The organism is Ammoniphilus sp. YIM 78166 (assembly GCF_004522215.1).
GTDB lineage: Bacteria > Bacillota > Bacilli > Aneurinibacillales > RAOX-1 > YIM-78166.
Map to the genome: position 1 here is coordinate 571,790 of NZ_SDLR01000001.1, position 57,671 is coordinate 629,460.

Consider the following 57,671-nt stretch of genomic DNA (forward strand, 5'->3'; position numbering starts at 1 on the left):
CGATCCTGTCATTCCTAGTATAAAAGAATGAAGGATGTTACGGAGGATGCGATGACTACGGTATACCATTGGTTGATGGGGTCCTTGAGGCAGTCTTGGTTTTTATGGTCCCTTATCGTGATAAATTTTTTAGGCTCTATCTATGGTTTCTACTGGTATAAGGATCAATTGGAACAAACATCTCCGGTTTGGCTGCGTATCTTCGTTCCAGATAGTCCAACAGGAAGTATTTTATTTACGTTCTTTTTAATTGCCTTACTGATCGGGAGAAGCATTCCTACTCTGGAAGCTTTTGCAGCTGTGACTAATTTTAAATACGGAGTTTGGGCCGTAGCCGTCATCATTGGAGGATGGGCGATGGGAGGAACGAAGCAATGGACAGACTATATGCTGATGTTTTCTCATGCAGGAATGGCAATCGAGAGCTTGCTCTATGCAAAATTCTATACGATTCGTTTCCGCCACATTCTAGCAGTAGGAATATGGACCACTTGGAATGATTGGATGGACTATATGCTTGGTATTCATCCTTGGCTGCCGAGAGTCTTGAATCCTTATACTCCGACTATTGGCTGGTTGACCTTCGCTCTGAGCTTGTTTTCTTTGGGTATCATTTACTACTTGGTTCAAAAAAATAGAAAAATGGTCTAATCTTGTCCAGCCTCCCATAAGATGAAGGTAGAATTGTGTCCAAGGAAATAGGGGTACACAAAAAGGGAGGGTTTGCGTTGGATAAGAAGTTTTTTTTATTTATGATAACCATCCTCCTGATGGTATCAACTATACCTATGCTTGCAACAGCGAAAACGGCCGAATCCCCCCAACAGATTCTGCTCAAGGATCTCGACCGATTATCGCAGGAAGCCTTAAAGTTGACTGAGGAAGGACAGTTTGAGGCAGCGAAAGCGAAGCTCGACGAATTGGCTCAGCGATTTACGCAGGTGGATTTAAATCAAAGCGTAAGTTTAAAAGCATTAGAGCTTGCGTCTCACTCTATGGTTAAAGGAAAGCTAGCCTATGCGAATGCTTCGCTAGATAAAGATGAAGCCTTGTGGCACGCAACTCAAATTCGTATTTTAATCGATGCATTAACTCATCCCCACCAGCCGATCTGGAAGGGATTCCATATGACTTATTTACAGCAAATTAGTAAGATGATTCATCACTCCGAGAGAGAAGAAGCGGATAGCCTCGATAAATCTCTTCAAGAGCATATGAAGCTCTACTTAATCTTGAAGCCTGCTTTTGCGGTTAATCATAACCCATCAACAATGGATAAAATAGATTCCTTATATGGGATACTTCAACAAGAGACTCACCAGGAAAAAGTGAATTGGGGGACTGTTGAGACTTCACTTGATCAACTAAAAGGCTTGACTGGGAATCTCTTTCTTGGTCAGGAAGATCCTACTTTTGCCTGGTATATCAGCAGTAACTCACCAGTAGCGATGATCACGTTAATCGGATTAATTTTGCTGACCGTACTAACCTATGTAGGATGGCGAATGTATATGGGGCAAAGATATAGCGTGTAACAGCAGATAGTATAAAAAGCTGGCCGGATGGGCAGCTTTTTGTGTTAGGTTATGCTTCTTTTAGCGGTCTCTTCTGTTCATCATGAGTAAAGCCTTCACCGAGTACTTCGTGAACATCATTAACGATAACAAAGGCAAAAGGGTCCACTTCATGGATGAGTCCCTTGAGCCTAACTGTTTCATTTCGGCTTACCACACAATAAAGGACATCTTTCGTTACTCCAGTCCAGCCGCCTTTTCCGTTGAGCAAGGTTGCCCCTCGTTCCATTTCCGTCATGATCAATCTGGCAATCTCATCATTCTTTTCAGAGATCACGGTTATGGCTTTGGCTGCATAGGAGCCCTCTTGAACAAAGTCGATTACTCGGGAACCGATAAACACGGCCACGAGCGTATACATCGCACCCGTTAAGTCAAGATAGATAAGAGAGATGCCAATCACCGCGAAGTCAGCTATAAACATCGTTCTTCCAATACTCCAGCCTTTATATTTATTAAGTAGCCGAGCAATAATATCGACGCCGCCGGTCGTACCTCCAAAACGAAAGACGATACCCAACCCCACGCCAACGGATACACCGGCATATAGGGCTGCAAGGAGGGAGTCCTCGAGGGGCAAACGAAATTGTCCGAAGATCGTCAGGAAGAAAGACAGGGATAAGGTTCCGAGAACCGTATAAGCCAAGGCAACTTTACCAAGAACCTTCCACCCGACAAGTAAGAGGGGAATGTTGATAAGTAAATTAACCAGTCCGGGATCCCAGTTAAAAATAAATTTAGTTAAAATGGTAATACCCGTAACGCCGCCTTCAGCTAAATGATTAGCGATATTGAAATAGTTAATGCCAAAACCCATGATGGCAGATCCGAGTAAGATCATAACGACGTTTTTTAGTCTATGCTTCATATTTTTAGCCCACCTAATAAAAAAAGTATAAATCAACTTCTATAATACCTAGTATGTTCTGCTGTTGTCTAGGAAATAGGTCCATTCATTCATTCGTGTTATAATAAGGATATTATTTACATGTAAGGTTACAAGAAAGGGTGGGACGCATGTCTAAAGAAATGACGATCAAAGAAATGCAGACAGAGGTGGATGCGTACATCTCTCAATTTAAAGAAGGGTATTTCAGCCCACTGGCGCTAATGGCTCGTTTAACGGAAGAAGCTGGCGAGCTTGCCCGTGAAGTCAATCATTACTATGGAGAAAAGCCTAAACGGGCAGATGAAAAAGAAAATTCGATTGACATGGAATTAGCGGACTGTCTATTCATAATCACGTGCTTTGCTAATTCTTTAAACATTGATTTAGAAGAGGCTTTTCATCGCATGATGCACAAGTTTAATACAAGAGACGCAAACCGATGGACCAGAAAAGACTAGTTCATCTATTTCCAATGGATACGGAATCGGTGTATAATTTGGTATGATTGATGGAAGTTAGGTTACACGGACTTAATAGGCTGTACATATACTGTACCATGATTGAACATTCGCAGAAAAAAGGAATGTGATAGCCATGAACGCAGGAAAGGAGTTTATTAAGGAAGCCTACCGTGCCATCTTTCAAAAGGATTATGTTAAGGCCATTGAATTGTTTAAGAAGGCCATCGGTCGTGATGCGAATAATGCATCGTATTATTATAAATTATCCGTCACCTATGCCAGGAATAATAGCTTAGCAGAAGCTTTAGAAATGATGGAGCATGCCCTTCGCATCTGCCCAGGCAATCCCATATACAAGCAGCATTATGCCTATCTGCAAGGAAGGAAATTGGCCAAGGAGGCGCTGCTCAAGGTAGAGATGGGTGAGAGTGTGATGGTTGTGATTCCCTTATTGGAGCAATCCATTGAGCTGGACCCTATTAACACTCAATCTCGGTTACTCTATGCCTGGCTGTTAAAGAAGCAAGGGAAGATGGATGAAGCCGTGAGTGCATTAAGAGAACTTCTTGCGCTAGATCCCAGTCATCGGGATGCGAGAGAGCTTTTGAAGGCTTGCAGCACGCAAGAGGATTAATGAGAGATAAAGGAGAAAATCATATGTCTATTCGCGTCGTAGTAGCAGGTTCAAGAGGTAGAATGGGTCAAGAAGCGGTAAAAATGGTTTTGGCAGATCCGGAATTAGAGCTCGTAGCGGAAGTGGGTTCTCCCAAGTCGAGAGGTGAGGAAAAAGGCCCTAACGGTGTTCCTTTCCTCACCTCATTAGAAGAAGCATTAATCACCACGAAACCGGACGTACTTGTTGACCTAACCACTCCTCAAGCTGTGAAAGGGAATATGGAGCTAGCCATTCTACATGGAGTTAGACCCGTGGTTGGGACGACGGGGCTTTCTGCTGAAGAAATTCAGGAACTGGACAACCTGAGCCAAGAGAAGGGGATTGGAGCCATTATCGCCCCCAATTTTGCCATCGGGGCGATCCTTATGATGAAATTTGCTAAAGAAGCAGCGCGTTACATGCCTCATGTAGAAATCATTGAGCTGCACCACGATAAGAAGCTTGATGCTCCTTCTGGTACAGCCATTAAAACGGCAGAACTAATCCAACAGTCCAGAGCAGAAATGAAGCAGGGTCATCCAGATGAGGAAGAAATCCTAGATGGCGCAAGAGGTGCCTATTATCATGGGTTTAGAATACATAGCGTAAGGTTACCCGGATTAGTTGCCCACCAAGAAGTCTTGTTCGGTCATGTGGGCCAGACGCTCAGCATTCGTCATGATTCGATGAATCGGGAATCTTTCATGCCTGGGGTTAACCTTGCCATTAAAAAAGTAATGGGATTAACAGGATTAGTGTATGGATTGGAAAATGTAATGGACTAGGAACCCTAAGGAGGATGCCATGAAGATTGCCTTAATTGCTCACGATCAAAAGAAAAATGAAATGGTTAACTTCATGATCGCGTATGAGAAAATTTTCTCTCAGCACACGTTATATTCCACAGGGACTACCGGTGCTAGGATTATGGAGAATACTAGCCTGCATATTAACCGACTAGCCTCGGGGCCGCTTGGGGGAGATCAACAAATCGGGGCCTTGGTTACTACGGGAGATCTGGATCTGATTATTTTTTTCCGGGATCCCCTTACGGCCCAGCCGCATGAACCGGATGTAACGGCCTTGCTTCGTCTTTGTGACGTTTATGGAATACCGCTGGCAACGAATGTAGCAACGGCCGAGCTCCTTGTGAAGGCGTTGGAGCTTGGTTTTTTTAGTTGGCGTGAAGTGGTGGACAAATACAAGGAGAACAACTAAATGTCAATCGATATCCTAGCTATTGGTGCTCATGCTGACGACATTGAAATCGGAGCAGCTGGTACATTATATAAGCATGTTACTGCGGGTCAAACCGTCGTGCTCTGTGACTTAACGCTAGCTGAACTCTCCTCCAATGGTGATGTCGAAACCAGATTAAGAGAAGCTGAGCTAGCTCGCCAACGTATCGGAGCGAGTACCCGGATTAACCTGCAGATTCCAGACCGAGAAATTGGAATTAATACCAAGAACGTTGAGGCATTAGTTAAGGTAATTCGGAAATGGAAACCAACCATAATTCTTGCTCCCTATTGGGAAGATCGGCATCCAGATCATGAGTGGTGCAGCAGGCTTGTACGTGAAGCTGTATTTAGTGCTGGCATCCTGCGCTTTTCCCCGGAGTCTGGGGAGGTACATAAAGTCTCGAAGCTTTACCATTATTATATTAACGATTTTGATGATCCTGATTTTTGCGTCGATGTGACCGAGGTGTATGATCAGAAGATGTTCATTTTGGAAGCTTACGAGAGTCAATTCATGCCAGCTCAAGGGAGAGTAGAAACGCCCTTAAATACCGGATACTTTGAACAGCTTCGCAGCAGGGAATCCATATTAGGAAAAAAAATAGGGAAGGGCTACGCAGAAGGCTTTCGCTCACGCGTACCCCTTTCCTTAGACTATTTACGTTAAGGGGACGAGCCATGAAAATAGGGATTACCTGTTATCCTACAGTCGGGGGCTCTGGAGTCATTGCCACGGAGCTGGGAAAGCTGCTGGCTGAACGAGGTCATATCGTACATTTTATTACGTCCGATATGCCTTTTCGATTGGGGAAGTTTTATCCAAACATTTTTTACCATGAAGTGGAGGTTAATCGGTACAACGTGTTCCGCTATCCTCCTTATGATTTGAGTTTAGCAAGTCGTATGGCAGAAGTTGCACAAACAGAAAAATTGGACTTGCTGCATGTTCACTATGCTGTCCCTCATGCTATCAGCGCTTACCTTGCCAAGCAAATGGTAGGAGAGCAACTGAAGATTGTAACCACTTTACATGGTACAGATATTACGGTTCTGGGTCATGATCGCTCGTTGAGTGACATTATTCGTTTTGGGATTGAAAATAGCGATTGTGTAACTGCGGTCTCGCAAGATTTAATTGATGAAACGAAGCAATTGCTAGGTGTCGACAAGCCGATTGAAAAAGTCTATAACTTTGTTGATAAACGGGAATTTTACCCTCGGGATATGGAAGAGGTCAAACGGCAGATGGCTCCCCATGGGGAAAAAATCATCATTCATGTATCCAATTTTCGTCCAGTAAAACGAACGCAAGATGTAATCAAGGTGTTTGCGCAGGTTCGTAAGAATCTGCCGGCTAAGCTCCTGCTCATTGGGGAAGGCCCTGACACCTCGGTTGCTCGCCAGATGGCTCAGGAGTTAGGGATATTAAAGGACGTTCGCTTTATGGGAAAACAAGACAACCTCGCCTGTATTTATTCTCTTGCAGACTTGCTTCTGCTTACATCGGAGAAAGAAAGCTTTGGCTTGGTTGCGTTGGAAGCCATGGCTTGCGGCAAGCCTGTTGTAGCGACATTGACAGGCGGAGTTCCTGAAGTAGTTGAAGAAGGAAAGACAGGCTTTCTTTTGCCTATAGGCGATGTTGATGGAATGGCTCGTAAAATCGTTGAACTGCTTAGCGATGAAGAACAATATTCTTTGTTTTCTGCTCGTTCATTGGATAGAGCGTATTATGAGTTTTGCCAAGAGAAAATCGCTCGGCAATATGAAGAGATTTATCAGCGTGTTGTTTATGGTCAGGCCCAACCTTCCTCTTTTTAGGACTATCTTCGAATCCCAAAGGATTGGATACACAAGCTCAGCAAAACTAGCACGCCCATGATCACGCGCATCAATTTTTTCTCACCTCCTCTTAAGTATTATATAAACGGGGCCGGAAGGAGGTTCCCCCATGGAGCATGCGGCTAATGAAGTACTAGCCATACTTGAACAAAAGGGCTACACCTCCTATAAGGTTGGCGGTTTCGTAAGGGATACTCTGCTTCAACTCCCTATCCATGACATAGATATTGCCACCTCGGCCACTCCGGAACAGGTCATGAACCTATTTTCTAAGGTGATTCCTACAGGAATGAAGCATGGGACAGTCACTATCTTTTATCAAGGGTACTGGTTTGAAGTCACAACCTTTCGTCAAGACCATGAATATCTAAATCACCGACATCCAGATCAGGTGACTTTTGTTCAAGACATCAAGGTGGATCTTTCCCGTCGAGATTTTACGATTAATGCGATGGCTATGGACCGTTTCGGCAACTTGATTGATCCATTTCATGGGAGCCAAGATTTAAAGGATGGTCTTCTTCGAGCTGTAGGTCAACCGTTGCAAAGATTTGAGGAAGACGCCTTGCGCGTTTTACGTGGTCTTCGTTTTTCCGTTCGGTATGCTTTGACCATCGAGCCTAAGACTTGGGATGCAATGATGAAGGCAGGTTCCTTATTATTGACTATCTCAAAGGAGAGGGTTCGTGATGAATTCTCAAAAATGCTAGAGGGAAGGGATGGGTTGAAGGCGGTTGATTTATTATCAACCAAGGGTCTTCTTCCTTTCCTGGATTGGCATGAGTTATTTGTCCGTCTCTCCGAACGTCCGGGAAGAGACCGATTTAACCGGTTCACGGATACGACTTCAAGATGGGCTGCCTTATTTTACGGGAACAGCCTTACAGAAGCTCGATGGTTCCTTACACGATGGAGATTTTCCAACAAGTTCTCAAGTGAGGTGCTCACCTACTTGGAAATTGCGGAGAAGGAAAGGCTAACGGAACGAGAAGGGAAAGTTCTTCTGCTCGAATTCGGACTTGAAACCGTGACAAGAGCACGTGAGCTTGTGAAGTTAAAATCAGATAATCATGAAGATCACGAGCGATGGAAGCGATGGAAGGAAGAGCTGTTTCTACATCACCCTAAGGAGCTTCAGGTCACAGGACGAGATTTGCTAGAGAACTATAAGAAGCCACCAGGACCTTGGGTGAAAGAGACGTTACAAATGCTGTTTGAAAAAGCTGCCATTGAAGGCATCCCGAACTGCCGGGAAGTACTGCTGAAGGAAGCGAGAGCGATCAATGACAACCATGAAGGATCAAATATTGAGAATGTTTAAAGAGGCTAAGGGAGAGTTCCTGTCTGGGGAAAGTCTCAGTCAAGCTCTCCAATGCTCGCGCACGGCGATTTGGAAGCACATTGAAGAATTACGTGTAGAAGGCTATCAATTTGAAGCGGTTCGCCGATCGGGCTACCGATTGGTGGCTGTTCCCGATATTCCGTACCCAGAGGAAGTAATGAGCGGCCTTGATACACGGATCCTAGGGAAAGTCGTCCACTTTTTCCCCACAATTGATTCTACTCAGCATCGAGCTCATGCCTTGGCCAAAGAGGGTGCGCCCGAGGGGACGGTTGTAATCGCGGATGAACAAGTGGGGGGAAAAGGCCGATTGGGAAGAGTATGGCATTCTCCACCCTCAACAGGGATATCGATGAGCTTGCTCTTGCGGCCTAAGCTAGAGCTGCACCGTTGTCCTCAGCTCACCTTGCTAGCTGCTGTGGCACTGGTAGAAGCCATCCGTCAAGAGACGGGACTGCCTGTGACCATTAAATGGCCAAACGATATCTTATTAAACGGAAAGAAAATCTGCGGAATCTTAACCGAGTTGAATGCAGAGTCCGATTGCATTAACTATTTAATCATTGGCATGGGCATTAATGTAAACACTCCGTCATTCCCTGAAGAAATTGGCCAGATTGCCACATCGCTCATGTTAGAAAAAGGGGAGCCGGTTAAAAGAGTCAAGCTCATCCAGAATATTTTGGGTAAGTTAGAGGATCTTTACGCGCAGTATTTGGAAGAAGGATTTGCCCCGATCAAGGCCCGGTGGGAGTCTCATGCCATCTCAATTGGGAAGCGTGTCATCATCCGGCAGTTGAGCGGTACTATGGTAGGAATGGCCCTTGGAATTGACGACGATGGGGTCCTTCTCGTTCAGAAAGACGACGGAAGCCTCGAAAAAGTGTATTCCGCGGATATAGAAATTAGTTGAACTTTGGGTGTATTCTGTTATACTTAAATCAAAATTGGCTGTATCCCACATTGGGAATAGCACAATGAACCTTGGTAGTAAATAAGAAACGTGAAATGAAAGCATGCTAAATCAAAATCTGCTCTGAGCCTATTAATGGACCGAGACAGAAGAAACCGTGCATCGGCGCGGCATGCCTCTGTATTGTTATGTCCACCCTTAGGGCCTTTGCTCTAGGGGTTTTTATAGTTTGGTTGCGCTCAGATGAATGGGGGAGCACATGGCAAAAGAACAAGCGTATTCAACTTCGGTATTTCGTGAGATGAAAAAGGCAAAGGAACCGATCGTAATGGTTACCGCTTACGATTATCCTTCCGCGAAGCTCGTAGAAGAAGCAGGAGCTGAAATGATCCTTGTAGGAGACTCGTTGGGAATGGTCGTCTTAGGTTATGATTCTACCGTTCCTGTTACCTTAGAGGACATGATACACCATACCAAGGCTGTGACCCGAGCAGCTAAAAAGAGCTTTGTCGTGACGGATATGCCTTTTATGACGTATCATCTTAGCGTAGAAGATACCATGAGAAATGCGGCAAGAATCATGCAGGAAGGGCTAGCGAAGGCTGTAAAGCTTGAAGGAGGAAAAGAAATCTGTCCTTTAATCGAGAAGCTTGTGAAGGCGGGTATCCCAGTCGTAGGGCATATCGGATTAACACCTCAGTCGGTTCACCAGCTCGGTGGCTATAAAGTTCAGGGAAGATCAGCAGAAGAAGCAGAGAAGCTGCTTGAAGATGCATTAGCCATTCAAGAAGCGGGCGCCTTTGCTATCGTGATGGAATGTGTCCCGCATCAGTTAGCCACGTTCATTTCTAATCAGCTTAGCATTCCCACGATTGGAATCGGCGCAGGATCCGGCTGTGACGGTCAAGTACTGGTATTCCATGATGTGGTTCAATATGCAAGCAGCCTGACTCCTAAATTTGTCAAAGCCTATGCCCAGGTAGGCGAACAGATCAAAGGGGCGATCGCTCAATATGCCGCTGAGGTGAAAGAACGATCCTTCCCTTCCCTGGATCACAGTTTTTCCATGAAGGAAGAAACGATTCGACAACTTTACGGGGAGAAGTGCCACGTATGAAAATTGTAGACAGCATTGAGTCGTTACGCAAGTGGGTAGCTGAGAACAAAGCCAACCATCAAACGGTAGGCTTTGTTCCGACCATGGGCTTTCTGCATGAGGGCCATATGAGTCTTGTTGATGCCGCGAAGAACCGTGCGGATGTCGTGGTGATGAGCATTTTTGTTAATCCATTGCAATTTGGACCAACGGAAGATCTAGACCGTTACCCGCGCAACTTGGAGCGAGACCAGCAGATGGCAGAGGCAAGAGGTGTTGATTTGTTATTTGTCCCTACCGTTGAGGAAATGTATCCCCAAGCCGTTAAAACGGTTATTCATGTGTCTGGTGTGACGGAGCGCCTGTGCGGCGCTTCCCGCCCAGGGCACTTCGACGGAGTGGCTACGGTCGTCTGCAAGCTCTTTAACATGGTACAGCCGGACTTTGCATTCTTTGGCGAGAAGGATGCTCAGCAAGTGGCTGTCATCCAACAGATGGTCTATGATCTCAATCTTCCTATAGAGATTGTTCCATGCCCGATTGTCCGGGAAAAAGATGGATTAGCGATGAGCTCGCGAAATGTGTATCTTAATGAAGAAGAAAGAAAACAAGCTCTATCCTTAAGCCAGGCTTTGCGCGAAGCTGAGCAAGCTTATCTTGATGGACGGACACCCCAAGAGGTAAGACAGCTCATGCTTGAAAAGATTCAGGCGGAGCCCTTAGCGGAAATCGACTATGTTGAGCTTCTTTCTTATCCATCGCTTGAACCGTTAGAGAGTCTTGAGAGCTCATCCTTTATCTGTGCGTTAGCTGTACGTTTCGGAAAGACCCGACTGATAGATAATCTGATCATATTGAATAAAAAAGGGAGAGAAAAGCATGTTGCGTACGATGATGACCGCAAAAATACACCGTGCTACAGTAACTGAAGCCAACTTGAACTATGTAGGGAGTATTACCATTGATTCGGACTTGCTTGATGCCGTCGATATCCTCCCGAATGAAAAGGTTCAAATTGTCAATAACAATAACGGAGCTCGTCTAGAGACCTATGTGATCCCCGGGCCACGCGGAAGCGGTGTGATCTGCTTAAACGGGGCGGCGGCTCGTTTGGTTCAACCGGGGGATAAAGTGATTATTATCTCCTATGGTCAACTTACGACGGAAGAAGCGAAGCGATATCAACCAAAGGTCGCGATTATGGACGAGAACAATCGCATCATTGAAATGCTGGGTGAAGAAATTCACGCCACCATTTTCTAATACGGCAATGCGGCTCTTTAATGGGCCGCATTTTTCTTTTATTTCCGGTAACAATAGGAGGAAACTTGAAAAAGGTGGTTTGCAAACATGCTAGTCAAACACCTCTTTTGCACGTTATTAGAACGGTTGGAAGGTATTGAAGAAAAGTGGTCGAAAGCAACGTCGCAGGAAATGAAGGAAAGACTGCTTGACGAAGTCATGGAGCTTCGAGGAGTAAGTGATGATATCCTCGATCAATGGCTGTTATTCGAAGAGAGAATGTCGAAGCTTCAGCAAAAGCTGCAAGGACACGAACATACGCCTAAGGTCCACTCTTTTATGGACTTCGACCTAGGACAAATGAATGAAGAGATTGCCGAGATGTCGGATGAGGTAGCTGAAAAGATCTTTCAGGAGCTCATGAAAGTGGATAAAAAACCGGCATCGCCTGAAATGGTCAGTTTCTTATCCGGCCAGGCTGCTCATCAGTTTAGAAAAGGCCAGGGCTATTATAATTTGTTGATGTACGGCCAAGCCGCTCAGCATTTCCAAGCTGTCCTCAAGGAAGATCCCGATCAAGATGTAGCGCGCCTTTTTCTCGCCTTTAGCTATATGATGGATGGGGTATGGGAGCAAGCAGACCATCAGTTTTACTTATTAAGCCAAACGACCGAAAATCGGCTGTTAAAAGCAACAGCTCTCAATGCACAGGGTTGTCTTCTAGGGGGATTTGAAAAGTGGGAACAAGCTCTTAGCCATTTTGAATCAGCTATTTCGGCTTATCCTAAACTGCGTGATCCCTATTTCAATAAAGGGCTAGTTCATATGAAGCTAAACCAGTACCAGGAGGCTAAGCCGATATGGCAAAAGCTATCCAGTGAGTTCCAGGATGATTGGGAGGTCTTGCTGCAGTTAGCTAAATGCTATCAAGCGGAAGGTGAACCACGGGAAGCCGAGCAAACGTTAACCCAGATTTATCAAGCAACGGAAGACCCCGATATGCTATGGCCCGTGGCTCAAACCTTTGAAGACCTGCGGCAATTCGGCAACGCAGCATTGTGCTATCAAATGATTTTGCAGCGTGAACCCGACAATGCCTTTGCCTGGCATGGATTAGGCTGGAATTTATGGCATGAAGACGGGCTGAACGATGGGATCCAATATATTCGAAAAGCTCTTTCTCTGTCTCCAAACCACCCTGATTTTCAGTTTTCATACGGTTGGATCTTGTTTCACAGAAAGCAGTTTGCAGATGCCCAAGCCGTGTTTGAACAGATCCTCCAGCAAGAAGGCAGCTATCCGCTAGCTGTTGCAGGACTGGTTCATGTTCATCTTGCCCGGCAGGACTGGAGGCAAGCAGAAAGCTACTGTTCACTGCTTCTTAAAGAAGAAACGGCACAGGCAAGAGGGCTTGGATACTTACAGCTTGGCAAGGTATGCCTGGCAAAAGGAGAATTTCAGGAAGCAAAAGGTCATTTCGAAAAGTCCATCGAAGAAAACGCGGAGCTAAGGGACAGTTTTCTTTGGCTAGGACTAGTCTGCCATCTTCTAGGGGAAAAAGAAGAAGCTCTTAGGATTTGGGAGAGAACGCTGTGAATCGGTCCAGGTTGTGGTACTATATGGATAGCTTTCTAATGACCTGAGGTGAACCGATTGAACAAGTTTTTAGTCGTGGACTTTGAGACTACTGGCAATAAAGCCAAAGATGGCGACCAGATTATTCAAATAGGCGCAGTCTTAATGGAAGATGGAGATATTATTTCTCAATTTTCTTCTCTTGTAAATCCGGGAATACCGATTCCCACTTTTATACAACAACTCACGCAAATCGATGACGAAATGGTAAAAGATGCTCCCACCATTGATGAGATCCTGCCTCAGATGCTTCCCTTGCTAGATGGGGCCGTATTTGTCGGGCATAATGTTTATTTTGATTTAGGTTTTTTGCAGCAAGCCTTAGCTGAGCATGGCTATCTTCCGTTTAGCGGTCCCACTATAGATACGGTGGAATTGTCACGTCTGCTTCTGCCGAATCAAACCGGTTATAAACTAACCGATCTGGCCCTGGAGCTTGATGTGGAACATGATACGCCGCATCAAGCAGACTCGGATGCCCTTGCTACTGCTCAGATCCTTCAATCCTTATTGGAGAAGCTGAATCGGTTGCCTTATATGGTCTTGCAGCATTTAACGGAGCTGACCAAGGGTTTTGCCTCGGATATTTCCGACTTAATCAAGTATGTGGAGCAGAAGCGATTGATGCAGGGCAGTGTGGAACGCGACGAACACCCCGGTTTAGAAATGTTCCGTCAGTTGGCGGTTCGCATTCGAGGGGGTAGAACCGAGGATAGCCCAGCACAGGATCCGGCTTATGAGGACTTTATGAAGGATATCCGAAGTAAGCTTGAGGGCGAAATGAGTGACTTTGAATGGCGGCCAGCTCAAATGGATATGATGAGCCAGGTTTACGATGCCTTATCGAAATCTCAGCATGTGTTGATAGAAGCAGGAACAGGCACAGGTAAATCATTGGCTTACTTGATCCCCGCGTTTTACTGGTCAAAGGTATCGGGAGAGAAGGTCGTCATCAGTACGCATACCATTCAGCTGCAGGAGCAGTTGTACACGAGAGATCTTCCTTTACTCGAACGGATATTTGAACAGGGCATTCATGGAGCCTTGCTGAAGGGAAGAAGCAATTATCTTTGCTTAAGAAAGTACGAACAGAGTGTGATGGAGCCCGCAGATAATTTTGATATACAGCTCTCAAAAGGTCAAATGATGATCTGGCTGACGGAAACGGATACTGGGGATATCGAGGAGTTAAACCTACCGCCGGGAGGCCAAGTGTTCTGGAGACAGGTTCAGAGCGATGCCCACTCCTGCTTAAGTAATCAATGTCCATGGTTTTCACGCTGCTACTATTTTGCAGCCCGCCGCAAGGCACAGGAATCCGATGTCATTATTACGAACCATTCACTACTGCTCACCGACCTCAAGGCGGATCAGCGGATCCTACCTCCTTATCGCTATGCCATCATTGATGAGGCCCACCACTTCGAAGAGGTAGCTAGTCATCATTTAGGACTTTCCTTAAGTTCTATTCAAGTGGAGAACTACTTGGCCGAGCTGGGTTCGGAACGCGGCATGGGGATCTTAGAGAAGTTAGATCGCGAATGGTCTTCTGTACCTGAGTCTTCCCACGAGGGGCGAGAGCAGCTGAAGGGTTGTATAAATGAGCTCATGGAAGGAAGAGAGGTTATTCGTGAGTGGATTACCCGCTTATATCAATGGGGGATTCGCAGTGGGCGGGAAGGAACAGAGGCCGGCAGGCTCGTCAAACGATTTAGCCATTTAGACTGGTCGGACAAGGCAGGTCGAGATACCCTGCAGTCCACATCCTATGTAGTTGAATGGTTAACTTTGTTCCAACAATCTTTGGAAAAGATCTATATCCCTTTAAGTGCGGACAAAGGACTACCGTTTACGTTCCGTGGACTGTTAACCGATCTGCACGGAGCGATTCGTGAGGGGCAACGGATAAGGCAATTGATTCAACAGATGCTTCTCGATCCTGAAGTGGATAATATTCATTGGATAGAGCTTGATACAAGAACCAACCGACGACCCGTTTATTTATACCGGGTTCCTATTGATGTCGCTCCGTTGTTGCAAGAGCAGTTTTTTGCAGAGAAAGAAAGTGTGGTTCTGACGTCCGCGACCCTAAGCGTCAACCAGTCCTTTGCTTATTCGTTGAAAAGGGTAGGACTAGATGAACAGCAGGTAGCGACGATCCAGCATCCCTCGCCTTTTGATTATCGGAAGCAAACCTTGTTCTGTGTCCCTTCCGATAGTCCAGCTCTCAGCTCTGGCAACGAAGAGCACTTTAACCATTACTTAATCGATTCCCTCGCCCAGCTTTCCCGGGTAACGGAAGGACGCATGCTGGTGCTATTCACCTCGTACCAGATGCTTCGTCAAGTTTATGAGCCTTTAAAGGAAAGACTGGCGCAGGACGGCATTACGGTGCTAGGACATGGGATGGACTCTAGCAGCCGGACCAAGCTAACTAAGTTATTTAAACAGACAAAGAAATGTATCTTATTAGGAACAAGCAGCTTCTGGGAGGGTGTAGATATTCCAGGAGATGACCTATCATGCTTGGTCATTGTTCGCCTTCCATTTTGGCCGCCCAATCATCCGGTCATCGAGGCAAGAAGCGAGTATATAAAGTCTAATCGCGGAAATCCGTTCATGGATATGTCCGTCCCGCAGGCAGTCATCCGCTTTAAGCAAGGGTTTGGCCGATTAGTTCGAACTCAAAAAGATAAAGGGGTTGTCATCGTTTTTGACAAGCGTATCGTCGAATCTCGCTATGGTCAATATTTTGTAAAGTCTTTGCCTGAAACACCGCTTCACTACCGTCCCTTCAACCAATTGCTGCCTATGGTTGAAGAGTGGCTTGGATAAACCCGTTCGAGGTGATCTGATGTGTATAGATTAATCCTTTGCATGTCAATCATGCTGTGGTTGGGGGGAATCGGAGTCGGAGGAGCCGTCCCCTATTCCGAGCCCCCGTCCCTTCCCGAAGATGTGAATGCACAAGGGATTAGGGCTTATTTTCTTGCCCTTAGTGAAGGCGAGTCGACCGTCATCACAGGTACGGATGGTTTTACGATGGTCGTTGACACTGGCACGGCCAAGAGTGCAACAGAAGTTGCAGACTTTTTGGAAGAGCATCAAATCGCTAGAATTGATGTGCTGGTATTAACCGGCGAGATGGATGAACACATCGCCGGAACGGATGAGCTGCTGAAGCGAATTCCTGTAGAACAAATGATTGTACCTGCTCTCATTAAAGATTCGATCCTGCATAAGGTCCATCAGTCTCTACCGCAGATCCAAACGGTTCGCGAAGGACAAACCCTAGAATGGCCAGCGCAGTTAAAAATGAGAATTCTGCATCCCTGTGAGCCCTTGTCTCTTTCTCCCCAAGCGAATTCGTTGGTGTTTCAATTGATCCACGGGAGGATTAAATTTCTGTTTACGAGTGATATCCATGAAGAATCGGAGGTTCGGCTGCTCGAAAAGTACAATGTTGAATCTCAGATATTAAAGGTCAGTGATGGCGGAAGCAACCAGGCATCTAGTCCTCCTTTTCTAGAAAAAGTAGACGCTCATGCTGCCATTTTATTCCGAAACCGTCCGACGGCTGAAGGATCCGATGAAGTCATCGAGAGATTGAACGAAACCTGGATCGATGTGTATCAGACAAAAAATCATGGAACGATTACGGTCATCTCCAACGGAGAGGATTACCGCATAGAGCGGGAGAAAACCAAAGGCTATTTTGATGCAAAGTGACCAATAATTCACCTTTCTGCGAGGCATTCTAAGGATAAAGGAGAGTGTCTATAGATGCATACCATGTGGAAAGGCTCCATTAGCTTTGGATTAGTCAATATTCCTGTCAAAATGTTTTCCGCTACAGAAGATAAGGATATTCGCTTCCGTCATCTACACAAGGATTGCGGTACTCCAATTAAATATTCTAAAACATGTCCTTCCTGCAACCGGGAAATCGAAACCGCTGAAATCGTCAAAGGGTATGAATATGAAAAAGGCCGTTTCGTCATTATCCAGGATGAGGATATTGAATCCATCATGCCGGAAACGAGAAAAAGCATCGAAATTCTCGATTTTGTCAGTCTCGAAGAAATTGATCCCATTTATTATGATAAAACTTACTTTTTGTCCCCTAATGAAACCGGGGACAAAGCTTATACGCTCTTACGCGAAGCGATGAATCGGACCGGAAAAATTGCCATCGCAAAGATTACGATTCGTTCCAAAGAAAGCCTTGCTGCGGTTCGCCTCTATAAAAATTGCATCGTGATGGAGACCATCTTTTACCCTGACGAGGTTCGCGCAGTCGAACATGTTCCCGGATTACCTGGTCACGTGGACCTTAACGAATCGGAAATGAACATGGCTATCCAATTGATCGAGAACCTAGCCACGGAGTTTAACCCTGAGAAGTATACGGATGAGTACCGAGCTAAACTTACCGAGATGATCCATGCTAAGATCGAGGGAGAAGAAATCCAAGAAGCTCCAGAAGCCCCTCGTCTAGGCAAAGTCGTCGATTTGATGGCTGCCTTACAGGCTAGTCTCGAAGCCACCAAAGGAGACAAAGCAGCTGGAGCACCGGCTCGTGAAGAGCAGGAAGAAAAAGAGCCAGCTAAGAAGCGTCGCCGGAAGGTGACGGTATAGGACTGGCGGTAACCACTAAAACCGTGGAACACTTGATTTTTGAAGTGTTCCACGGTTTTAACATAGTCCCAGCTTATCCCATCCCCTCTCCAATTCCCACCCAAAGGAGCAATCACCATGAATCTTACCCCCATCATTCCATTCGAGCCGATCCAAGCGGAAATTGTTCCTCAAGGAGGAGACTGGGTTGCCCAGATTAAGTGGGACGGTGTACGTATTCTGACTTATTTTGATGGTCAAGACGTTAAACTTTTTAACCGGAGGATTAATGAGCGAACGAATCATTATCCTGAACTTCGGGATATTGGTTCTTATTGCGCTGCAAGTTCTGTCATTCTAGATGGGGAGGTGATTGCCCTGGGAGCGGATCAAAAGCCATCCTTTCATGAAGTGATGAGAAGGGACGGGCTGAGGCGGCTAGAGAGAGTCAAAGAGGTGCAGAGGCAGGTTCCAATCACGTACATGATTTTCGATGTAATCTATTGTAATGGTCAATGGGTGCATCAACGTCCGCTTCGCGAGCGTATGGATCTCCTGTCCGATATCATTGTGCCTCAAGATCACGCTCAGCTGGTCCCCTTTCACCATGATGCGGATACGTTGTTTGATGTCATCTCCAAGCAAGGGATGGAAGGCATCATTGTCAAAGATCTGAATAGTTCGTATGGCATTAATGCCAAGGACAAGCGCTGGCAGAAAAAGAAGAACTTCAGGGACATTATTGCGGTTGTTGGCGGGGTAACCCTAAAGGCAGGGGTGGTTAATGCTTTATTGCTTGGGGCTTACGATCTAGAGGGAAAGCTGTGGTATATCGGTCACGTTGGCACAGGAAAGCTGACAAAAGAAGAATGGAGAAATCTCACGCAGCTAGTCCAACCGCTCATCCAAGCTGAAAAGCCATTCACCAATCGACCGGAGAGGATGAAGGAGGCCATCTGGCTGCTCCCGAAACTAACGGTCAAGGTGCAGTATATGGAGTGGACCCAGGGGGATGTCTTGCGACAGCCGAGTATTCAGAGCTTTGTTGACATTTCTCCGGAGGAAGCGAGGTTGACTGATCTTTTATGAAGCGGGAAGAGTTTGAAATTGAAGTGGAGGGAAGAAAGCTGCGAATTACCAATCCGCAGAAGGTTTTATGGCCAGAAGCAGAGGTGACCAAATTAGAGTACATCCAATACCTGGTGGAAATTGCGCCTTATATGCTTAGCTACCTTTCTGAGCGGCTTCTCACCACCATTCGTTACCCTGATGGCATCCATGGAAAGTCTTTTTATCAAAAGAATATTCCTGATCATGCTCCTGATTGGGTGAAGACTCAGGTTTGGAGAGATACGCAGTACATCCTGGCAAATGATCTGCCAACCCTCGTTTGGTTGGGAAACCAGGCGTGTCTAGAGCTTCATGTTGCTTTTAATAAGGCTCAGTACGAACGCTATCCTACGGAGCTAGTGTTTGATCTAGACCCTATGGACTTAGAGGATTACTCCCATGTATTGGAGATTGCCCTCCTGATCCGAGAGGTGCTCCAAGCATTAGGCTTATCCAGTCAAGCGAAGACCTCAGGAGCCTCAGGTCTTCAAATCTACATCCCTATCGAAGAGAAGTATACCTATGAGGAAACGCATGTGCTTAATAAGTTTATCGCTCAATATATAGCTGAAAAATATCCACAGAAGGTGACCATTGAGAGAATGGTAAAGAACCGGGGTAATAAATTGTACTTTGACTACATTCAGCACGGTGAAGGGCGTACGCTTCCTGTTGTATACTCCCTTCGAGCGAGGCCGGCGGCTTCCGTGTCCGCCCCCGTATCTTGGGAGGAAGTACAAAGAGGATTTCATCCCACCGATTTTACCATACGGAACATGAAGGAAAGGATGCTAAAGGTCGGAGATCTGTTTATAACGGTCACAAATGCGGAGAACAAGCATTCATTGGATACACTCCTCAGCTTTCTTAAGCAAAAAGTGACTTGACTTGCGGATTTCTTCTTTGTTTAAATGGACGTGGTAGTGAAAAGGAATGGAGTGGAAGCGGATGAAGAAAATTGTTGTGAACGGAACGGTTGTTACGGTAAACGAGCAAAACGAAGTCATCACCCAAGGTGCTTTGGGAATGGAGAACGGGAAGATTACCTATGTAGGAAAACAGCCAGAAGATCTTTCAGGATATGATGAAGTGATTGATGCAAAAGGGTGTATTGTCATGCCGGGGCTGGTCAACACGCATGGGCATGCAGCCATGTCCTTATTAAGAGGATATGCTGATGATCTTCCCCTTCAGGAATGGCTAGAAACTAAAATGTGGCCGCTTGAAGGTCAATTTACATCTGAACATGTAAAATGGGGAACCTATCTTTCCTTAGTAGAAATGCTTCGCACGGGAACAACAACCTTCATGGATATGTATGACCATATGGATCAGGTGGCTGAAGCCGTTGACCAAAGTGGGATGCGAGCCGGATTGGCGAGAGGCATTATTGGTCTTTGTCCAGAAGAAGTTCAAAAGGCCAAACTAGAAGAAGCGACAGCCTTTGCCCGCAATTGGCATGGTCAAGCGGGAGGTCGAATTACGACCATGATGTCTCCTCATGCCCCGTATACTTGCCCTCCAGATTACATTAAACAAATTGTAGCACGGGCGCATCAATTGGATTTACCTATACATATCCATATGTCAGAGTCTCAGCGTGAAGTGGAACAAAACGTGAAAGATTATGGTCAAAGACCCCCAGCCCATTTAGATCAATTAGGCGTGTTTGAACGTCCTACCTTAGTCGCTCATGCTGTGCATCTGACGGATGAAGAAATCCAGCTGCTGGCAGATCGCAAGGTAAAGGTCTCTCATAATCCCATCAGTAATTTGAAGCTGGCTAGCGGTGTGGCGAGAGTTCCTGAACTCTTGGCCAAAGGCGTTACCGTAGGCCTTGGAACGGACAGTTCGGCCAGCAACAACAATTTGAACCTGTTTGAAGAAATCAAAATGGCAGCTTTATTGCATAAGGGCGTAAATTACAATCCAGTGGCTGTACCCGCTGAGGAAGCGCTGAGGATGGGAACAAGATATGGTGCTGAGGCTATGTTTATAGCCAACCAAACAGGAAGCTTAGAAGTAGGGAAGAAAGCAGACTTTATACTGGTTCGAACGGATCGCGCGCATTTCCATCCTTTCCATGATCCGATCTCCCATTTGGTCTATGCCACCTCGGGTTACGATGTACAAGATGTGTATGTAGATGGAAAGCAGCTCGTATCCAAAGGGGAGTTACTCACCATTGATGAAGAAAAGGTAATCTTTGAGGCCAATCGCATGTTTGAGTTACTGAACCGATAAAAAGTCCCGTGAAGGGACTTTTTATCTTCATTAAGGTATAGGTAGGTTGATTTTAGTCACACTAATGATGGAAGATTGAGATGTGTTCGCCTGCTTTCGGCTAGGATGTTTCCGAAAAAGGCGAGGATCGTTAGTCCATGTGGATCCATGATGAAAAGTCTGGTTGTCTGTAAGTAGGTGTTGCGTCTTCCTGTAGTCGGAAGCTAGACGATAGGGATAGCCATGACATATGGTGATCATTCATCAGTTGCTCAATGATTTCCGGAGGTATTTCATCTGTAATTTTAAAGGATGCTCCATGTAGGGCCACGCATTCACCTCCCTCTTGCGCGGTAACTATATTATGTCCGTTCATCCCGTAAGCATAAGTAACAGTATTTGCCCATTCCATCAAGTTCTTGAAGGCCTGTCATATCTGAGGAAGAGTTATGGTATCATATAGAGAAAAAACCAAAGGGAAGTGAATGAGTGAGAAACTGGTTGATCGGATTAGCGGTTCTGCTGATCTTGTTTTGTTGGCAAGCAGGTCATATCTTGTATAGCGTCTTAGGGGAAAAGCAACAGTGGAAAGCCGAAGGCATTTCACTTGCTAAAGAGCATACAGCGATAGAGAATGTTCAAAAAGTGTCTTTGTATCATGGGAAAGAAAGTTATTTGGTCGTTCAGGGGTCTAACGCTGCACAGATCCCGATGATTGCATGGTTTCGCGAAGGGCAGTTTGAGAGGTTTGAATATGAGAAAGACCTCGCTTCAGCTGAGCAAATCGAAAAATTGGTTCGGGCTCAAGTAAAGGTAAAGGAATGGGTCCGTATCCAACCGGGAATGGAAAATCAAGAGCCACTATGGGAAGTGCTCGTGATAGACGAAGAAAATAAATTTAACTATTACTATTATAATATGAGAAACGCTCAGTTTATCCGTTCTTACAAATTGCAAAAAACCGCAGGGTAGTTGAATCCGCCAGGGCAGAGGCGGATTTTTTTGGCAGATAAGAATTTATAAGATATCTAGAATTCTATATCTGCACAAGGGCAACTAGTTTCCTCTAACTTGACATCAAGGGGTAAACCCTCATTTCTGATAAAATTAAATTTTATCAGAAATGACCCGTAGGGTTGATGTCAAGTTAGGGAAATGTCGCACAACTTACTTGACATAAAGATGTCAAGCGGAGTTTCTGCGCCAAGGCTTGGCGCCAGCCAAGTTTTCTTTGTTATTAAACTCGTTAGGAAAAACATTCTTGCACCCTAAATGATAGATCCTATGATATACTGTTCTAGTAATCTAAAAAAGCCGGTATGCATAGAAAGGGGGCGCAAGCATGAACCTACGTGCCATGCCCGTGATGTTATCTCTTATTGTAAGCTTGGTTTTCTTATTCGGAGGTTGGTTCGTCTATCAGCAGTTTTATGTTCAGCAGCCCATTCAAGCGTTCTTGAAACAAAAGGAACAAGTAACTTTACATGATATGCAAATGACCAAGACGCAAGTGATTTTGCATCTCGATTTTGCTAATCCAGATACGTTCGTTAACGACTACAAAGAAATTAAAGACTATATAGCTACAAAAGCGGAAGGCAGAACGGTTATTATTAACTTAACGAAGCATGGGGAAAGCATGAAGAACTTATGGGAGGAGGAATACTTCGGCTTGGCGGAAGCCATCCAGAAGCAAGAGTACTCACGAATCCCTGAAATTATAGAAGAGATGGGGAAGAAGAGGCATTTAGAGAAGACGCTCGCTCGTATGGATGAACAGAATGTCTATGTCTTTTTGCAGAGTGGAGCGGATCATCTGTATGCTGTTCTTCCTTTAAAGGAAGAGGTGAGACCAAATGAGTAAAGAGATTGTTATTGGGGTTATTCCTGCACTATTTATCTTTTTAGCGTTTATGGGGGTCAATATTGCTCCTCTTATCATTGGAGGTTTGCTCATCGCCATCTTTGCTTACTTCATGATTCGTCAATCCGGTGGAAGCATGAGTCTTGGCCAGAAGAAAACCAAGAACAGCGTTCCAAAGACGAATATGAAGTTTGAGGATATTGGTGGTCAAGAGCGTGCTAAAGGGGAATTAAAAGAAGCCTTGGACTTCCTGATCCATAAGGAAGAAGCCAAGGTGTACGGCATTCGACCACTGAAGGGAATTCTCCTGACGGGACCTCCTGGAACGGGGAAGACCTTAATGGCGAAAGCGGCAGCCAACTACACGAATTCTGCTTTTGTAGCTGCCAGCGGATCTCAATTCGTTGAGATGTATGTAGGGGTTGGGGCCCAGCGAATCCGGGACCTGTTTAAGGAAGTAAAAACCCAAGCAGAGAAAAACAATCAAGACAGTGGAATCATCTTCATCGATGAGATTGATGTTTTAGGTGGGAAGCGGGAAGGCAGCCATCACCGGGAGTACGATCAAACGCTAAATCAGTTGCTTACCGAGATGGATGGGATGTCGACGACCGACTCTCCTCGCATTTTAATTATGGCAGCAACCAACCGTTCAGATATGCTCGATGATGCTCTTCTTCGTCCAGGACGTTTCGACCGTAAGATTGTTGTGGACCTTCCAGATAAAAAAGCTCGCAAACAAATTCTTAATATTCATATTAAAAATAAGCCGCTTGGAGCCGAAGTGAACTTGGACCGTATCGCTCAAGAGACTTACGGTTTCTCCGGAGCGCAGATAGAAAGTGTTACGAACGAGGCCGCGATCTACGCCTTCCGAGAAAAGTCGAAGTCGATCGACAGCAAGCATTTCTCCCTAGCCATTGATAAAGTGATGATGGGTGAGAAGACCGACCGTGAGACGAATGAACAAGAAAGAGAACGTGTAGCCATTCATGAATTGGGCCACGCGATCATCTCTGAAGAGGTTAATCCGTTATCCGTCTCCCAGGTTACCGTAAGTCCTCGTGGGCAAGCGCTCGGATATGTACGACAAAATCCTCGTGAAGACCGTTACCTGTACACGAAGGACTATTTAGAGAAACAAATCATGGTTTGTCTTGGTGGCGCTGTTGCTGAAGAAATTAAGTACGGTCACCGCAGTACAGGGTCTAAGGGAGATTTTGATCAAGCCTTGCGACTTGTGCATTCTATGATTGACAGCGGACTTTCTCGACTTGGAATTGTGAAGCTTGAAATGCTTCGTAAAGAAGATATTCAGGAAGAAAGTGCCTTTATCTTGGACACGCTGCTGGAGGAAACCAGAAGCATCCTAGAGGCGAAGCGTGCCTTAATGGAAGCGGGCGCCGCTATCCTAGTAAAGGAAGAAGTATTAAGCGGAGACTTTTTCCGAACATTTTCCTCTGAAGAGCATAAAGAAGTCAGTTAATACGAAAGCATTTGCAGGGATCTCCTTGCAGATGCTTTTTTTGTTCGGTTGACGAATAAAATGGTTGTTTTTTCTTCAGCTTAAAGTAGAATGGAAAGTGTGTACAGTTAGATAGGATCCCTTAGGAGGTTAAGGTACGTTATGAGATTATCGCAACGAGTGAAGCAATTGTCTCCTTCCACTACACTTGCTATCACAGCTAAAGCTAATGAACTGAAGAAGCAAGGTATTGATGTAGTGGGATTAGGAGCAGGAGAGCCTGACTTCAACACCCCGCAGCATATTATCGATGCAGCCGTGGAAGCGATGCAAGAAGGAAAAACGAAGTATACAGCAGCTGCAGGGATTCCTGAGCTAAGAGAAGCCATTTGCAAGAAGTTAAAAGATGACAATGGTTTAACATATAGTCCTGCCCAGATCAGTGTAGCCAATGGGGCGAAGCACGTGCTTTATAATATTTTCCAAGCCATTCTAGATCCGGGCGATGAGGTGATCGTTCCCATCCCTTATTGGGTGTCTTATCCCGAGCAGGTTCTATTAGCTGACGGGCAGCCTGTATTTGTAGAAGGGAAAGAGTCGAACGAATTTAAGATTACAGCTGAACAGCTGCGTGAAGCCATCACGGATAGAACTCAGGCGGTTATTATCAACTCGCCAAGCAACCCAACGGGAACCGTGTACTCTCGCGAGGAATTACAAGCCATTGCAGATGTATGTATTGAAAAAGGGATCTTGATGATCTCCGATGAAATCTACGAGAAGCTGATCTATGATGGAGCCGAGCACGTAAGCGTAGCTAGCTTGAGTGAGGCTGCTTATAACCACACGATCGTGGTGAATGGGATGTCCAAGCCTTATTCCATGACCGGCTGGCGTATTGGCTATGCGGCGGGAAGCAAGGAATTGATTGATGCCATTAACAATTTGTCCAGCCATTCCACCTCCAACCCCACGACGTTTGCTCAGTACGGGGCATTAGAGGCTTTACGTGGAACGCAGGAGCCGTTGGAAATGATGAAGAAGGAATTTGAACAACGCCGCAATGCGGTTGTTGAGCTCCTCAATAGCATCGATGGCATTCATTGCGTGAAGCCAAAAGGTGCCTTCTACATCTTCGCTAATGTGAGCGAAGCAGTGAAGAAGGGCGGCTATGCCAACACGGATGAATGGGCGAAGGTCCTATTAGAGAAAGAGTATGTTGCGCTTATACCAGGCTCTGGTTTCGGTGCTCCGAACCATATCCGGATCTCTTATGCCACTTCGATGGCTCAACTAGAGAAGGGTATAGAACGGATTAAGCGTTTTGTGGAAGGTAAATAAAGTTCGAAACCGCCAAGTAAATTTGCTTGGCGGTTTTTTCACTTCCCGTTTACCCTATCCTAAGTACGCGCTTGTCAAGTATTTGCTGCAGGAGCTGATTAGCGGCTTCTCTCCTTACATAAATTTGCCTTAGAGTGGCATTCTATGGGTAGGAAGTTACTTAAAAGCAAAGGGGAGATTATGATGCGTGAGAAGAAGAGAAACAGCAACAATGTGGAAGTTCGCGATGAAGCCACAACTCAACCCAAGGCAGCAAAGGAGAATGCAGCAGGGTATGGGGATAAAAAGCTAGACGGTCCAAATCGCCCATCTACATAAATAATAAGCGAACTTGCAGCGATCGGATCTCACTCTCTTCAGTTGCTTTTCCCCCCTTTTGAATTGTATAATTCTAAGGACAATGGTATATATTGTTTTTTTTTATTATTGGGGGGTGTTGAATGATGAATCCAACCATCAGTCAGTTAGGCCGCTTCGAAGGGCAAGAGATTCGCATCGGTGTGTGGCTATATAATAAAAGATCCAGCGGGAAAATTCAATTTCTTCAACTACGTGATGGATCAGGTTTTGTTCAAGGGGTTATGGTAAAGGCAGAGGTTTCTCCTGAGGTGTGGGAGAAAGCGACCCAATTAACCCAAGAAAGTTCGATGTATGTAACAGGGGTTGTTCGTGCAGAAGAGCGCGCACCAAGCGGGTATGAATTAACGGTGAAGGACATTGAAATTATTCAGATTGCTGAAGAATATCCCGTCTCCTTGAAGGAACATGGCGTGGAATTTTTAATGGACCATCGTCATTTATGGATCCGATCGCCTAGACAGCGAGCCATTCTTGCCATTCGCTCTGAGATTATTCGAGCGATGTATGAATTTTTCCAAGAGAATGGATTTATTAAAGTAGATGCTCCTATTTTAACGCCAACCTCTGCCGAAGGCACAACCTCTCTGTTCCATACGAAGTATTTTGATGAGGATGCCTTCTTATCACAGAGCGGTCAATTATATGCCGAAGCGGCAGCGATGGCTCTCGGACGCGTGTTTACTTTTGGACCGACCTTCCGAGCAGAAAAATCAAAGACGCGTCGACACTTGATTGAGTTTTGGATGATTGAACCTGAGATGGCCTTCTGCGACCACGAAGAAAGCCTTCGTATCCAAGAAAACTTTGTCAGCCATGTGGTTCAATCCGTATTAAAGAATTGTCAAAAAGAACTGAAAGTACTTGATCGCGATGTGAGCAAGCTAGCCACGATTCAAGCACCTTTCCCGCGGATTACATACGACGATGCCATTAAGCTGCTTCAAGAAAAAGGTCACGAGATTCAATGGGGTGAAGATTTTGGGGCACCAGATGAAACGGCTATCGCTGAGCATTTTGATAAGCCGGTATTCATTACTCATTATCCAACGGAAATCAAGGCATTCTATATGAAGCCACACCCTGAACGCCCAGAAGTGGTGTTATGCGCCGATTTGATCGCTCCCGAAGGCTATGGAGAAATTATCGGGGGAAGTCAGCGGATCGATGACTTAGAATTAATGAAGCAACGCTACGAAGAACATAAGCTAGACGAAAACGCGTATAGATGGTACCTCGATCTTCGGAGATACGGCACGGTTCCACATTCAGGATTTGGTTTAGGATTAGAGAGAACCGTCGCATGGGTTTGCGGAGTCGAACATGTGAGGGAGACCATTCCGTTCCCAAGACTACTCAATCGTCTATACCCTTAAGTTTCCTAAAGGCTATAAGATCCCTCTCGGGAATTATAGTCTTTTTTCTATTTACCAATGTTCCATTCTAACCATACGGAGGAGCAAAGTAGTATAATAGAAGTGAGGTGTTTTAGGAAAATGGAAAAACTACTATTTGCGATGATGAAAGAAGGTCATCTTTCCCTTCCATCCGTATTGTTCAAAAGGTATAAGGAGCTTGGTCTAACGGATTTAGAAATGATGCTTCTAGTCCATATCATGAACTTTAAGCAGGAAGGAAAAGATTTCCCAACCATCAGCGAGTTAGCATTCAGAATGACCGTGGAAGATCGACAACTGATTTCCATGCTGCAGAAGCTAGTCCAGAATGGGTACTTAAGCATTGAAGATGTTGTAGAGAAAGGGACAGGGATTAGGTCGGAGATCTATCAGATTGATCCTCTTTATCATAAGCTTGCCAGTCTTGTGGCTTCTGAGGCTTTACCCGAGGAAGAAGAGGCACCAAAGGCAGATCAACACAATCTGTTTGTCATTTTTGAACAAGAATTTGGGAGACCCCTTTCCCCTATTGAGTGCGAAACCTTAGCCATGTGGCAGGACCAAGATCAGTATTCCGATGAACTGATCATTGCTGCGCTTCGTGAAGCGGTGATCTCCAACAAGCTTTTTTTCCGCTATATCGATAGAATTCTTTATGAGTGGCAGAGAAATCATATTCGAACTCCTCAGCAGGCGCGTGATTTCAGCTTAAAGTTCAGAAAGCCCCCACAACCGGCTGCCCAACGGAAAGCAGAGCCCTTCCCTTTTTACAATTGGCTAGAAAATGAAACGAGATAATGTGATAAATCTCACACCAAGATAACCAACGATTGGCTACAATCAGGTTATGATATTGATAATAGAAGCGAGGGGCTTTTGTAGGATGGATGAGAAGTATACCCCAGTGATTAATGGAATGATAGATTCAATTACAAACGTAATCCCTTTCCCGTTAGCTGTTCATGACTTTACTTGGTTTCAATCTCCACTCTTTCAGGAAGAGATCGGGGTATTACTCAGTTTGACAGGAGACCTCCATGTGCGCTTTGTTTTAGAAGGCGAAATGGGAGCGTTTAGCAAGCTTGGGGAAAAAATGTTTGGCATGAAACTAGAAGACCAGCTTCTTGAATCCTTTGCAGGAGAGCTGGGCAATATGCTAGTGGGCCATCTTTCTACTTACTTATCTAGCAAGGGTCTTAGAATCGATATTACCCCTCCTACCATTATGGTTGGAAAAACAAAGCTGTATGGATTTGATCAAGGTGTGTGTATTCCATTCGAGATGGATGACATGGGAGTCATTCGCATGAATATCATTATAGATTCGAAAGAGTAAAAGCCGACAGCATGTCGGCTTTTTTTTCCGCATAGGAAATTATAGGTTACTATTTAAATTGTTAAAGTAACCTAATTTCCTATCGGCATAACAACATTTTTTGCTTCTGAACTACGTCGAATATCATCCTGCTCAGAAGCAATTGTTGTCCCCATAGGGGAAAAACTTCATCTTAAGGCGGTCTGGCTACCCTGAAATTCTTCGATAGAAGTTTTTTTTATCTGTTCAAGCGCTTAAGAATATACTTCCCTTTCTTTTTTTCCTGTTTTATTACATGTTTGATTTCTTTAAGGGTTATTAATTTATACTTTTTGAGTTTGAGTAAGCGGGTAAAGACATGTGGGAAGAGGAGGTCAATCATCACGACTTTCCGCTCATCCGCCGAAAGCGGATTAGTTTCCAAATAGGTTTGCATCATATTATCAAAGATTTCGCGGGTGAAATCATGTCTTCGCGTATATTTAGCAAATAAGCGATTGATATCCCTTGAAGGAAAATCAAATCGGACATCTTCAAAATCAATGATGTTAATTCTTCGATTATCAGATAAGATATTACCTTGGTGAGCATCACCGTGGATGAGGCTGCGCTTTTTGTAGGAACGCGATGCAAGGTCTGTGTAACTACTCTTTTTGAGGTAGCGTAGGGACTTTTTCGAAAGTTTTAAAAAGAACGGAACATATTTTGCAAATTCCCGTTTCTTAGGGTCTTTGGCGTTTTTATTTTGTTGGAAGAATGTTTTCATTTGCTTCCTTTTCATGCGATACTCTTTTTTCCAATCCACATTTCGATAGATCTTAACCCTAGAGGGGAAGTGAAGTCCGTAAGAGGCTCTATGCATATTGGCAAGGACCTCAATAATACTTCTTAAGTCACTTCTAGTATTTAAGGGGTGACGATCTCCCTCGATCCATGGATATAAAACATACGGATATCCCTTATATTGAAAATAGAGCTCTTCGTTTTTGGTTGGGATAGGTTCGGCGAGCTGAATTCCTTTTTTTCGCAGGAGCACCTCTGACATTGCAATAAATTGTTGTCTCTGCTGACTAAGATAGAGGCTTTTGAGTATATAGAGATTACCATCGTCTCCGTGCAACTTTGCCACATAGCTTCTTTTTCTGTCATCTTTGATGACAGTGCTTTTCATTATCTTGATGCCATACTTCCTATATACTTTTTTCCATAATGATTTTGACATAATCACCCTTCCTTAGAGAGTGCAGCGATCAAGAATGATAGGGGCTGAGTTTAAGAAGATCCGGGTAAAGATCGGGTAAGTCACGAATGGAGCAATTAGAAAGCTTCTTCATACACCTGGCCATGACATCCGCGCCATTGCGTGGGATGCGCTCAAACACATGCTGAACCCTATCCGATTCATCCATATATTCTTGCACTTGCTTGGAGACATATTGAGCGGATGCATTTTTGCGGACCAAGCATAGATCATGCCCTATCAGATCCTTAAGCATCATATTTTTTACTTGGCGTTCCTTGGAATCGGCTGGAAGGGCCAGTAAAGGGGTTCCTGTCGTAATACAGTCGATCATGATGCCCATCCCCGGTTTACTGATGACCATGTCGGCTGCATTAATGAGGTCGGGTCCGTTCGTGAATAAGGGAGCTACAATAATGGATTTTGGAAACTTGGCTTTCATTCCCCCAAACTGGTTGGCAACCACGAGCCGATAGGGAGTTTTGATTCTACTGAGCTTCTCATACCATTCATCCATATATCGATACCGGAAGGGACCAATACCCCCGCCCATATGAATCAGGATGAAGCGTTCGTCCGGCTTTAACCCCAGGATCTTCTTCACTTTTTTGGGGGACATGGAGATCTCTCTTGAGATAATGGGAATAGGATAATAATAGCTTGAAAGCTTAGGGCTTCTTTTGGGTGGAAGCAGGTTCATGTGAAAAAAAATATCCGTTGTTTTATCCGCAACTTCCCTTATTTCATTTTTAAACGTGGTCGTCCACTCCGAATCTTCTCCTGTGGTAAACATATCGCTATGATAGATCCCCCCAATAATGGGGCCTTTTTTTCCTCTGCTTTTTTTTAGCCACTCCACTTCTTTTCTCCAGTCATGGATGATCAGTTGCGCGTCCAGAAATGGCTTAGGGTTCTTTGCGAGCTTCTTTTTACTGAAGTCCTTCACTTTTACCTTAGGTAAATTAGAACGAATCCAAGAATGGGAGTGGGGAAAAGTGAAAACTTTTATGCTTTGATTCCCTATTTTCTTATACTTCTCGATATTGGCAACGCAACGGCTCAAATGCCCTAGATTTCTCCCGACAATATAATGGATCACAGCTGCACCCCCTTTATCCTATCCTATGAAAAGAAAGTAGGGGCAGTGATTTATTGTGAAGCTAGTCTCACGAAAAAGGGCGCTATCCAGCCCAAAGAAATGACGGTTCCATGTTACGGCTTGGGGGAGTATTCTATATTAGCTTGCTGCAAAAAAAGGGGTGAACAAAAATGAAGATTGCTCTAATCTGTTCGGACAGAGGACCTTGTCCACCTGTAAAAGGAGGAGCTATCCAGCTTCTCATATCCAGAGTGGCGCCTCTGTTGGCCGAAGAACATGACGTAACCGTTTATTCGATAACGGATCCTGAATTAGATAACCGTGAGATCAATCAAGGTGTGCGGTATATTAGGTTTCCCGCTGCAAGATTCTTTGAACAGGTATGTATCCATTTAGAAGACCAATCGTATGATATCATTCAGGTGTTTAACCGTGCCGGATGGATCCCCATGTTGCGAAAAATCTCACCAAAATCCAAGCTTGTTTTATCCTTGCACAATCTATTGAATCCAAAGGAAAAGACAGCTTCCTTAAGAGAAGCCGACCAAATCATTACGGTAAGCAAGTTTGTGGCTAAGGATACAGCACGGCGTTTTCCCGAAGCAGGAGGAAAGATCACCCCTGTTTATACGGGTGTTGACTTGAAGGAGTATGCTCCCACCTGGTCTGATAGAGGAGCGAAGTGGAGGAAGAAGATACGGGAAAAATACCACATTGGGAAAGAAGATCCTGTTATTCTATTCGTTGGACGATTAGTGCCTTATAAAGGATGCCATCGAATCGTGGAAGCCATGCCTAAGATCGTAAAAGAGATTCCGCGGGCCACTCTTCTTGTAGTAGGCAGCAGATGGTATGCTGACAATCAGAAGGATTATTATTGGAAACACCTTCAGAAGAAAGCCAGATCACTCAAGAATAGGATCGTATTTACTTCCTATGTTCCAGTCGATGAGATTCCCAAATTTTTTGCCGCTTCCGATCTTTTTGTTTGTGCTTCACAATGGAAAGAACCGCTGGCGAGGGTTCATTACGAAGCCATGGCAGCAGGTCTTCCGATCATCACCACGAGGCGGGGAGGAAATCCAGAAGTCATTGAACAAGGCAAAAATGGATACATCGTAGACGATTATAAACAGAGCAAACCATTTGCGAAGTACGCGATTAAGCTTTTATCACGCCCCAGAACCATGGAACGTATGAGTCTACAAAATTATAGAATGGTTGCTAAAGTTTATAATTTTAATCGTGTTGCTGCAGATTGGCTAACCCTATATGAGAGACTTCTATCCTCGACCCTCCTTTCCTAAACAGGGAGGGTCTTTTTGCGTACGGTGAAAAAAGGGCTTTAATTTTAGAAGTTTTTATACATTCGAACAGGAATAAAGTAGTGAGATTCATATAATAGAAGTAGTTGTGAAGGAGAAAAGGGGAAGGGGGTATAAAATGAAAAAAGTAGCGGTCGTTCGCTCGATCTTTTTGCCTCTAAGCGAGACCTTTATTTATAATGAGCTCGTTAACTTAAGAAAAACCAAGGCGTTCGTCTGTACACGCCATAGAAAAAATACAAGAGATTTTCCCTACAGGAAGGTATATAGATATAGGAGCAAGAGACATTTAGAAACGATTCTGCGCTCAGAAAAGGCTAACCTAATCCATGCAAGATTCGGCACAGCAGGTGTCGATGTAATGAATGTAAAGAGACGATTGAAGACCCCTATGCTTACATCCTTTCACGGGTCAGATCTTCCTTCGAATAAGAGAAGAAGCAAGTCGTATCGCAGAAAACTAAAAAAGCTCTTCCGATTTGGCGAGGCTTTTACGGTTCCTTCTAAAAATCTACGGAAAACGCTAGTAAAATACGGATGTTCCAAGAAGAAGATTCATGTTCAGTACAGTGGCATTGATGTGAGGGAATTCAGTTATAAAAAACGTTCGATCCACAGAGGAGAAAGAATTGTAATCCTCTCGGTCGGTCGTCTCGTAGAGAAAAAAGGAATGAAATATCTGATTCGAGCATTTTCAAGAGTGGAGAAGGAGTTTCCCCATGTGGAGCTGAGAATTGCGGGGGACGGTCCGCTCCGTAAAAGATTAGTAAAGATGGCGGAAAAGAAGGGGCTGCGGCATAAGGTTCACTTCCTAGGAGCACTGACCCATGAAGAGGTTCGGGATGAAATGCGAAGGGCCCACCTGTTTGTCTTAGCCAGCATCAAAGCTAAAAACGGAAACCAAGAAGGAATCCCCAATGTCTTAAAAGAAGCGATGGCTTGCGGTCTTCCGGTTGTTTCAACCTGGCATTCAGGAATCCCAGAGCTAGTGGAACACAAAAAGACGGGATACCTAGTGGAGGAAAGGGATAAGAAAGCTCTTGCCCAAGCCATACTCAAGCTGATTCGAAATCCTGAGCAGTGGGAGAAGATGGGAGAAAAAGGCCGCAAAAAGGTCGTTCGTAAATTTAACATCAGCAAGCAAGCGAAGAAACTAGAAAAACTGTATAGTAAGCTAGCGAAATAGCCCTTGGAAGCTTGCTTCTAAGGGCTTGCTGTATTTAAGTCGAAAACCTAAGGCGTACGCACCCCTCGCTGCATAGAATAGATTAATGTCACTTTTCATAGGAGGGGAGGAATAAATGGAAGATTTCAAGTCTATTACGGTTACGGAAAGAAAACGGCGCAAACGCGGAAAACCAAGGTTGAAGATTAAGAATCCGACGTCCTACAAGTTGATTGGCCAGGGAGCACAGGGAGCGGTGTTTAAGCTCTCCTCTGACCGTTGTGTGAAAATATATAAGAATAATACCGCAGCCAGCAAGGAACGAAAGGCCATGGAAGCAGGGCAAGATAAAGCCTTTATGCCCAAGCTCTATGAAGCAGGAGACAACTATATCGAGATGGAATATATACGCGGCACCGATCTGATTGACTATCTAGAAGAAACGGGACATTTCCCGAAACGATTAGTAAAACAAATCTTAGGCATTCTGGACGATATGAAGAACATCGGTTTTAAGAGAATTGACATGCGGCTTCGCCACCTTATTGTCACGAAGGATGAAAGACTGAAGCTGGTCGATCATGTGAATGCGTACGAAAAAATGAAGGAACCCGTGCGTCTGCTTAAGGACTTAAAGAATGAAAAATGGCTCAAGCCATTCCTCAAGAAGGTGAAGAAAATAGACCCCCAAAGGTACAAAAAGTGGAAAAGCATGACCTAGAGCGGCTAGAGCAAGCCTGTTTTCCCCGACACTAAGCACAGAATGACACGCTTCTCATATCGTATCCTGAGAATATATGTGGGTGATGGAAATGAGTGACGCATGGCTTGGCATACTGGTTAACGATAGCTTGTGGAAAGGAATACCCAAAGGACGTACGGGACAAGAAAAGATCGAATTTTATCTAGAGGCCGCACGCAATAGCGGAATTAAGCCTTGTTTTTTTAGGCTGGGGGATATTTCCTGTCGCTTCGGAAAAGTGAAGGCCCTAGTCAACAGCGGAGGGAAATGGAAGCAGCGGGTGATTCCGATTCCTCGAGTCATCCATAATCGGGCGATCTTTGATTCTCAGGTAAATTACAAACGATGTGAGAGGCTAAAAGAGTTAGGTATCGTTCTCTTCAACTTTTGGAATCGATACTCCAAGCTGGAAATCACGGAAATCCTAGCTCAAAATGATCAACTTAAACCGTATTTACCCTATAGCACTCCTTTCTCTCTAGCACACTTGTCGACGATGGGACAACAATTTCCTTCCGTCATGCTCAAGCCTGACAGAGGAACGGTAGGGGAAGGGATCGTTAAGATCGATCGTGTATCCCCGCTGGCCTGGAATCTCAAGTTTCGCTCAGGTAAACAGCTGAAGAGTCAATCTACAGAACAGAGGGAGCTCTATTCTAAACTGAAGAAGATAACGGGAAAGAATCGCTATCTGCTGCAAGAAACGATTGATCTGGCCACGTATAAGGAATGTCCTTTTGACATCAGGGTATCGGTTCAAAAGGATGGAACCGGAGAGTGGAGCGTTACGGGAATGGTGGGTAAGGTAGCAAGACCTGGACATTTTCTCAGCAATGTTGCCCAGGGAGGCTCCGTTCACAGTCTAGAGGAACTGTTTGAGGGGAATCCTGAGCTTTCACCGATTGAAGTGGAGAAAAAATTAGAAGAGGTTGCGCTGCTCATGGTTCAATATCTAGAGGAGAAGCTGCCGTATCTCGCAGACGTAGGCTTTGATTTTGGAATCGATAAAAAAGGGCAGCCGTTTTTTATTGAGATGAATGGAAGAGATCAGCGATACAGTTTTGCTAAAGGGGATATGATGGATACTTGGAAAAGGACGTATGAGAAGCCAGTCGCTTATGCTAAATTTTTGTTAGATAAACAGCGGGAGGGGTTGCGTGCATGCCAAGAACCCTAGGGATTCTGCTTGATTCAGGAGTATGGAGAGGCATCCCCTCTGGACGGACCGCTCACGAGAAAATCTCCTTTTATAATAGGGCTGCTGCAGCTCATAAGGTAAGAGTCATCTTTTTCCCCTTAACCCAGCTTAATCTGAAAGCGAATCGTGTAAAAGCGTACATGAGAAGAAATCGGAGCTTTAAGTTGATGTATAGTACCATCCCCGCGGTAATTCATAACCGTTCGATGCCTTCACATCCAAGCCTCAGACGCAAGTTAAAGCTACTTGCCAAGAGAAGAAAGGTGTACAATGAGCAGACACGTTATAGCAAGTATTCCATTCATCGGGTACTGGACAAGAAAGATCGCTTGGGAGACTATCTTCCCGAAACCAAGTCGTTTACGCAATCCAATCTATTGAAGATGATGGACCGCTTTGAGTCCCTTTATATCAAGCCGGTAAGCAGCAGCATCGGGAGGGGCATCTTTCGGATTTCTAAGCAAGGGAAAAAGCATTGGATGATTCAGGGGGAAGGAAAAAAGAGCGCCAAGAAAACGGAGAAAGTCTTCACTTACTTGAAACAAAAGTTAAAAAAGAAGTCTTACCTGATTCAGGAAGCCATCCCTTTAGCACAATATAAGGGTAAGCCCTTTGATATTCGTGTTTCTGTCCAGAGGAGCGGAGATGGAGACTGGCAAGTTACGGGAATGATTGGGAAAGTAGCGCGAAAAGGAAGTCATGTGACCAATGTGGCACGGGGCGGAAAGATTGTTCGTTGCGAGAAGCTCTTTAAGTCCTGTGGACTTCCTGTCCAGGCAACGATTCAAGAAGTGGAAAGAGTCTCCCTAGAGCTCGCAAATTATTTAGGGAAAAAGCTCCGAAACCTGGCTGATATCGGTTTTGATATCGGAATTGACGGAGAGGGCAGGCCTTACTTTATTGAAATGAATGGAAGAGATTTAAGATATAGTTTTGGAAAAGGGAAGCTTATGGAGAAATGGTATAAAACCTATGAAAATCCCATTAAGTATGGAAAGTACCTGATGAAAAATTCTTAAATATAGACATCAGCCGTGACCAGAGATGCCGAGCGATTCATAGACTGTTGAAAATGCTCTAGGAAATGGGTGTGTCTGAAAATGAAGATTGCGATTATTAGTCCAGGGAGTTTTTCCGTACCGCCCGTCATAGGCAGCAGTGTAGAACATGACATTCAAATGGTCGCAGAGCAATTGGAGAAAAACCATGAGGTGACGGTCTATGCGAAGACCTGCCCCGAGTACAGGCACTCTGAAAAGCAAGGCGGATTGCACTATAAGCGATTTCCTTTTGTAAGTTCCTCCCGATATCTTAACCATATCTTAAAGCACATGGAAAAAGATAAGCCGGATATCATAATGGTGGAAAACCGCCCGCTCTATGTTTTGCGTGTGAAGGAGAAGTTCCCTGATGTGCCGGTAGTGCTCAATATGCACTCCACCGTCTTTGCTTCTCCTCCTAACATAAAAAATGAAGATATGAGGAAGGTTGCCCGAGAAGTAGATGCGCTCATTACGAACAGTAGGTACTTAAGAATTTATTTCGTTAAGAATTATCCTGACTTCAAAGGGAAGTCCCACGCCGTCCATTTAGGGATCGATCCTTCCCCGTTCGAAACCGCCAAGGAGAAAGAGGATAAGCTCGCCAAGCTCAAGAAGAAGCTTAGAATCAAGGAAGACGATCTAACGATTCTCTTTGTAGGGAGATTGCTAAAGGCGAAAGGTGTCCATCTCTTAGTTGACATCATGCCGAAGCTGATTCAAGAATATCCGAATGTAAAGCTAGTTATTACAGGCGCTTCCCGATACGGAAGAAATTATATCACCCCTTATGTCCGAAGTATTCAACGAAAAGCTAAGTCCTTGGGAGACCACGTAACCTTTACTAAATTTGTGAAACCAGCGAAGATTCCTCTCATCTATCAGCTTGCTGATGTCGTCGTTATTCCTTCTCTATGGGAAGAGCCATTTGGGCGGGTGAACCTAGAAGCTATGGCTTCCGCTAAGCCTATAGTTGCATCAGACCGAGGAGGCATTCCTGAGGTCATCAAACATGAAGAAAACGGCTTAGTCGTATCGGTGGAAGACAAGAGTCATTTGCGTGACTCGATTATTAAGCTCCTTGAATCGGAAGAGCTGCGACAGGAGTATGGAAATAAAGGCTTACAGCATGTTAAAAAATTTACTTGGACCATGACCTCCAAAAAATACGTAAGAATTTTTAATAGGCTATTAAAAAAAGCGAAGGAAGTTGAGAGTACGAAATAGATTGTCCAGTGAGTAACATCACTAGGACTATTTTTTTTTTAGTGGTTGCCTAACTATTTTCATAAAATTTGTGACATCTTGTAGGCAAATGCATAAATTACGGATAGTGAGGGGTACACGAGATTTAGGGGAAAGGAATGAATAGGGAATGCCCAATCAAAGGCCTCGCGGGTCCAAGCGTAAAAAAAACATCTCCAATTCTCCGTTGATACTAAACATCGATAGAGACTTCAACGAACCAAGGGAATTGATCGATGACAATATTATTGAATTTCTGGAAATGGAGACAGAACCGGAAAAGTCTCCTTCCAAAGTCGAGCAATCGGGTGAGGAAGCAGAGCCTAAAGAAGTGGCTCCGCCGCTCGTATCAGAAGAAGTACAGATTGCAAAAAGTCCTCCGGCGGAAGCCCCTGTTGAGGAAAAACAATTTGCAGTAGAAGAAGCTGCTGGATTGCCTTATCAGCCAAGAGAGGTAAAAAGCTATAAGGTTTATAAGAAAAAAGCGATAAAAAAGCATGTAGATAAAGAAGCGATTTTGGAGGAACGGAAGAAAAACAAGAGCGAGCCGATCATCTATACGGACGATATTTTTAATGAAGCCATCACGAATGAAAAAATAGCCAAAAAGTCGATAGATTCCTCCAAGATCAAGACGGAGAGCATTGATACCAGTGCCTTAGCGGACTATGCCGTTGACAATTCTAAATTAGCCAATCAAAGCGTAACCTCAAATAAAATTGCCCCCAATTCCATCGAGGATGATCACCTGTTGGAAAACGCCATCTCCGGAAAAAAGATTAAAGACCGTACTATCCCAGGCGAGAAGCTGATGAATAACAGCATCACTTCTGATAAGCTCGCCGACAAGACTATTGATTCGTTGAAAATTGCGGAAGGGTCTATTCATACGAAGCACCTTCATGAACAGTCTGTCACCAACGAATTGATTCAGGATCAAAGCATTACAGGAGATAAAATCAAAAAGGGAACGATTCAATCTGATCACTTATCCAATTATGTGATCGATGGAGCAAAGCTCGCCTTTGAAGCGGTTAGCGCGATGCACTTAAAAGATGGAGCTATTTCTACATCTAAGCTGGCAGACGATTCCGTAGGTCCTAAGCAGTTACAGGAGCAAGCCGTTGAAGCAAAGCATATTAAAGATGAAGCGGTAAGTTCTCTTCATCTGGGAAATCGCGCGGTGAACTCGGCAAAGTTGGCTCCAGATTCGGTTACAACGGAAAAAGTCAAAGATCAAGCAATTATTTCTGCCAAAATCGCGGATGAAGCGATTGATACATCTAAGTTAGCAAAAGAGTCTGTTACCACAGAAAAGCTAGGAGATGAATCTGTCACTCTTTCCAAATTGGCCAATCAAAGCGTTGACGGACAAAAGCTAGCTACAAAGTCCGTGATGTCTCAGCACATATTGGAACAAGCCGTCCAACGAAAGCACTTGGGTGAAGGAAGCGTCGGCACACATCAGATCAGCGATCATGCCATAACGACGGCAAAGCTGGCTCCTGAATCGATTTCTGTCGATAAGATTATTGATCAGGCGATTACAGCCAGGAAATTATCGGATGGCAGCGTCAACTCGAGAAAAGTTGCCCCGGGCTCCATTGGCGCTCATCATCTTCAGGAAGGCATCATTGCCGAACAGCATCTAGATAAGAACTCAGTAAAGACCCATCACATTGCCAATGATGCTGTCCAACAGGCCAAAATTGCAGCGGAATCCATTTCGACGGATAAACTGATCAATTTGGCGGTTACGACAAAAAAACTAGCTGATCAAAGCGTGACAGAAGAGAAGCTTGCTGCAGGATCTGTTGGCTCGCAGCATATCCAAGATCAAGCGATAACGACGGGCAAACTAGCTGATCAATCCATTACCACGGAGAAGCTGGCTAATCTGTCCATTGCACCAGCCAATATCCAGGAAAGTGCCATTCGGGAGCAACACCTGGCTAATGGAGCCGTCCACGCCAATCATTTAGCAGATGCTTCCGTTACGATGAAGAAGATCGCCCCAGAGTCTATCACAACTGAAAAACTAACCAACCACTCAGTTAACACACCCAAAATTTCTGACGGCAGCGTCACCAGCGATAAGCTATCAGAGCATGCGATTGCTTCCCACCATGTGCAAGCACAGGCCATCCAAACTCATCACTTGGCGTTCGGTAGTGTTCAAAGGCATCATCTAAGCGAGAATTCGGTCAATACAGAGAAGATTACCAACGAATCGATCACGACGGATAAATTGGCGGATGGGGCAATCACGGAAAGAAAACTCCTGGATAATAGTGTCACGGCCAAAAAGCTGTCTCCCGAATCCATTCACTCTATCCATCTTCAACCCAAGGCCGTCTTAAAGCAGCATATAGCCGATGCGGCTATCACCTCAGATCATGTTTCTGAAAATGCCATCACCAAAAACAAGATTGCTCCCGAATCGATTTCCACCGATCGATTGATGGACCATTCGGTTACAGGGGCGAAACTCGCGGATCAGAGTGTTTCGGCACAAAAGTTAGGCTATGGTTCGGTGCGTGGCGAACATATTCAGGAAGGGGAAATTGCCTCTAGACATATCAGTAAAGAGAGCATTACGGCTGAGCACTTGAAGCGCGGAACGGTATCCGATGCCCATCTAGCTGAAGGTACAATTACAACTTCTAAGCTGAAGGATCACTCGGTAACGTCGGAGAAATTGGCTCCTAAATCCGTGACATTAGATAAGTTAGCCATTGAACCTCTTCAAGGGGAATGGATCAAAACAGGAGAAATCCACGGAGGACATCTACAAAAAGGCTCTGTTTCTTCTCACCATCTTGTGGAGGGCAGCATCACAGAAAGCCATATTAAAAATCAAGCCGTCACTACATCTAAGCTGAGCGACAACAGCGTAACATCGGAAAAAATAAGTCCACAGGCGGTCACAGGGGATAAGATTGCCTATGAGTCTATATCACCCATTCATATTCAGGGCAGTTCCATCAATGAGTCTCATCTGCAGGATGGTTCCATTACGGCTAGCAAGCTCAAGGATGGTTCCATTACCCCTGCTAAGTTGGGAGAAAAGTCTGTTACCTCTTCAAAATTGGCAGACCAATCTGTTACATCGGAGCATCTGCAGGATGGGACGATTGAAACAGAAAAATTGGCTGATGATTGTGTTACCGGGAGCAAACTTGCACAAGAAACGGTGGCAGAGCGCCATCTTCAGGATGGTGCGGTAACGGCTAAAAAAATCAAAGATGAAAGTGTGACCACAGAAAAGCTGGCTCCGGAAGCCGTTACTGCTGAAAAAATAGCCAAAGCGTCGATTACAAGTGACCATATTCCGCTCGGAGAGATTCATGGTTACCATCTGCAGATAGAAAGTGTGGGAGCATCCCATATTCAGCCTCAGAGCATCCATGCAGAGCATATACAAGATTTAACGATTAATGGCAATCACCTAAAGGCTGAGAGCATTACCACAGAAAAGCTGGGGAAAGGATCTGTAACGGAGGATAAGATTGCAAGAGCTTCTATTATGGGTGTTCATATCCAAGAAGAAGCGATTCAAGGCCATCATATCCAGGTAAGATCCATTGCTTCTGGTCATATAGGAAAATTTACCATCGCTGAAGACCATTTGCTAGATAAGGCCATATCCCAGTACAAATTGCAAGATCAATCGGTAACCACAGAGAAGTTAAGTACAAATGCCGTAACGAGCGATAAGCTAGCAAAGGAAAGCGTCAGCGGCAAGCATATCGCTGAAGGAGCCATTCAGGATTATCATTTACAGAACGACTCGATATCTACTGAGAAGCTACAGAATAGCAGTGTGACTACCGGTAAGCTGGCGCCTGAGTCCATCGTTGGAGAGAAGCTGGCAAAAGAAGCAATTAGTGGCGAGCACATCCAAGACAGCGCAATCGAAGCGCGGCATTTGAAGCTTGAGTCCGTCGGTTCCCAGCATCTAGGTCCACAAACGATTAACGAAGATCATTTGCAGGATCACGTGATTTCCGAAGCCAAACTGCAAGACCAATCCGTGACCACGGAAAAATTAAGGGCACAGTCTGTTACTAGTGATAAACTTGCCAAAGAAAGTATTGATGGCGAGCATATCAGAGCCGAGGAAATCGATGCACACCATCTGAAAAAAGGAAGCATTACTGCCGAGATATTGGCTGTAGATAGTATCTTGCCAGAACATCTCCAAGATGGGGTGGTCTCCTCCGCTAAGCTACAGGACGCGAGTGTAACTTCGGAGAAGATCGCCGATGGATCCCTTACATCGGAAAAAATAAGCTTAGGAGCTATCAGCAGTGAGAATCTTGCGAATCAAAGTGTAACAACCACGAAATTGCAAGACGGCTCGGTAACAGGAGAAAAGCTAGCATTAGGGAATGTCACGGGTGATCATATCGCGGAAGGCGCCATCAAGGAAGAGCATATACAAAATGATGCGATTTCCACAGAAAAACTTCGAGATGACAGTGTGACAACCGAGAAGCTGGCTGCAGAATCTATTATAGGAGCAAAGGTAGCCAAAGAAGCGATCAGTGGCGAGCATATCCAAGACAGCTCAATTGAAGCGCGGCATTTGAAGCCGGAGTCCGTCGGTTCGCAGCACCTAGGTTCCCAAACAATTAACGAAGTTCATGTGCAGGATCACGCCATATCGGAAGCCAAACTGCAGGATCAATCCGTGACGACGGAGAAATTATCCACACATGCGGTAACCGGCGAGAAGCTTGCTAAGGAAAGCATAGATGGTGAGCATATCCGCGCAGAAGAAATCGATGCGCACCACCTGAAAAAAGGGAGCATTACAGCGGAGCAATTATCGAACGATAGTATCTTGCCGCAACATCTCCAAGATGGGGCAGTCTCTTCCGCCAAGCTGCAGGATGCCAGTGTAACCTCCGAGAAGATTGCCAATGGATCTATTACAGCCGAAAAGCTGCATGCGGAAACGATCACGGGAGATAAAGTTGCTAAGGGAACAATCAACGGGATCCATCTGCAAGAAGCAGCAATAGAGAGCCATCACCTTAGCCTAGAGTCGATCCGATCCGAGCATATCGTCAAGGAAAGTATTACGGATGAACATTTGCAAAATGATGTGATTTCAACGGAAAAGCTTCGGGATGAAAGTGTGACAACTGAGAAGCTGGCTGTAGATTCTATTGTGGGTGAAAAGATAGCCAAAGAAGCAATCAGCGGCGAACACATTCAGGACAGCGCGATCGAAGCACGGCATTTGAAGCTGGAGTCTGTTACTTCCCAGCATTTAGGTCCACAAACGATTAACGAAGAGCATGTACAGGATGACTCTATATCAGAAGCCAAACTGAAGGATCAATCCGTGACGACGGAGAAATTATCCACACATGCGGTAACCGGCGATAAGCTTGCCAAGGATAGCATTGATGGCGAGCATATCCGCGCCGAGGAAATTGAAGCGCGCCATTTGAAAAAAGGAAGCATTACTGCGGAGATATTGGCTGTAGATAGTATCTTGCCAGAACATCTCCAAGAAGGAGCAGTCTCCTCCTCTAAGCTGCAGGACGCCAGTGTGACTTCGGAGAAGCTTGCCGATGGATCCATTACAGCGGAGAAGCTCGGCCGGGGAGCGATAAGCCGTGATAGTCTAGAGGATGGTAGTGTAACGACCGAGAAGCTGCGAGATGGCTCCGTAACAGGGGAAAAACTAGCAGTTGCGAATATTAATAGTGAACACATTGCAGAAGGCGCTATTCAAGAGCAGCATGTTCAGAATGACTCGATCGGCGCAATCCATCTGCAACCAAACAGCGTTCAAACCCAACACTTGGAAAATGGAGCGGTTTCGAGCGAAAAGCTTCAAGAAGAGAGCGTGACGGCAGAGAAGCTCCAAGCAGAAGCCGTTACAGGCGATAAGGTTGCTAAGGGGGCTATCAGCGGGAAGCATCTGCAAGAAGCGACGGTAGAGAGTTATCATCTCAATGTGGAGTGTGTGCGATCGGAGCACATTGTGAAGGAAAGTATTACCGACGAACACCTACAAAACGATGTTATTTCCACTGAAAAGCTCCGGGATGATAGTGTGACAGCCGATAAACTGGCCGAGGAATCCGTCATCGGGGAAAAGATAGCTAAAGAAACAATCAACGGGGAACACATTCAAGAGAATGCAATTGAATCGTGGCATTTGAAGGAGGAGTCCGTTGGTTCCCAGCACCTGGTAAATGAAAGTATTACGGGCGAGCACATTCGAGGCGATGAAATCGAGTCACGCCACTTGAAAAAAGGGAGTATAACCGCGGAAAGTTTGGCTGTTGATAGTATTGCGCAGGAACATCTTCAAGAAGGTGCGATCACGTCCTCCAAGCTTCAGGATGCGAGTGTAACCACAGAGAAGATTGCGGACGGCTCGATTACAGTAGAGAAAATTAGCTCGGGAGCCATAAGTACGACCAGCCTCGAGGATGGCTGTGTAACGTCCGAGAAGTTAAAGGACGGTTCCGTTACCAAAGAAAAGCTTGCAGCAGGGAATATTTCAAGTGAGCATATTGCGGACGGCGCCATTCAGGAGCAACATGTACAGAATCACTCGATTGGGGCAATTCATCTACAGGAAGGAAGTATTCAAAGCCAACACTTGGAAAACGGAGCAGTGACCGGTGAAAAGCTTCAAGATGAGAGCGTAACGGCAGAGAAGTTACAAGCGGAAACCATTACAGGTGAAAAGGTCGCTAAAGGGGCAATTTGCGGGAAACATCTGCAAGAAGCTGCGATAGAAAGCCAACATCTCAACCTGGAATTGATCCGATCAGAGCATATCAGCAAGGAAAGTATTACCGACGAACATTTGCAAGATGATATCATCTCCACTGAAAAGCTACGGGGTAATAGTGTGACAGCCGATAAGCTGGCCACAGACTCCGTCGTAGGGGAAAAGGTAGCAAAAGATGCGATTAACGGGGAGCACATTCAAGAGAGTGCGATTGAAGCCCGTCACCTGAAGCCGAAGATCGTGGGTTCCTTGCAGCTCCGAGATAAGAGTATCTCAAGCCAGCATCTTCAGAGTGAGTCGATCGCATCCAGCCACTTAGCGAAACAAGTGATTATAGAGGAGCATATTAAAAACGAAGCTATCACGTCGAAAAAAATAGCGACAGGAGCAGTACAGCCAGAACATCTTTCGTTCAATCCCGTACAGACGGTCCCAGGTGCCCAAAACACCTGCCAGCAATTTGGTTTTGGACATTTCGAATTTTCTGGTGACGAACAATCAGTTGATGTCTTGATTGAATTCGAGGAAGCATATAGTTCTAGTAAATTCGTCGTGGTTGCCATGGCTAATCATCCTGATTGTTATGTTTCCCTCAAGGAACAAACCGAGCAATCAGCCACGGTAACGGTCAGTCGCAGGAGCTGTGAAGGTGAGCTGCAAGGGTTCTTCTCTTGGATCGCCATCGGAGAAAAGAAAGAAGAAAAAAAGGCAACGTACTCCGAGTCTGAAAGCGAAGGAGAAGAGGCAAAGAAAAAGAAGAAAAGAACGAAGAAAACCCAGGACAGATAAAGGAAGATGGGTCTTAAGAAGAAGCAAAGCGCACCTTCTTAAAGACCCTTCTTTTTTCTGCTAGCTTTTCTTATTCATTGCTTTCTTAATCTCTTTTATCATATTATTTCGGCGTTCTTTATCATCCTCTAAGAATTTATCAAGGGTTGATAGCATCCTATTCATGATGGCCTCCTGATTCTGGCCTTGGCCAGCGGCAGATGAGGAAGACTCGGCTAAGGAGCCAAAACAGCAAATCATCGCATAGGCAATAGCTGTTGTGTCTACATAAACAAAAACCGTCGAATTTCCGCTATCCTTAATCACATTATCCAAATCGAAATTTCGATCAGCCAAGAATTTTACCTCCCTTGCTATAGGTTGAAAAAAGCCCCACCAAAAGAGGGGGAGCTTTATTGCCTAATGTTTAAATCAAGTTTAGTTTCGCAATTGAAGAACAATGGCAAGTACGAGTAGAAAAGCTGTCGAATCTGCCGTGTTTTCTACGTCTACTCTGGAGTTTCCACTATTTTTTAATCTATTTTCAAATCTATCACTCATGTTGCTCCCTCCTTTGAAAAAGAATTAATAGATTATTTATTAACCATTCGTATTTTGCTGGTTTGGACGAAGAGCGGCAAGAATTGCATTGATAGCTTCAGTAACAGCTTGAGCCTGATTGCGCACACGAACTTCGGAACTTCCGCTGGACTCCAATTTATTTTTCAATTTTCTGCTCATGGACGGTCCTCCTTTCCATTACTAGAGGTAATATATAGTATGTTTTAATTTAATAGAGGACACGGCTGGTCACTAGATCAATGACATATTTTAGGTTTGTTCAAATAGAGTTAGTAGAGTACGGGTTGAAAGGCTTTCTAAACAAGTATAATGCCTATTTTCCCAGAGAAACACCACCTATAGACTTACGCCGTGTCCAAGATATTTCCCCATTCATAGTTTATGTTATTAGATAAAAACTGAGATGTAACCCGTTTTCCCATAATCCAAGACACAGGATTGATTGTTCAAGACGGAGGAGATGAAATTAACATTCCTTAGGAGTGGTAAAATGAAAGGATTGATCTTATGTGCTGGAAAAGGGACCCGTCTACAACCGTTCTCCTATTCTCAGCCGAAGACCCTTCTACCTGTTGCTAACAAACCAGTTTTAGCATATTGTCTTGAGAACCTGGTTAAAAATGGAATTAGGGATGTTGGAATCGTCATTCATCCATCACAAGTAGGTATCCCTAAATTAGTCGGTAATGGGGAAGCCTATGGGCTGAGGGTAGAGTATATTTACCAAATTGAACAAAAAGGGATATCCCATGCGGTAAGGCAGGCTGAGGCCTTTATCAATGAAGAGCCCTTTGTTTTATTACTTGGCGATAATCTGATAGCCGAAGATCTTAGTACATTGATTGAGTCTTTTGGGAGGAATAGAAATAACGGGGCCATTCTTCTATCCCCTGTACCTAACCCTCAAGATTTCGGAATTGCCGAGATCAAAGGAACAGAAATCGTAGGATTAGAAGAAAAGCCAACCAAACCGAAGAGTAATCTTGCTGTAATAGGTGCTTACCTGTTTGATTCTTTAATTTTTAAAGCTGTGAATAGCATCAAGCCATCAGCAAGAGGGGAATACGAAATTACCGATGCAATCCAATGGCTGATCAACCAGGGGCATTCCATTACGTACACAATTACCCGAAAACTCTACTCAGATGTAGGAACGGTAGATCGTTGGCTTGAAGCGAATGAATGGATGATGGAAAAAGAGTTGGGAAGCAACCAGATTGTTCTAGGTAAGAATACTTTGGTGGAGAATTGTACCCTGATTGGTCCCGTGATTGTGGGTGAAAACTGTGTCCTAAAGAATGCTACTATTGGCCCTTATGTAGCCGTTCAAAATAACAGCCGTTTGGAAAACTGCCGAATTGACCATAGCATTCTGTTAGAGAAAGCCGTGGTAAGCCATCTAAATTATTCTTTAACCAAGAGTGTGTTTGGACGCGAGGCCCAATTGATAGGTTCTGAAAGTGATAATAAAAAATACTCGCATTTCTGTCTTGGGGATAAAACGAAAATGGTCATGAGAAAAGATCAGGTGGATTCAAGTGACTAAGGCCAAATTCACGGTCGTGATCCCGTCATACAACCGAGCGGAATTTATCGAGCAGGCGATAGAAAGTGTTCTCGAACAGACTTATGATAAATGGAAGCTCCTCATAATAGATGACGCATCAACAGATGACACGGTCAAGAAAGTGGAGCCTTACCTTAAGGATGAACGTATCCGACTCGTCTGCCTCGATCGTAATCAAGGTATCTCCAGCGTCTTAAACCGTGCCTTAGAGGAAGTGGATACGGAAGCTTTTGTACAATTGGATTCAGATGACTGGCTAGATTCCGATGCACTAAGGCGTTTTTCTAAAGCCATGAAGGAGGATCCTTCAGCTGCTCTGTATTATGGAAATGTACGAATGTGGGCCCAGCGAAGCAGTGGCAAATGGAAGGTGATCAAGCGGGTACGCCATCGGAAGTTCGATAATAAATATCAGTTTCTATGCTATATGACGTATATGCTTCATCCGAGATGCTATCGAACAGAAGCTGTCCGCGAGGTAGGCGGATGGGAAACGGATGACCCTTATGGTGGAAGAATCATGGAAGACCGTCGCATGGTTTTGAAACTCATTGAGAGATACCCGCTTCATTGGATTAATAAGACTCTATACAACAGAAGAAAGCACCGGTTACAATTAACTAAAAAGGAAGACTTCCAGATGAGGAATCAACTTCGCAAAGAGTTGGTAAGTCGTTCCTTGAGCAACTGGGGAAATGAATATTCCCCAGTCTTTGGATACAGAGGGGGCTTGCTCATTGTGAAACGATTGCTGCATCGGAAGAAATCAAAAATGATCCAGGTGAGGGAAGCACAATGAAAAAAGCAGTCGTAACGGGTTGTGCAGGTTTTATCGGTTCTTCACTGAGCAGACGTCTGCTTGATGAAGGCTTTGATGTAGTAGGCATCGATTGTTTTACGGATAATTATGACCGCCGTATTAAAGAAAAGAACCTAGAGAACTTAACTAGGGACGAAGGATTCACGATGCTGAAAGAAGACATTATGAATCTAGATTGGAAAAATCTGCTCGAGCATACGGATTATGTCTTCCATCAGGCAGCCATGCCAGGCGTGCGCACAAGCTGGGGGAAGAGCTTTGACACGTATGTAGCAAATAATATCATGGCTACACAGGTCCTGTTGGAAGCAGCAAAAAACAGCCAGATCAAAAAGTTCGTTTATGCTTCATCTTCCTCCATTTACGGAATAACCGAAGGCAGCACTTCAGAATCAAGGCTGCCTCAGCCCATATCACCGTATGGTGTCACGAAATTGGCGGCTGAGCAATTATGTCATCTCTATGCCATAAATCATGGGGTTCCAACCATCTCCCTTCGCTATTTTACCGTCTATGGACCCGGGCAGAGGCCGGATATGGCCTTTCATAAGTTTATCAGATCCCTTCTGAATAGAGAGTCCATTTCTGTATACGGCGATGGTACGCAGACACGTGATTTCACCTATGTAGATGATGTTGTAGAGGCAAACATGCTTGCAATACGATACTCAGGTATTGGAGAAGTATTTAATATTGGAGGAGAATCCAGGGTCGTCCTTAAGGATGTGATTAACTTGCTGGGAGAGCTCATAGGAACGGATCCTCAAATCAACTATATCGAAAAGCAAGCGGGTGACCCGCCGCATACTTGGGCCAATATCGAAAAGGCACAAAAACTGCTGGGCTACGCACCGCGTGTTCCCCTTAGGCAGGGTCTGCAATCGGAAGTTGAGTATGTAAAGGGTTTATATGAATGAGATCAAGAAAGCCAATCGTGGTTTATCGAGAACGGTATTTGCCTATTAGCGAAACCTTTATTTATGAGCAGATTAAGCATCTGCAAGATTATCGGCCGCTTGTGTTATGTAAGGAAATGCTGCCTGAAGCGAAGAACCATTTTCCTTATAAAGACGTGTACTTCCTAAAGAATATAAAGAACAAGGCGGTCGTGCTTCGCCGTAGGGGGATTCGGCTGATATATGCTCGTTTTGGGATGGGAGGCGTTGATATGCTCCCATTCAAGCGGGCCGCCCGGTTGCCCATGCTTACCTCGTTTCACGGTTCTGATGTGTCACGTCAGCTCTTTAAGCGGTCCGATTACCGCGAAGCACTACCTACCCTTTTTTCTGAAGGGGAAAGATTTACGGCGGTTTGTGAGTATATGAAGAATAAGCTCATTGATTTGGGCTGCCCTCCCGATAAAATAACCATTATCAAATCAGGGATTGACCTAAAAAAGTTTCCTTTTCATCCCAAGAATTCTGTTGATCCCTATAATATCCGTATATTGAGCGTAGGTCGATTAACGGAGAAGAAGGGCATGGATGACCTTATTCTTGCCTTTACCCGAGTGGCCGTGTCCTACCCAGGAGCTAAGCTCATTATTATTGGAGATGGTGAAGAAAGAGCGATGCTTGAATCACGCATATGGTCACTGGGGTTAGAACGAAAAGTGGAGCTGCTTGGAAAACAAAACCATGATCGGGTCCAACAGGAGATGCAGCAGTGTGATATGTTTGTACTCGCGTCCAAGAAGGCATCCGATGGCAACGAAGAAGGGATACCCAATGTAATAATGGAGGCGATGGCTACTGGAAGGCTAGTGGTGGCGACGCGCCATGCGGGCATTCCAGAATTGGTGAAGGATGGTAAAACAGGGTATCTTGTCGGGGAAAATGATCCGATTCAATTAGGTGCAACTTTAATTAAAGCTATCGAAAACCAGAAAAACTGGCCAGAACTTATCGAAAAAGGCCGAGCATTAGTTCAGGCCGAGCATGATGTTCAAAAGCAAATCAAAAAGCTAGAATCTGTGATTGATGACGTGATTCGAGCAACTCCAAAACAGGTGATCAAAAGACAAAGAACAAGAAGTACCAGAAAGGTAAGGCGAAAGAGACGAGTATAGGGAAGCCGATGGTTTTCCTATTTTTTTATTGTCTTCTAGACATTAAACTATTTTGCCCGCCATCTAGGTTGATCCCTATGCCTTATAGGTGAGGGTGGAATATAGTGAAAGTAAACTGCAGGAAGGGTGAAAACATGAACATTGCTGTAATCGGTACCGGCTATGTAGGAATCACAACAGCTGCCTCATTAGGAGAGATGGGCCATCGAGTCATTGGTGTGGATATCGATACCGAGAAAATCACTAAACTTAGTGAGGGAATTCTTCCTATCTATGAACCTGGTGTGGAACCACTCATTCAACAACAATTGCATGAACAAACCTTATCGTTTACCACGAGCATTCAGTATGCCATAGAACAATCGGAAATCATTTTTATTGCAGTGGGAACACCTTCACTGCCTGACGGCCAACCGAACATGACTTATGTAGAGGACGTTGCAAGGGAAATAGGCAAACATGTGGATTCCTACCGTTTAGTGGTAAACAAAAGCACTGTGCCAGTTGGAACCGCAGATCGCGTGAAAGAACTGATCTGGCAAGAAGTTAAGGCAAGAGGGAAGACCGTTGATGTCGATGTTATTTCGAATCCGGAATTTCTTCAGGAGGGAAAAGCACTTCAAGATGCACGTAACCCTGATCGAATTGTGATTGGGTGCCAATCGGAGAAAGCCAGAAACATGATGACACAGCTATATGAAAAAGTATCTGCCCCCATCTTTTTTACTTCTCCACGCAATGCTGAAATGATTAAGTATGCTTCTAATGCTTTCCTCGCAACTAAAATTTCATTCATTAACGAAGTAGCAAGAGTTTGCGATAAGCTGCAAGTCAACGTTTCCGATGTCGCGAAAGGTATGGGAATGGACCAAAGAATCGGTCCACATTTTTTACAGGCCGGTGTAGGCTATGGAGGTTCCTGTTTCCCGAAGGATGTTTCAGCGTTGTATTCCATAGGTAGGCAAGTTCAAGTTGAAATGTCGATCCTAAGGGATGTTCAAGACATCAATAATAGGCAGCCATATTGGTTGGTTGAGAAAATGACGGAAAAAATGCAAGGTCTTCGGGGGAAAAGAATCGCACTTTTGGGCCTTGCCTTTAAACCTGAAACCGATGATATCCGTGAAGCGCCCTCTTTGAAGCTGATCCCTCTTCTGTTGCAGGCAGGGGCCTTAGTCTTAGCTTATGATCCAATTGTGAATATGAAAGTAAAGGATCGCTTTCCCGACATTATTTTGGCACAAAGTGCAGAATATGCTATTCGCTATGCAGATGCTGTTCTGCTATGTACAGAATGGGAAGAATTTCTGAAGCTAGATTGGAAGACAGTAGCAAAGAAAATGAAAGGACGTCATATTTTTGATGCAAGAAATGTACTCCCCATCCGTGATTTGGAGGAACAGGGCTTAATTTATTGGGGAGTAGGGAGGAACGGAGTGTGATAAAGTGCCGGAAGTCAGCGTGATTATACCGACATACAATCGAGGCAAATTTATTACCAATGCGATTGAAAGTGTCTTAAGACAAACCTATAGGGATTTGGAAATCGTCATTATAGATGACGGATCTACAGATGATACACGATCAAGGGTGGCACCATATGGTTCGCCTGTGCGATACATTTATCAGCAAAATCAGGGAGTTTCTGAGGCGCGAAACAATGGAATCAAACAGGCGCGGGGAAAATATATTGCTTTTTTGGATTCCGATGACCTGTTCCTGCCACATAAATTAGAAGAACAAATGAATTATATAAAGAATCATCCTGAATGCAAGTTTCTATATAGCTGGTACTACAAAACAAATGCGAAAGGGGAGATTAAACTTCTCAGAAAAAATGTTGCCTGCAGAAACCAGGAACACCTGCAATACTGCCTAATTACACGAAGATTAGGGATTCGCACATCGACTGTGCTCATCCATAAAGAATGCTTTGAAAAGGCGGGTTTGTTTAATCGAAATTATTGGCGTTCCCAAGATTGGGATATGTGGTTGCGATTAGCTGCTTATTATTCAGGTGCGTGCATTAAAAAGCCGCTAGCTAAATATGTCTTGCATGACAGCAATGTGAGCTATGTGGGTGGCGGATTTAGAAACGAAATTAAAAAGGCTGCGTTGAAGCTGTATGGCTGGGACCAAGGAAAACTGGAGGAATTGGGTAAAAAATATGGAGCAGACCGAGATCGAAAGAAGACGTACTAGAGGTGGTTATTTGTGAAATTAGCTTTCATTTTTGACCGGAAGCTGCCCAGCCCGGCAATTCGTGGCGGTGCCATCCAGGTGTTGATTGATGGAATAGTCCCTTATCTAAAGAAACATCACAAGATTACAATCTTTTCGATTACGGATCCAGAGTTGCCAGAAAAAGAAATGCGGAATGGGATCAAATACATTCGAATTCCCCCAGGCAATTACTTTAGGGAGGTAGCACGCGTATTGGCTAAAAAAGAGTTCGATCTGATTCATGTGCTGAACCGTCCAGATCAACTAACCTACCTTAAAGGCTTTGCTCCTAAAAGTAAATTTGTCCTAAGCCTTCATAATGAACGTCTGTCCAAAAGTTCCATTTCTGCAAAACATGGAAATGAGGTCATCCGATCAGCGAAAAAGATTATCACGATTAGCCGCTTCTTAAAGAAATCTGTTGTCAAGCGATTTCCTGGAGCGAAGAAGAAGCTGGTGACTGTTTATTCCGGTGTAGACTTAAGCCGCTTTACCCCTATCTGGTCTGCTGATGCTATAAAAATTAGAAATCAAGTAAGGGAAAAATATGGAATTGGTCCTGAGAAGAAAGTCATTTTATTTGTCGGTAGGCTTATTAAGAAAAAAGGCCCGCATGTTCTTATTGAAGCGATGAAACATGTGATTGAAAAGCATCCTGATGCCGTATTAGTCATCTCAGGGGGAAAGTATTACAGCGACAATCGAACGACTGGTTATATTGAATCCTTGCATGCATTGGCTAAACCCATTGAAGAGCATATCCGTTTCACTCAGTTTATCCCAAGTGATGAAATCCCTCACCATTATCTCATCGCGGATATCTTTGCATGCAGCTCGCAATGGAGAGAACCAGCGGGAAGGATCCATTATGAAGCCATGGCTGCTGGAATTCCTATTGTCACGACTCGACGCGGAGGTATTCCGGAGATTGTTAAACACATGGAGAATGGGTGGGTAATCAATGACTTTAAAAATCCGGTAGCATTTGCCGAAGCAATCAATCACATGTTTGATTTCCCAGAAGAAGCAAAGCAAATGGCCCGTAATGGCAGGAAGCAGGTAGAACAAAACTTCCAATTCTCTGAGGTTGCACAGAATTTGGAGCTGGTTTATTGCAAGGCGGCCAATATTCAGCAGGGTGGGAGGAGAGATGGAACGAGTACTTCATTATAAGTATGCTCTGGTTAAGGATCACAGCACACCACATGTAAAAGAGGTGCCTGGCTTCACTTATGCCTATATGACAGATAAGTTAAAGCAGACGGATACATCTTATCGAGATTTATTCGAGCCCGTCTACCATTTTCCTAATATAAGGAATTTTGCTGAGTTCTCAAGAAAGAACCAAATTAAACTGATCCATGCTCATTACGGTCAGTTAGGCATCAAGCTACTTCGATATGTGGAGGGGACAGGAGTACCGCTAGTGGTAAGTTTCAGAGGAAAAGATATCACGAGTTACCCGAGAAAAAAGGAAAATCGCAGAAAACTTACAGAACTTTTCAATCAAGCGGAGTTGTTATTGCCAGTCTGCTCTTACTTTGCGGATAGACTGATCCATTTAGGGTGCCCTAAAGAAAAAATTAGAGTGTTGTATGGAGGAGTCGATTTACGGAAGTTTGCTTTTCAGCATCGAAGCGAGCCACCGGCGGGAAACCCGATTCGCCTTCTTACGATAGGACGATTTACGGAAAAAAAAGGATTTACCTATCTGCTTCAAGCCTTTGCTAAAATCCATTCTCAGCATCCAAGTACTGAACTAAGAATGATTGGGAGAAGGGGAGAAGTATCTGATGAAGTAAAGCGCTTGGTTAACCATCTAGGCCTCAAGCGGAAAGTAAAAATAAAAGAATACCTGGATCATGACAAAATTGCAGAGGAACTGCAGAAGGCGCATATCTTTTGCCTCCCTTCTATTACGGCGGCGAATGGAGATATGGAGGGAATTCCTAATGTCTTGAAGGAAGCAATGGCGGCAGGACTTCCTGTAGTCTCCACTAAGCATGCGGGAATTCCAGAACTGATTGAGCATGGTAAGGAAGGATTTTTAGCAGACGAAAGGGATGTTAATGGCTTAACTGCTATGTTGGAAAAACTGATTGTGCAGCCCAAACAGTGGAAGCAATTAGCCGTAAGAGGAAGAGAAAAAGTAGAAAAGAACTTTAACCTGCAAAAGCAGCTTGCTCTGCAAGCGCAATTCTATGAAGAAGCCAGGAGCAGTTTCTTATCCAGATCCAGATCATGAGGGAGGGCGCAAATGGATACCATTGCCCATTATCTTGTGAACGATATTAAACTTAACCAGGATTTCATGTACCGACAGATTAATGAACTTGCTAGATATCGTTCTATTGTAATAGGTGAATTCCCGAAAAGGGAAAGCGAAAAGGAATATCCTTTTCATGATTATTTCTATATGGGGGATATACAAAATTGGCCGGATTTTATAACAAAAAATAATATTAAAGCCATCCACGCTCATAAAGGAAATCACGGGGCAAGGATAGTGCCTTTAGCAAAAGAGTATGGGATCCCACTAATTACGAGCTTTCGGGGTCAGGATGCTTCAGCCCATCATAACTACTTTGAAGTCAATCGAGAAAAGTTTACGGATCTAATAAAAGAGGGTAGTTTGTTCTTACCCGTGTGTAAATACTTTAAAAAAGAGATGGTACAGCTCGGCTTTCCGAAAGATCGAATCGGTGTAATGTACGGTGGAATCGACTTAGATCGTTTTACCTATTCTGTGCGTCGAATGCCTAAAAGCCGAAAAATTAGGATTCTGTCCGTGGGCCGTTTTATAGAGAAAAAAGGATTTGACTATCTTCTTGTAGCTTTTGCTATGGTTCACAGTAAATACCCTAATACAGAGCTGGTTATTATTGGAAAGGGGAGCGAGAAGTATAAAGAGAAGCTAGAGGAAATAACCCGGCTCTTAAATATTCAAGATGCCGTAACTTTTAAGGAGCCGATGTATAACCAGTTCATCGCAGAAGAAATGAAAAATGCACACTTGTTCTGTTTAGCTAGCTACACCACCAACAAGGGGAATATTGAGGGCATACCGAATGTGTTAAAAGAAGCGATGGCCAGTGGACTTCCGGTTGTCTCGACGAAGCATGCCGGAATACCGGAACTCATCCAGCATGGTAAAAGCGGGTTGCTTGTAGAAGAAAGGGATATCGAAGGCTTGGCGAAATGCATCGGAAAGTTAATAGAGAATCCTCGCTCTTGGGCAAAGCTTTCCTATCATGCACGCCTTAAAGTGAACAAAGATTTCGATTTGCGAAAGCAGATAGCCGTCCAAGAGAAGTATTACGATTTAGTAATCGAATTTTCTCGCCTTGTTTCCAAAGGGGAAAATTATCGATGAAGAAACAGATTATTGTTGGATTAAGCTTTAATGATCAAAAAAAAGAACGGCGCAACCATGGTAGGGATAATATCGTTCGCTTGACAAAGGAATGGATAGAGGACCGGTTAGCCATTTTCATGAACTATACGTTAAGAAGTCTTAAAGCACAAACGAATCAAGACTTTCTCGCACTAGTCCGTTACGATGAAAAATCCGAGGAGACGCTTCGGATTGCCTTGGATCATTATCATCCGCTACCCTCTAATATTAAATTCGTTGGAAAGGAGAGCTACACTGATAAAGTAGCCCAACACTTAAAAAAAGGCCGAAGTGATTATTATTACTTTGTAAGACTTGATTCTGATGACATGTATCATAGGACATATATGCAACAGTTGCATGATCATATCCCAAAAGAGGGGAAGGTGTCTCTTATCAGCCGCAAGGGATATAAATATGACCTGGTCCATCATCGTTTAGGTGAGGATACGAGGAAGTCACCTCCTTTTTATGCTCTTATTTATAAAACAAAGGATTTCTTAGATGGTCAACGTTATGATTTATCCCGTGGCCATAACTATGCCATTAAACTCCCCCATGAAATTCTGCCGGATAAAAATTACGTTTACATCATTCACCATAGTAATGTAAAAGGAAAATGGCATAATGATGTGTTGGAAGAAGATCCTATGAAAATTAATAGGATCTTGAGCGAATATAGAGGATAATAGGTAAAGGTCCCTTTCAGTTGGAGAGGGACCTTTTTCTATTAGTGGTAATTTCGAACAACTTGATACATTATATCTTCCAGAGCATTTCTTCCCCTAATTAAATGGTTAAACAAGGCGCTCTTTTCATCCCAGGAAATGTTCCAGTCGTCAGGGAGAGATGTAATAGTTTCCCATAAGAGGGATTCAGGCAACTGTTTTACATTATAGATATATCGATTTAATTCATCAGGGTGACTCAACATCGATAGAATCCACTGATGAAAAGGGCGTTTTCTGATGGGGCGTGGGTATTCCCTAAGTGTATCAATGGTCCATCTGAATCCTCCCGGAAAACAGTTTCCTTGATCGATGATAAATACGCAATAACCCCCCCGCTTCTTTCGTTTAAGCAGGATATTATTGCGATTCCGATCGTCATTGCTCAGCCAGTGGTCAAAAACAACGATTCCAGGCAAAACGTCAGTGTTTACAATGGAAGAAGGAGGTGGAAATTCTTTCTTAATTCTTTTCTTTCTTTTAATGCTTAAACTTGCAAATTGTCTCCCCGAAGTGAATGGATATCTTTCTCTTCCATGCATTTGTTCAATAAAAGATTGATCTATACTCACTAATTTACTATCAGGAACAGGAAGATGTAGATGTTTAGCTAATTGACAACCTATATATTCATTGACTATTTGCTTTGTGCCTTGGGGATTGTTTTTAAACTTAACGATATAACGAAAACCATCGCTGAATTCAATAAGCTGGGGATATGATTTACCTTTCAGCTCTTTGATCCAGCGTACTGGTGTTAAGTTCACGTCATTAACCACACCTTTCTTTTCCGGTATCATCAAGGGTGAATAATAATAGTTTATGAGTGGTTATGGATAGGAGTAATGGGCAATTTTCAAATATTAATAAATTTCCGCATTTAAGTTAAATGATTATTGTAAAAAATAGATCTGATGATCTTATACATAGGAGGATCAAAATGTTTATAACCTCTGAAGGACGGCCAAGGGTTTACTTCTGTTATAAGGATACGCCCTTTCTCATCAATTCCAAGGTCCATCCCGTAGATGTTATGGAAGGGAAAATAGCGGTCAAGGTATTGTGCAATTTTAATGGAAGCCTCATCCAGTGTTTTTAACAACTTGGCTCGGTATTTAGGATGATTCG

General features: G+C 44.4%; 54 protein-coding genes (1 of these 54 cut by a window edge). 45 read left to right on the top strand and 9 right to left on the bottom strand.

The window, feature by feature from the left end:
• The first annotated feature begins 27 nt into the window (after positions 1-27).
• Both EIZ58_RS02795 and EIZ58_RS02800 read left to right on the top strand, forming a co-directional pair.
• Complete coding sequence (locus EIZ58_RS02795) at positions 28-651, top strand: DUF1405 domain-containing protein (RefSeq protein ID WP_370297598.1); 624 nt, start codon at positions 28-30, stop codon at positions 649-651.
• A gap of 77 nt (positions 652-728) precedes the next feature.
• Complete coding sequence (locus EIZ58_RS02800; protein ID WP_134698996.1) at positions 729-1,535, top strand: sporulation protein YpjB; 807 nt, start codon at positions 729-731, stop codon at positions 1,533-1,535.
• 49 nt (positions 1,536-1,584) lie between these two features.
• Here the strand turns inward: EIZ58_RS02800 and EIZ58_RS02805 are convergent, their stop codons facing one another.
• Entirely contained in the window at positions 1,585-2,442 is an 858-nt protein-coding gene (locus EIZ58_RS02805) for a YitT family protein (RefSeq protein ID WP_134698997.1), read from the bottom strand.
• Between the two features lie 149 nt (positions 2,443-2,591).
• Between EIZ58_RS02805 and EIZ58_RS02810 the strand changes: the two genes are divergently transcribed.
• The 18 genes from EIZ58_RS02810 (at position 2,592) to EIZ58_RS02895 (ending at position 20,858) form a co-directional block, all read left to right on the top strand.
• Positions 2,592-2,921 carry a nucleotide pyrophosphohydrolase gene (locus tag EIZ58_RS02810; RefSeq protein ID WP_134698998.1) on the top strand — a complete coding sequence of 110 codons (330 nt, stop codon included), beginning with the start codon at positions 2,592-2,594 and terminating at the stop codon, positions 2,919-2,921.
• Positions 2,922-3,057: 136 nt separating this feature from the next.
• Positions 3,058-3,558 (top strand): tetratricopeptide repeat protein, encoded by a 501-nt coding sequence (locus EIZ58_RS02815; protein WP_134698999.1) that lies wholly within the window; start codon positions 3,058-3,060, stop codon positions 3,556-3,558.
• A 23-nt stretch (positions 3,559-3,581) separates the two neighbouring features.
• Complete coding sequence (dapB, locus tag EIZ58_RS02820) at positions 3,582-4,364, top strand: 4-hydroxy-tetrahydrodipicolinate reductase (RefSeq protein WP_134699000.1); 783 nt, start codon at positions 3,582-3,584, stop codon at positions 4,362-4,364.
• A 19-nt stretch (positions 4,365-4,383) separates the two neighbouring features.
• On the top strand, positions 4,384-4,797 hold the full coding sequence (mgsA, locus tag EIZ58_RS02825; RefSeq protein ID WP_134699001.1) for a methylglyoxal synthase: 414 nt from the start codon (positions 4,384-4,386) through the stop codon (positions 4,795-4,797).
• On the top strand, positions 4,798-5,487 hold the full coding sequence (bshB1, locus tag EIZ58_RS02830) for a bacillithiol biosynthesis deacetylase BshB1 (RefSeq protein ID WP_134699002.1): 690 nt from the start codon (positions 4,798-4,800) through the stop codon (positions 5,485-5,487). It abuts the gene before it with no gap.
• Positions 5,488-5,498: 11 nt separating this feature from the next.
• Positions 5,499-6,638 (top strand): N-acetyl-alpha-D-glucosaminyl L-malate synthase BshA, encoded by a 1,140-nt coding sequence (gene bshA / locus EIZ58_RS02835; protein ID WP_134699003.1) that lies wholly within the window; start codon positions 5,499-5,501, stop codon positions 6,636-6,638.
• Between the two features lie 130 nt (positions 6,639-6,768).
• Positions 6,769-7,980: a CCA tRNA nucleotidyltransferase gene (locus EIZ58_RS02840; RefSeq protein WP_134699004.1), complete on the top strand. Its 1,212-nt coding sequence runs from the start codon at positions 6,769-6,771 to the stop codon at positions 7,978-7,980.
• Complete coding sequence (locus EIZ58_RS02845; RefSeq protein WP_240688920.1) at positions 7,952-8,914, top strand: biotin--[acetyl-CoA-carboxylase] ligase; 963 nt, start codon at positions 7,952-7,954, stop codon at positions 8,912-8,914. The genes EIZ58_RS02840 and EIZ58_RS02845 overlap by 29 nt, the downstream gene beginning before the upstream one ends.
• 259 nt (positions 8,915-9,173) lie before the next feature.
• On the top strand, positions 9,174-10,031 hold the full coding sequence (gene panB, locus EIZ58_RS02850; protein WP_134699006.1) for a 3-methyl-2-oxobutanoate hydroxymethyltransferase: 858 nt from the start codon (positions 9,174-9,176) through the stop codon (positions 10,029-10,031).
• Positions 10,028-10,939 (top strand): pantoate--beta-alanine ligase, encoded by a 912-nt coding sequence (panC, locus tag EIZ58_RS02855; protein ID WP_134699007.1) that lies wholly within the window; start codon positions 10,028-10,030, stop codon positions 10,937-10,939. Before panB ends, panC begins: the two co-directional genes overlap by 4 nt.
• Positions 10,890-11,273 carry an aspartate 1-decarboxylase gene (gene panD / locus EIZ58_RS02860; RefSeq protein WP_134699008.1) on the top strand — a complete coding sequence of 128 codons (384 nt, stop codon included), beginning with the start codon at positions 10,890-10,892 and terminating at the stop codon, positions 11,271-11,273. Before panC ends, panD begins: the two co-directional genes overlap by 50 nt.
• Positions 11,274-11,360: 87 nt before the next feature.
• Positions 11,361-12,848, top strand: a complete 1,488-nt coding sequence (locus EIZ58_RS02865; RefSeq protein ID WP_134699009.1) for a tetratricopeptide repeat protein — start codon at positions 11,361-11,363, stop codon at positions 12,846-12,848.
• A gap of 57 nt (positions 12,849-12,905) precedes the next feature.
• On the top strand, positions 12,906-15,722 hold the full coding sequence (gene dinG, locus EIZ58_RS02870; RefSeq protein WP_167577451.1) for an ATP-dependent DNA helicase DinG: 2,817 nt from the start codon (positions 12,906-12,908) through the stop codon (positions 15,720-15,722).
• Positions 15,723-15,743: 21 nt separating this feature from the next.
• Positions 15,744-16,616 (top strand): ComEC/Rec2 family competence protein, encoded by an 873-nt coding sequence (locus EIZ58_RS02875; protein WP_134699011.1) that lies wholly within the window; start codon positions 15,744-15,746, stop codon positions 16,614-16,616.
• Positions 16,617-16,670: 54 nt separating this feature from the next.
• Positions 16,671-17,525: a non-homologous end joining protein Ku gene (gene ku / locus EIZ58_RS02880; RefSeq protein WP_134699012.1), complete on the top strand. Its 855-nt coding sequence runs from the start codon at positions 16,671-16,673 to the stop codon at positions 17,523-17,525.
• A 117-nt stretch (positions 17,526-17,642) separates the two neighbouring features.
• Positions 17,643-18,593 (top strand): ATP-dependent DNA ligase, encoded by a 951-nt coding sequence (locus tag EIZ58_RS02885; protein WP_134699013.1) that lies wholly within the window; start codon positions 17,643-17,645, stop codon positions 18,591-18,593.
• Positions 18,590-19,501, top strand: a complete 912-nt coding sequence (gene ligD / locus EIZ58_RS02890; RefSeq protein WP_134699014.1) for a non-homologous end-joining DNA ligase — start codon at positions 18,590-18,592, stop codon at positions 19,499-19,501. The genes EIZ58_RS02885 and ligD overlap by 4 nt, the downstream gene beginning before the upstream one ends.
• A 61-nt stretch (positions 19,502-19,562) precedes the next feature.
• On the top strand, positions 19,563-20,858 hold the full coding sequence (locus EIZ58_RS02895) for an amidohydrolase (RefSeq protein ID WP_134699015.1): 1,296 nt from the start codon (positions 19,563-19,565) through the stop codon (positions 20,856-20,858).
• Positions 20,859-20,988: 130 nt separating this feature from the next.
• Here EIZ58_RS02895 and EIZ58_RS02900 read toward each other — a convergent pair whose 3' ends face one another.
• Entirely contained in the window at positions 20,989-21,168 is a 180-nt protein-coding gene (locus EIZ58_RS02900) for a hypothetical protein (protein WP_134699016.1), read from the bottom strand.
• Positions 21,169-21,326: 158 nt separating this feature from the next.
• Here EIZ58_RS02900 and EIZ58_RS02905 point away from each other — a divergent pair, with 158 nt between their 5' ends.
• The 8 genes from EIZ58_RS02905 to EIZ58_RS02935 all read left to right on the top strand — a co-directional run bounded on the left by EIZ58_RS02905 (position 21,327) and on the right by EIZ58_RS02935 (position 28,597).
• Positions 21,327-21,809: a cell wall elongation regulator TseB-like domain-containing protein gene (locus tag EIZ58_RS02905; RefSeq protein ID WP_134699017.1), complete on the top strand. Its 483-nt coding sequence runs from the start codon at positions 21,327-21,329 to the stop codon at positions 21,807-21,809.
• Positions 21,810-22,179: 370 nt separating this feature from the next.
• Positions 22,180-22,701 carry a hypothetical protein gene (locus EIZ58_RS02910; RefSeq protein ID WP_134699018.1) on the top strand — a complete coding sequence of 174 codons (522 nt, stop codon included), beginning with the start codon at positions 22,180-22,182 and terminating at the stop codon, positions 22,699-22,701.
• Positions 22,694-24,187 carry an AAA family ATPase gene (locus EIZ58_RS02915; protein ID WP_134699019.1) on the top strand — a complete coding sequence of 498 codons (1,494 nt, stop codon included), beginning with the start codon at positions 22,694-22,696 and terminating at the stop codon, positions 24,185-24,187. Before EIZ58_RS02910 ends, EIZ58_RS02915 begins: the two co-directional genes overlap by 8 nt.
• A gap of 141 nt (positions 24,188-24,328) precedes the next feature.
• Positions 24,329-25,507 carry a pyridoxal phosphate-dependent aminotransferase gene (locus EIZ58_RS02920; RefSeq protein WP_134699020.1) on the top strand — a complete coding sequence of 393 codons (1,179 nt, stop codon included), beginning with the start codon at positions 24,329-24,331 and terminating at the stop codon, positions 25,505-25,507.
• Positions 25,508-25,690: 183 nt separating this feature from the next.
• Positions 25,691-25,825, top strand: a complete 135-nt coding sequence (locus EIZ58_RS34750; RefSeq protein WP_255438229.1) for a hypothetical protein — start codon at positions 25,691-25,693, stop codon at positions 25,823-25,825.
• Between the two features lie 125 nt (positions 25,826-25,950).
• Positions 25,951-27,240, top strand: coding sequence for an asparagine--tRNA ligase (gene asnS, locus EIZ58_RS02925; protein WP_134699609.1), 1,290 nt, complete (start codon positions 25,951-25,953; stop codon positions 27,238-27,240).
• 120 nt (positions 27,241-27,360) lie between these two features.
• Positions 27,361-28,059, top strand: a complete 699-nt coding sequence (locus EIZ58_RS02930) for a DnaD domain-containing protein (protein ID WP_134699021.1) — start codon at positions 27,361-27,363, stop codon at positions 28,057-28,059.
• 85 nt (positions 28,060-28,144) lie between these two features.
• A complete protein-coding gene (locus tag EIZ58_RS02935; RefSeq protein WP_167577452.1) occupies positions 28,145-28,597 on the top strand; it encodes a chemotaxis protein CheX in 453 nt (150 codons plus the stop codon).
• Between the two features lie 217 nt (positions 28,598-28,814).
• On the opposite strand, the gene EIZ58_RS02940 is transcribed toward EIZ58_RS02935, so the two are convergent.
• Together EIZ58_RS02940 and EIZ58_RS02945 are read right to left on the bottom strand one after the other, a co-directional pair.
• Entirely contained in the window at positions 28,815-29,798 is a 984-nt protein-coding gene (locus EIZ58_RS02940; RefSeq protein WP_134699023.1) for a CotS family spore coat protein, read from the bottom strand.
• A gap of 28 nt (positions 29,799-29,826) precedes the next feature.
• Positions 29,827-30,915, bottom strand: a complete 1,089-nt coding sequence (locus EIZ58_RS02945; RefSeq protein WP_134699024.1) for a glycosyltransferase — start codon at positions 30,913-30,915, stop codon at positions 29,827-29,829.
• A 170-nt stretch (positions 30,916-31,085) separates the two neighbouring features.
• On the opposite strand from EIZ58_RS02945, the gene EIZ58_RS02950 reads away from it, so the two are divergent.
• From EIZ58_RS02950 to EIZ58_RS02980, 7 genes are all read left to right on the top strand, one after another.
• Positions 31,086-32,222, top strand: coding sequence for a glycosyltransferase family 4 protein (locus EIZ58_RS02950; RefSeq protein ID WP_134699025.1), 1,137 nt, complete (start codon positions 31,086-31,088; stop codon positions 32,220-32,222).
• Positions 32,223-32,358: 136 nt separating this feature from the next.
• On the top strand, positions 32,359-33,426 hold the full coding sequence (locus tag EIZ58_RS02955) for a glycosyltransferase (RefSeq protein WP_134699026.1): 1,068 nt from the start codon (positions 32,359-32,361) through the stop codon (positions 33,424-33,426).
• Positions 33,427-33,541: 115 nt separating this feature from the next.
• Complete coding sequence (locus EIZ58_RS02960; protein WP_134699027.1) at positions 33,542-34,126, top strand: serine/threonine-protein kinase; 585 nt, start codon at positions 33,542-33,544, stop codon at positions 34,124-34,126.
• A gap of 91 nt (positions 34,127-34,217) precedes the next feature.
• Positions 34,218-35,324, top strand: a complete 1,107-nt coding sequence (locus EIZ58_RS02965; RefSeq protein WP_167577453.1) for a YheC/YheD family endospore coat-associated protein — start codon at positions 34,218-34,220, stop codon at positions 35,322-35,324.
• A complete protein-coding gene (locus EIZ58_RS02970; RefSeq protein WP_134699029.1) occupies positions 35,309-36,364 on the top strand; it encodes a YheC/YheD family endospore coat-associated protein in 1,056 nt (351 codons plus the stop codon). The genes EIZ58_RS02965 and EIZ58_RS02970 overlap by 16 nt, the downstream gene beginning before the upstream one ends.
• 81 nt (positions 36,365-36,445) lie before the next feature.
• On the top strand, positions 36,446-37,612 hold the full coding sequence (locus EIZ58_RS02975; protein ID WP_134699030.1) for a glycosyltransferase family 4 protein: 1,167 nt from the start codon (positions 36,446-36,448) through the stop codon (positions 37,610-37,612).
• 280 nt (positions 37,613-37,892) lie between these two features.
• A complete protein-coding gene (locus tag EIZ58_RS02980; RefSeq protein WP_167577454.1) occupies positions 37,893-45,182 on the top strand; it encodes a WIAG-tail domain in 7,290 nt (2,429 codons plus the stop codon).
• Between the two features lie 60 nt (positions 45,183-45,242).
• Here the strand turns inward: EIZ58_RS02980 and EIZ58_RS02985 are convergent, their stop codons facing one another.
• The 3 genes from EIZ58_RS02985 to EIZ58_RS33035 form a co-directional block, all read right to left on the bottom strand.
• The gene (locus EIZ58_RS02985) at positions 45,243-45,518 is read right to left on the bottom strand and encodes a hypothetical protein (RefSeq protein ID WP_134699032.1); all 276 of its coding nucleotides are present in this window, start codon (positions 45,516-45,518) and stop codon (positions 45,243-45,245) included.
• A gap of 81 nt (positions 45,519-45,599) precedes the next feature.
• Complete coding sequence (locus EIZ58_RS34755) at positions 45,600-45,722, bottom strand: hypothetical protein (protein ID WP_255438149.1); 123 nt, start codon at positions 45,720-45,722, stop codon at positions 45,600-45,602.
• A 39-nt stretch (positions 45,723-45,761) separates the two neighbouring features.
• Positions 45,762-45,902 carry a hypothetical protein gene (locus tag EIZ58_RS33035; RefSeq protein ID WP_167577455.1) on the bottom strand — a complete coding sequence of 47 codons (141 nt, stop codon included), beginning with the start codon at positions 45,900-45,902 and terminating at the stop codon, positions 45,762-45,764.
• 331 nt (positions 45,903-46,233) lie between these two features.
• Here EIZ58_RS33035 and EIZ58_RS02990 point away from each other — a divergent pair, with 331 nt between their 5' ends.
• The 10 genes from EIZ58_RS02990 to EIZ58_RS03035 all read left to right on the top strand — a co-directional run bounded on the left by EIZ58_RS02990 (position 46,234) and on the right by EIZ58_RS03035 (position 56,504).
• Complete coding sequence (locus tag EIZ58_RS02990) at positions 46,234-47,289, top strand: glucose-1-phosphate thymidylyltransferase (RefSeq protein ID WP_134699033.1); 1,056 nt, start codon at positions 46,234-46,236, stop codon at positions 47,287-47,289.
• A complete protein-coding gene (locus EIZ58_RS02995; protein ID WP_134699034.1) occupies positions 47,282-48,109 on the top strand; it encodes a glycosyltransferase family 2 protein in 828 nt (275 codons plus the stop codon). Before EIZ58_RS02990 ends, EIZ58_RS02995 begins: the two co-directional genes overlap by 8 nt.
• Complete coding sequence (locus tag EIZ58_RS03000; RefSeq protein ID WP_134699035.1) at positions 48,106-49,047, top strand: NAD-dependent epimerase/dehydratase family protein; 942 nt, start codon at positions 48,106-48,108, stop codon at positions 49,045-49,047. The genes EIZ58_RS02995 and EIZ58_RS03000 overlap by 4 nt, the downstream gene beginning before the upstream one ends.
• The gene (locus EIZ58_RS03005) at positions 49,044-50,198 is read left to right on the top strand and encodes a glycosyltransferase (RefSeq protein ID WP_134699036.1); all 1,155 of its coding nucleotides are present in this window, start codon (positions 49,044-49,046) and stop codon (positions 50,196-50,198) included. The genes EIZ58_RS03000 and EIZ58_RS03005 overlap by 4 nt, the downstream gene beginning before the upstream one ends.
• Positions 50,199-50,332: 134 nt before the next feature.
• Positions 50,333-51,640, top strand: a complete 1,308-nt coding sequence (locus tag EIZ58_RS03010) for a UDP-glucose dehydrogenase family protein (protein WP_134699037.1) — start codon at positions 50,333-50,335, stop codon at positions 51,638-51,640.
• A gap of 19 nt (positions 51,641-51,659) precedes the next feature.
• Positions 51,660-52,400 carry a glycosyltransferase family 2 protein gene (locus EIZ58_RS03015; protein ID WP_205672099.1) on the top strand — a complete coding sequence of 247 codons (741 nt, stop codon included), beginning with the start codon at positions 51,660-51,662 and terminating at the stop codon, positions 52,398-52,400.
• Between the two features lie 12 nt (positions 52,401-52,412).
• Positions 52,413-53,594 carry a glycosyltransferase family 4 protein gene (locus EIZ58_RS03020; protein WP_240688921.1) on the top strand — a complete coding sequence of 394 codons (1,182 nt, stop codon included), beginning with the start codon at positions 52,413-52,415 and terminating at the stop codon, positions 53,592-53,594.
• Positions 53,572-54,666, top strand: a complete 1,095-nt coding sequence (locus tag EIZ58_RS03025) for a glycosyltransferase (protein WP_134699039.1) — start codon at positions 53,572-53,574, stop codon at positions 54,664-54,666. Before EIZ58_RS03020 ends, EIZ58_RS03025 begins: the two co-directional genes overlap by 23 nt.
• Before the next feature lie 12 nt (positions 54,667-54,678).
• Complete coding sequence (locus EIZ58_RS03030; protein WP_134699040.1) at positions 54,679-55,794, top strand: glycosyltransferase; 1,116 nt, start codon at positions 54,679-54,681, stop codon at positions 55,792-55,794.
• On the top strand, positions 55,791-56,504 hold the full coding sequence (locus tag EIZ58_RS03035; RefSeq protein WP_134699041.1) for a glycosyltransferase: 714 nt from the start codon (positions 55,791-55,793) through the stop codon (positions 56,502-56,504). Before EIZ58_RS03030 ends, EIZ58_RS03035 begins: the two co-directional genes overlap by 4 nt.
• 41 nt (positions 56,505-56,545) lie before the next feature.
• Here EIZ58_RS03035 and EIZ58_RS03040 read toward each other — a convergent pair whose 3' ends face one another.
• Positions 56,546-57,310: a HipA family kinase gene (locus tag EIZ58_RS03040; protein ID WP_134699042.1), complete on the bottom strand. Its 765-nt coding sequence runs from the start codon at positions 57,308-57,310 to the stop codon at positions 56,546-56,548.
• A 113-nt stretch (positions 57,311-57,423) separates the two neighbouring features.
• On the bottom strand, positions 57,424-57,671 hold the 3' portion of the coding sequence (locus EIZ58_RS03045; RefSeq protein WP_134699043.1) for a YheC/YheD family protein. 598 nt of this gene lie beyond the right edge of the window; the window shows 248 of its 846 coding nt (coding positions 599-846); its start codon lies off the right edge, out of view; its stop codon occupies positions 57,424-57,426.

Coding starts and splice junctions, on each gene's coding strand:
- EIZ58_RS02795 (WP_370297598.1), top strand. CDS start 28: ATGAAGGATGTTACGGAGGATGCGATGACTACGGTATACCATTGGTTG.
- EIZ58_RS02805 (WP_134698997.1), bottom strand. CDS start 2,442: ATGAAGCATAGACTAAAAAACGTCGTTATGATCTTACTCGGATCTGCC.
- EIZ58_RS02810 (WP_134698998.1), top strand. CDS start 2,592: ATGTCTAAAGAAATGACGATCAAAGAAATGCAGACAGAGGTGGATGCG.
- EIZ58_RS02815 (WP_134698999.1), top strand. CDS start 3,058: ATGAACGCAGGAAAGGAGTTTATTAAGGAAGCCTACCGTGCCATCTTT.
- dapB (WP_134699000.1), top strand. CDS start 3,582: ATGTCTATTCGCGTCGTAGTAGCAGGTTCAAGAGGTAGAATGGGTCAA.
- mgsA (WP_134699001.1), top strand. CDS start 4,384: ATGAAGATTGCCTTAATTGCTCACGATCAAAAGAAAAATGAAATGGTT.
- bshB1 (WP_134699002.1), top strand. CDS start 4,798: ATGTCAATCGATATCCTAGCTATTGGTGCTCATGCTGACGACATTGAA.
- bshA (WP_134699003.1), top strand. CDS start 5,499: ATGAAAATAGGGATTACCTGTTATCCTACAGTCGGGGGCTCTGGAGTC.
- EIZ58_RS02840 (WP_134699004.1), top strand. CDS start 6,769: ATGGAGCATGCGGCTAATGAAGTACTAGCCATACTTGAACAAAAGGGC.
- EIZ58_RS02845 (WP_240688920.1), top strand. CDS start 7,952: ATGAAGGATCAAATATTGAGAATGTTTAAAGAGGCTAAGGGAGAGTTC.
- panB (WP_134699006.1), top strand. CDS start 9,174: ATGGCAAAAGAACAAGCGTATTCAACTTCGGTATTTCGTGAGATGAAA.
- panC (WP_134699007.1), top strand. CDS start 10,028: ATGAAAATTGTAGACAGCATTGAGTCGTTACGCAAGTGGGTAGCTGAG.
- panD (WP_134699008.1), top strand. CDS start 10,890: ATGTTGCGTACGATGATGACCGCAAAAATACACCGTGCTACAGTAACT.
- EIZ58_RS02865 (WP_134699009.1), top strand. CDS start 11,361: ATGCTAGTCAAACACCTCTTTTGCACGTTATTAGAACGGTTGGAAGGT.
- ku (WP_134699012.1), top strand. CDS start 16,671: ATGCATACCATGTGGAAAGGCTCCATTAGCTTTGGATTAGTCAATATT.
- EIZ58_RS02885 (WP_134699013.1), top strand. CDS start 17,643: ATGAATCTTACCCCCATCATTCCATTCGAGCCGATCCAAGCGGAAATT.
- ligD (WP_134699014.1), top strand. CDS start 18,590: ATGAAGCGGGAAGAGTTTGAAATTGAAGTGGAGGGAAGAAAGCTGCGA.
- EIZ58_RS02895 (WP_134699015.1), top strand. CDS start 19,563: ATGAAGAAAATTGTTGTGAACGGAACGGTTGTTACGGTAAACGAGCAA.
- EIZ58_RS02910 (WP_134699018.1), top strand. CDS start 22,180: ATGAACCTACGTGCCATGCCCGTGATGTTATCTCTTATTGTAAGCTTG.
- EIZ58_RS02915 (WP_134699019.1), top strand. CDS start 22,694: ATGAGTAAAGAGATTGTTATTGGGGTTATTCCTGCACTATTTATCTTT.
- EIZ58_RS02920 (WP_134699020.1), top strand. CDS start 24,329: ATGAGATTATCGCAACGAGTGAAGCAATTGTCTCCTTCCACTACACTT.
- EIZ58_RS34750 (WP_255438229.1), top strand. CDS start 25,691: ATGCGTGAGAAGAAGAGAAACAGCAACAATGTGGAAGTTCGCGATGAA.
- asnS (WP_134699609.1), top strand. CDS start 25,951: ATGAATCCAACCATCAGTCAGTTAGGCCGCTTCGAAGGGCAAGAGATT.
- EIZ58_RS02930 (WP_134699021.1), top strand. CDS start 27,361: ATGGAAAAACTACTATTTGCGATGATGAAAGAAGGTCATCTTTCCCTT.
- EIZ58_RS02935 (WP_167577452.1), top strand. CDS start 28,145: ATGGATGAGAAGTATACCCCAGTGATTAATGGAATGATAGATTCAATT.
- EIZ58_RS02940 (WP_134699023.1), bottom strand. CDS start 29,798: ATGTCAAAATCATTATGGAAAAAAGTATATAGGAAGTATGGCATCAAG.
- EIZ58_RS02950 (WP_134699025.1), top strand. CDS start 31,086: ATGAAGATTGCTCTAATCTGTTCGGACAGAGGACCTTGTCCACCTGTA.
- EIZ58_RS02955 (WP_134699026.1), top strand. CDS start 32,359: ATGAAAAAAGTAGCGGTCGTTCGCTCGATCTTTTTGCCTCTAAGCGAG.
- EIZ58_RS02960 (WP_134699027.1), top strand. CDS start 33,542: ATGGAAGATTTCAAGTCTATTACGGTTACGGAAAGAAAACGGCGCAAA.
- EIZ58_RS02965 (WP_167577453.1), top strand. CDS start 34,218: ATGAGTGACGCATGGCTTGGCATACTGGTTAACGATAGCTTGTGGAAA.
- EIZ58_RS02970 (WP_134699029.1), top strand. CDS start 35,309: ATGCCAAGAACCCTAGGGATTCTGCTTGATTCAGGAGTATGGAGAGGC.
- EIZ58_RS02975 (WP_134699030.1), top strand. CDS start 36,446: ATGAAGATTGCGATTATTAGTCCAGGGAGTTTTTCCGTACCGCCCGTC.
- EIZ58_RS02980 (WP_167577454.1), top strand. CDS start 37,893: ATGGAGACAGAACCGGAAAAGTCTCCTTCCAAAGTCGAGCAATCGGGT.
- EIZ58_RS34755 (WP_255438149.1), bottom strand. CDS start 45,722: ATGAGTGATAGATTTGAAAATAGATTAAAAAATAGTGGAAACTCCAGA.
- EIZ58_RS33035 (WP_167577455.1), bottom strand. CDS start 45,902: ATGAGCAGAAAATTGAAAAATAAATTGGAGTCCAGCGGAAGTTCCGAA.
- EIZ58_RS02990 (WP_134699033.1), top strand. CDS start 46,234: ATGAAAGGATTGATCTTATGTGCTGGAAAAGGGACCCGTCTACAACCG.
- EIZ58_RS03000 (WP_134699035.1), top strand. CDS start 48,106: ATGAAAAAAGCAGTCGTAACGGGTTGTGCAGGTTTTATCGGTTCTTCA.
- EIZ58_RS03005 (WP_134699036.1), top strand. CDS start 49,044: ATGAGATCAAGAAAGCCAATCGTGGTTTATCGAGAACGGTATTTGCCT.
- EIZ58_RS03010 (WP_134699037.1), top strand. CDS start 50,333: ATGAACATTGCTGTAATCGGTACCGGCTATGTAGGAATCACAACAGCT.
- EIZ58_RS03025 (WP_134699039.1), top strand. CDS start 53,572: ATGGAACGAGTACTTCATTATAAGTATGCTCTGGTTAAGGATCACAGC.
- EIZ58_RS03030 (WP_134699040.1), top strand. CDS start 54,679: ATGGATACCATTGCCCATTATCTTGTGAACGATATTAAACTTAACCAG.
- EIZ58_RS03035 (WP_134699041.1), top strand. CDS start 55,791: ATGAAGAAACAGATTATTGTTGGATTAAGCTTTAATGATCAAAAAAAA.